At 66.9% G+C, this 46,354-nt stretch carries 43 protein-coding genes, 2 tRNA genes and 2 riboswitches; of the genes, 29 read left to right on the top strand and 16 right to left on the bottom strand.

Annotated elements, in window-relative coordinates:
* Positions 1–51: 51 nt before the first annotated feature.
* Both ACQ3DC_RS20170 and ACQ3DC_RS20165 read right to left on the bottom strand, forming a co-directional pair.
* Entirely contained in the window at positions 52–717 is a 666-nt protein-coding gene (locus ACQ3DC_RS20170) for a response regulator (RefSeq protein WP_430753045.1), read from the bottom strand.
* Positions 710–2,440 (bottom strand): ATP-binding protein, encoded by a 1,731-nt coding sequence (locus tag ACQ3DC_RS20165; protein ID WP_430753044.1) that lies wholly within the window; start codon positions 2,438–2,440, stop codon positions 710–712. The genes ACQ3DC_RS20170 and ACQ3DC_RS20165 overlap by 8 nt, the downstream gene beginning before the upstream one ends.
* A gap of 208 nt (positions 2,441–2,648) precedes the next feature.
* Between ACQ3DC_RS20165 and ACQ3DC_RS20160 the strand changes: the two genes are divergently transcribed.
* From ACQ3DC_RS20160 to ACQ3DC_RS20140, 5 genes are all read left to right on the top strand, one after another.
* Positions 2,649–4,148, top strand: coding sequence for a CitMHS family transporter (locus tag ACQ3DC_RS20160; RefSeq protein ID WP_430753043.1), 1,500 nt, complete (start codon positions 2,649–2,651; stop codon positions 4,146–4,148).
* 145 nt (positions 4,149–4,293) lie between these two features.
* Positions 4,294–4,590 carry an Asp-tRNA(Asn)/Glu-tRNA(Gln) amidotransferase subunit GatC gene (gene gatC, locus ACQ3DC_RS20155; protein ID WP_059319419.1) on the top strand — a complete coding sequence of 99 codons (297 nt, stop codon included), beginning with the start codon at positions 4,294–4,296 and terminating at the stop codon, positions 4,588–4,590.
* Between the two features lie 4 nt (positions 4,591–4,594).
* Entirely contained in the window at positions 4,595–6,175 is a 1,581-nt protein-coding gene (gene gatA, locus ACQ3DC_RS20150; protein ID WP_323057653.1) for an Asp-tRNA(Asn)/Glu-tRNA(Gln) amidotransferase subunit GatA, read from the top strand.
* Positions 6,175–7,683 (top strand): Asp-tRNA(Asn)/Glu-tRNA(Gln) amidotransferase subunit GatB, encoded by a 1,509-nt coding sequence (gene gatB / locus ACQ3DC_RS20145; RefSeq protein ID WP_321215795.1) that lies wholly within the window; start codon positions 6,175–6,177, stop codon positions 7,681–7,683. Before gatA ends, gatB begins: the two co-directional genes overlap by 1 nt.
* A 215-nt stretch (positions 7,684–7,898) precedes the next feature.
* Positions 7,899–8,498: a DUF5666 domain-containing protein gene (locus tag ACQ3DC_RS20140; RefSeq protein ID WP_430753042.1), complete on the top strand. Its 600-nt coding sequence runs from the start codon at positions 7,899–7,901 to the stop codon at positions 8,496–8,498.
* A gap of 57 nt (positions 8,499–8,555) precedes the next feature.
* On the opposite strand, the gene ACQ3DC_RS20135 is transcribed toward ACQ3DC_RS20140, so the two are convergent.
* Positions 8,556–9,467 carry a LysR family transcriptional regulator gene (locus ACQ3DC_RS20135; protein WP_430753041.1) on the bottom strand — a complete coding sequence of 304 codons (912 nt, stop codon included), beginning with the start codon at positions 9,465–9,467 and terminating at the stop codon, positions 8,556–8,558.
* Between the two features lie 127 nt (positions 9,468–9,594).
* On the opposite strand from ACQ3DC_RS20135, the gene tdh reads away from it, so the two are divergent.
* The 6 genes from tdh (at position 9,595) to ACQ3DC_RS20105 (ending at position 16,016) form a co-directional block, all read left to right on the top strand.
* Positions 9,595–10,641, top strand: coding sequence for an L-threonine 3-dehydrogenase (gene tdh / locus ACQ3DC_RS20130; RefSeq protein ID WP_157238656.1), 1,047 nt, complete (start codon positions 9,595–9,597; stop codon positions 10,639–10,641).
* Positions 10,642–10,649: 8 nt separating this feature from the next.
* Positions 10,650–11,858 carry a glycine C-acetyltransferase gene (locus ACQ3DC_RS20125; protein ID WP_430753040.1) on the top strand — a complete coding sequence of 403 codons (1,209 nt, stop codon included), beginning with the start codon at positions 10,650–10,652 and terminating at the stop codon, positions 11,856–11,858.
* Between the two features lie 39 nt (positions 11,859–11,897).
* Complete coding sequence (locus ACQ3DC_RS20120; RefSeq protein WP_430753039.1) at positions 11,898–13,016, top strand: NAD(P)/FAD-dependent oxidoreductase; 1,119 nt, start codon at positions 11,898–11,900, stop codon at positions 13,014–13,016.
* Positions 13,017–13,027: 11 nt separating this feature from the next.
* Positions 13,028–14,239, top strand: a complete 1,212-nt coding sequence (gene hutI, locus ACQ3DC_RS20115; RefSeq protein WP_430753038.1) for an imidazolonepropionase — start codon at positions 13,028–13,030, stop codon at positions 14,237–14,239.
* A gap of 97 nt (positions 14,240–14,336) precedes the next feature.
* Positions 14,337–15,125, top strand: coding sequence for a DeoR/GlpR family DNA-binding transcription regulator (locus ACQ3DC_RS20110; RefSeq protein ID WP_157238652.1), 789 nt, complete (start codon positions 14,337–14,339; stop codon positions 15,123–15,125).
* A gap of 111 nt (positions 15,126–15,236) precedes the next feature.
* A complete protein-coding gene (locus ACQ3DC_RS20105) occupies positions 15,237–16,016 on the top strand; it encodes a CPBP family intramembrane glutamic endopeptidase (RefSeq protein WP_430753037.1) in 780 nt (259 codons plus the stop codon).
* Positions 16,017–16,066: 50 nt separating this feature from the next.
* On the opposite strand, the gene ACQ3DC_RS20100 is transcribed toward ACQ3DC_RS20105, so the two are convergent.
* On the bottom strand, positions 16,067–17,563 hold the full coding sequence (locus ACQ3DC_RS20100; RefSeq protein ID WP_430753036.1) for a DUF222 domain-containing protein: 1,497 nt from the start codon (positions 17,561–17,563) through the stop codon (positions 16,067–16,069).
* Between the two features lie 183 nt (positions 17,564–17,746).
* The gene (locus tag ACQ3DC_RS20095; RefSeq protein ID WP_157238649.1) at positions 17,747–18,385 is read right to left on the bottom strand and encodes a VOC family protein; all 639 of its coding nucleotides are present in this window, start codon (positions 18,383–18,385) and stop codon (positions 17,747–17,749) included.
* Between the two features lie 165 nt (positions 18,386–18,550).
* A riboswitch (SAM riboswitch) is annotated at positions 18,551–18,666 on the top strand.
* A 43-nt stretch (positions 18,667–18,709) separates the two neighbouring features.
* Between ACQ3DC_RS20095 and ACQ3DC_RS20090 the strand changes: the two genes are divergently transcribed.
* From ACQ3DC_RS20090 to ACQ3DC_RS20075, 4 genes are all read left to right on the top strand, one after another.
* Positions 18,710–20,035: a bifunctional o-acetylhomoserine/o-acetylserine sulfhydrylase gene (locus tag ACQ3DC_RS20090; RefSeq protein ID WP_430752785.1), complete on the top strand. Its 1,326-nt coding sequence runs from the start codon at positions 18,710–18,712 to the stop codon at positions 20,033–20,035.
* A gap of 98 nt (positions 20,036–20,133) precedes the next feature.
* Positions 20,134–20,249, top strand: a riboswitch (SAM riboswitch).
* A 12-nt stretch (positions 20,250–20,261) separates the two neighbouring features.
* Positions 20,262–21,377, top strand: a complete 1,116-nt coding sequence (gene metX, locus ACQ3DC_RS20085) for a homoserine O-acetyltransferase MetX (protein ID WP_157238647.1) — start codon at positions 20,262–20,264, stop codon at positions 21,375–21,377.
* A gap of 180 nt (positions 21,378–21,557) precedes the next feature.
* The gene (locus tag ACQ3DC_RS20080) at positions 21,558–22,940 is read left to right on the top strand and encodes an MFS transporter (protein WP_157238646.1); all 1,383 of its coding nucleotides are present in this window, start codon (positions 21,558–21,560) and stop codon (positions 22,938–22,940) included.
* A 98-nt stretch (positions 22,941–23,038) separates the two neighbouring features.
* On the top strand, positions 23,039–24,157 hold the full coding sequence (locus ACQ3DC_RS20075) for a zinc-dependent alcohol dehydrogenase family protein (protein ID WP_323057645.1): 1,119 nt from the start codon (positions 23,039–23,041) through the stop codon (positions 24,155–24,157).
* A gap of 38 nt (positions 24,158–24,195) precedes the next feature.
* Here the strand turns inward: ACQ3DC_RS20075 and ACQ3DC_RS20070 are convergent, their stop codons facing one another.
* Positions 24,196–25,119 carry a LysR family transcriptional regulator gene (locus ACQ3DC_RS20070; protein WP_157238644.1) on the bottom strand — a complete coding sequence of 308 codons (924 nt, stop codon included), beginning with the start codon at positions 25,117–25,119 and terminating at the stop codon, positions 24,196–24,198.
* Between the two features lie 114 nt (positions 25,120–25,233).
* Here ACQ3DC_RS20070 and mmsB point away from each other — a divergent pair, with 114 nt between their 5' ends.
* Both mmsB and ACQ3DC_RS20060 read left to right on the top strand, forming a co-directional pair.
* The gene (mmsB, locus tag ACQ3DC_RS20065) at positions 25,234–26,136 is read left to right on the top strand and encodes a 3-hydroxyisobutyrate dehydrogenase (protein ID WP_157238643.1); all 903 of its coding nucleotides are present in this window, start codon (positions 25,234–25,236) and stop codon (positions 26,134–26,136) included.
* A gap of 12 nt (positions 26,137–26,148) precedes the next feature.
* Positions 26,149–27,633, top strand: coding sequence for a CoA-acylating methylmalonate-semialdehyde dehydrogenase (locus ACQ3DC_RS20060; RefSeq protein ID WP_157238642.1), 1,485 nt, complete (start codon positions 26,149–26,151; stop codon positions 27,631–27,633).
* Positions 27,634–27,730: 97 nt separating this feature from the next.
* Here ACQ3DC_RS20060 and ACQ3DC_RS20055 read toward each other — a convergent pair whose 3' ends face one another.
* The 4 genes from ACQ3DC_RS20055 to ACQ3DC_RS20040 form a co-directional block, all read right to left on the bottom strand.
* Positions 27,731–27,961 (bottom strand): hypothetical protein, encoded by a 231-nt coding sequence (locus tag ACQ3DC_RS20055; RefSeq protein ID WP_430752786.1) that lies wholly within the window; start codon positions 27,959–27,961, stop codon positions 27,731–27,733.
* Between the two features lie 398 nt (positions 27,962–28,359).
* The gene (locus tag ACQ3DC_RS20050) at positions 28,360–28,878 is read right to left on the bottom strand and encodes a hypothetical protein (protein ID WP_321215805.1); all 519 of its coding nucleotides are present in this window, start codon (positions 28,876–28,878) and stop codon (positions 28,360–28,362) included.
* Positions 28,879–28,891: 13 nt separating this feature from the next.
* The gene (locus tag ACQ3DC_RS20045; RefSeq protein WP_323057665.1) at positions 28,892–29,227 is read right to left on the bottom strand and encodes a DNA glycosylase AlkZ-like family protein; all 336 of its coding nucleotides are present in this window, start codon (positions 29,225–29,227) and stop codon (positions 28,892–28,894) included.
* 105 nt (positions 29,228–29,332) lie between these two features.
* Positions 29,333–30,130, bottom strand: a complete 798-nt coding sequence (locus ACQ3DC_RS20040) for an SGNH/GDSL hydrolase family protein (protein ID WP_231754950.1) — start codon at positions 30,128–30,130, stop codon at positions 29,333–29,335.
* Positions 30,131–30,281: 151 nt separating this feature from the next.
* Here ACQ3DC_RS20040 and ACQ3DC_RS20035 point away from each other — a divergent pair, with 151 nt between their 5' ends.
* A complete protein-coding gene (locus tag ACQ3DC_RS20035; protein WP_321215808.1) occupies positions 30,282–30,932 on the top strand; it encodes an alpha/beta hydrolase in 651 nt (216 codons plus the stop codon).
* Positions 30,933–30,974: 42 nt separating this feature from the next.
* On the opposite strand, the gene ACQ3DC_RS20030 is transcribed toward ACQ3DC_RS20035, so the two are convergent.
* Positions 30,975–31,202 carry an RNA-binding S4 domain-containing protein gene (locus ACQ3DC_RS20030; RefSeq protein WP_139028643.1) on the bottom strand — a complete coding sequence of 76 codons (228 nt, stop codon included), beginning with the start codon at positions 31,200–31,202 and terminating at the stop codon, positions 30,975–30,977.
* 33 nt (positions 31,203–31,235) lie between these two features.
* Here ACQ3DC_RS20030 and ACQ3DC_RS20025 point away from each other — a divergent pair, with 33 nt between their 5' ends.
* The 3 genes from ACQ3DC_RS20025 (at position 31,236) to ACQ3DC_RS20015 (ending at position 34,800) form a co-directional block, all read left to right on the top strand.
* A complete protein-coding gene (locus tag ACQ3DC_RS20025) occupies positions 31,236–32,234 on the top strand; it encodes a DMT family transporter (RefSeq protein ID WP_323057642.1) in 999 nt (332 codons plus the stop codon).
* A 143-nt stretch (positions 32,235–32,377) separates the two neighbouring features.
* Positions 32,378–33,763 (top strand): glycine--tRNA ligase, encoded by a 1,386-nt coding sequence (locus ACQ3DC_RS20020; protein ID WP_323057641.1) that lies wholly within the window; start codon positions 32,378–32,380, stop codon positions 33,761–33,763.
* A 2-nt stretch (positions 33,764–33,765) separates the two neighbouring features.
* On the top strand, positions 33,766–34,800 hold the full coding sequence (locus tag ACQ3DC_RS20015) for a GNAT family N-acetyltransferase (RefSeq protein ID WP_430752787.1): 1,035 nt from the start codon (positions 33,766–33,768) through the stop codon (positions 34,798–34,800).
* Positions 34,801–34,876: 76 nt separating this feature from the next.
* On the opposite strand, the gene ACQ3DC_RS20010 is transcribed toward ACQ3DC_RS20015, so the two are convergent.
* Complete coding sequence (locus ACQ3DC_RS20010) at positions 34,877–35,701, bottom strand: lysophospholipid acyltransferase family protein (protein ID WP_430752788.1); 825 nt, start codon at positions 35,699–35,701, stop codon at positions 34,877–34,879.
* 8 nt (positions 35,702–35,709) lie between these two features.
* Positions 35,710–36,465 carry an alpha/beta hydrolase gene (locus ACQ3DC_RS20005; RefSeq protein WP_157238635.1) on the bottom strand — a complete coding sequence of 252 codons (756 nt, stop codon included), beginning with the start codon at positions 36,463–36,465 and terminating at the stop codon, positions 35,710–35,712.
* Between the two features lie 142 nt (positions 36,466–36,607).
* Between ACQ3DC_RS20005 and ACQ3DC_RS20000 the strand changes: the two genes are divergently transcribed.
* From ACQ3DC_RS20000 to ACQ3DC_RS19975, 6 genes are all read left to right on the top strand, one after another.
* Positions 36,608–38,059 carry a YibE/F family protein gene (locus ACQ3DC_RS20000; protein WP_430752813.1) on the top strand — a complete coding sequence of 484 codons (1,452 nt, stop codon included), beginning with the start codon at positions 36,608–36,610 and terminating at the stop codon, positions 38,057–38,059.
* Between the two features lie 55 nt (positions 38,060–38,114).
* Positions 38,115–39,293 carry a tRNA dihydrouridine synthase DusB gene (gene dusB, locus ACQ3DC_RS19995; RefSeq protein ID WP_321215811.1) on the top strand — a complete coding sequence of 393 codons (1,179 nt, stop codon included), beginning with the start codon at positions 38,115–38,117 and terminating at the stop codon, positions 39,291–39,293.
* Positions 39,277–40,575 (top strand): deoxyguanosinetriphosphate triphosphohydrolase, encoded by a 1,299-nt coding sequence (locus tag ACQ3DC_RS19990; protein WP_157238634.1) that lies wholly within the window; start codon positions 39,277–39,279, stop codon positions 40,573–40,575. Before dusB ends, ACQ3DC_RS19990 begins: the two co-directional genes overlap by 17 nt.
* Positions 40,576–40,627: 52 nt before the next feature.
* The gene (dnaG, locus tag ACQ3DC_RS19985; RefSeq protein ID WP_430752789.1) at positions 40,628–42,568 is read left to right on the top strand and encodes a DNA primase; all 1,941 of its coding nucleotides are present in this window, start codon (positions 40,628–40,630) and stop codon (positions 42,566–42,568) included.
* Positions 42,569–42,639: 71 nt separating this feature from the next.
* A tRNA-Asn gene (locus ACQ3DC_RS19980) sits at positions 42,640–42,712 on the top strand.
* Between the two features lie 125 nt (positions 42,713–42,837).
* Positions 42,838–42,913 (top strand) — tRNA-Asn (locus ACQ3DC_RS19975).
* A gap of 50 nt (positions 42,914–42,963) precedes the next feature.
* On the opposite strand, the gene ACQ3DC_RS19970 is transcribed toward ACQ3DC_RS19975, so the two are convergent.
* From ACQ3DC_RS19970 to ACQ3DC_RS19960, 3 genes are all read right to left on the bottom strand, one after another.
* Complete coding sequence (locus ACQ3DC_RS19970) at positions 42,964–43,371, bottom strand: hypothetical protein (protein WP_321215813.1); 408 nt, start codon at positions 43,369–43,371, stop codon at positions 42,964–42,966.
* An 80-nt stretch (positions 43,372–43,451) separates the two neighbouring features.
* Entirely contained in the window at positions 43,452–43,643 is a 192-nt protein-coding gene (locus tag ACQ3DC_RS19965; protein ID WP_421092776.1) for a hypothetical protein, read from the bottom strand.
* Positions 43,644–43,647: 4 nt separating this feature from the next.
* Positions 43,648–44,877, bottom strand: a complete 1,230-nt coding sequence (locus tag ACQ3DC_RS19960) for a multidrug effflux MFS transporter (RefSeq protein WP_370460766.1) — start codon at positions 44,875–44,877, stop codon at positions 43,648–43,650.
* Positions 44,878–45,047: 170 nt separating this feature from the next.
* Between ACQ3DC_RS19960 and ACQ3DC_RS19955 the strand changes: the two genes are divergently transcribed.
* Together ACQ3DC_RS19955 and ACQ3DC_RS19950 are read left to right on the top strand one after the other, a co-directional pair.
* Positions 45,048–45,899, top strand: a complete 852-nt coding sequence (locus tag ACQ3DC_RS19955; RefSeq protein WP_430752814.1) for a phage holin family protein — start codon at positions 45,048–45,050, stop codon at positions 45,897–45,899.
* Positions 45,900–45,994: 95 nt separating this feature from the next.
* Positions 45,995–46,354, top strand: a 360-nt coding sequence (locus tag ACQ3DC_RS19950; RefSeq protein WP_430753035.1) for a CDP-alcohol phosphatidyltransferase family protein, incomplete at its 3' end; no start/stop codon positions are given.

The following is a 46,354-nucleotide window of genomic DNA, read 5'->3' as shown; positions in this document are numbered from 1 at the left end:
AAATCGAGCTCGTTGCCCAGAAGAGCGCAAGCTAGCCCCCCGGCAGCCGGCTCAGGACGTTGCGGGCAGGCCGTAGCGGTGCTCCGGCCTGCCCGTCGTCCCGTACCGCAGCTGGATGTCCACAGCGCCGTCGTCCGCCAGTGCGGACAGGTACCGCTGGGCCGTGGCGCGCGACACGCCCACCCGGCCGGCCACCTCGGCCGCCGAGTACTGTTCCCCGGGCACCAGCGATTCCAGCACCGCGGCCTCCGTGGCTGAACGCGGTTTTGGCGACGCCGCGACGTCGCCCGGGATCAGGGCGCGCTTGGCACGCTCCACCGCGTCCTGGTCCAGCGCCCCGGGCTGGCCCAGCAGGCGCCGGTACCGGACATAGGAGCGCAGCTGCCGGGACAGGGCCTCCGACGTGAACGGTTTCAGCAGGTAGCCCAAGGCTCCGCGGCGGAACGCGGTCCGGACGGAGGCGGCATCGGAGGCCGCGCTCAGCATGATGGTGTCCACGTCCAGCTGCTGGAGCAGGTCCAGGCCGGAGGCATCCGGCAGGTAGACGTCCAGCAGCACCAGGTCCGGCCGCAGGCTGTGGATGGACTGCAGGGCCAGCGACACAGTGCCCACCGGCGCCAGCGCCAGGAACCCCGCCACGGAATCCACGTAGGCAGCGTGCAGCTTTGCCACGTGGAAGTCGTCGTCAACGATCAGCACCCGAAAATCTTCAGGCATTGGTGTCCTTTCCGTTTGCTCCCGTGGTGTTCCTGCCGGCCCGGCCTGCGGTTGTCCGCGGCAGGGTGGCCATGAAGACTGCGCCGGGTCCACCCTTTGTGCCCGGATCCAGTATTTTGACGTCGCCGCCGCGGCGCCTCGCCAGCTGGCGTGCCAAAGCCAGTCCAAAACCGTGGCCGCCGCCGCGGCCGTTGCGGGGGCCGGGTCCGGACGCCGTGCTGAACCCTTCGGCGAAGAAGGCCTCCTGGTCCGTTTCCTCCGCCAGCCCGTCGCCTGAGTCGGCGACGACGATGTGCAGGGTGCCGCCGTCGTCGTCCGGCTCATCCAGCACCTCCAGCTCAACCCAGCGGTCCACCGACGTGCCGGCCACCGCAGCGTTGACCGCGTTGTCGATCAGGTTGCCCAGCACGGTGGTGACGTCCTGGGGCTCCGCCACCTGCCCGCGGACCAGGGTCTCCGGACCGATCCGCAGCGCCACGCCGCGCTCGTCCGCCTCCACGCCCTTGGCCCCCACGAACGCCTGCAGGTAGGGGTCCTGGAGCAGCTCCGCCTGGTCCACCGGGAACTTCAGCGGCCCGGTGGCCGCCAGCCGGGCCAGGTACTCGCGGGCCTGCTGGTGCTGGCCGATGCTCATGAAGCCGGCAATGGTATGCAGCTGGTTGGCGAACTCGTGGCGCTGGGCCCGCAACGCCGTGGACATGGTTCCCACGGCGTCCAGCTGCCTGGTGAGCTGCTGCAGTTCCGTGCGGTCCCGGAGCATCACCACCCAGCCCAGGTCCTCCCGCCGGTGCAGGGCCTTGCGCGCATTGGCCACCAGCACCCGCCCGCCCGCCACGAGCTCAAGTGCCTCCGGGCCGCCGGAACCGGTCCGGGTCAGGGATTTCAGCTGGTCCGGAACCGGCGCCTGCTCCCAGCGGCTTCCGGCCAGGTCCGGCAACCCCAGCAGCCGCTGTGCTGCGGAGTTGAATACGCTGATCCGGCCGTCGGCCGAAACGCCGATGACGCCGTCGTCCACGCCTTCGAGCACAGCCACCTGGTCGTGGACCAGCGTGCTGATCTCTTCAGGTTCCAGCCCCAGCGTGAGCCGCTGCAGCCGGCGGCGCAGCAGGAACGAACCCAGCACGCCGGCGAGCAGCGCGCCGGCCGCCGTGACGGCCACCGGGCCGATGTCGCGTGCCAGGCTCTGTCCCACGGTTTCCATGGAGTAGCCCACGCTGACCTCACCCACCACGGTTGTGCCGTCCGGAGCGTAGACGGGAACCTTCGCCCCCGCGGAGGGCCCCAGCGTTCCAGTGTTCCGGGTGGTGACCTCCCGGCCTGCCAATGCCTCGGACGGATCGGTGCTGACCTTTTCACCGAGCCGCTCCGGGTCCGGGTGGGCCAGCCGGAGGCCGGTCTCATCGGTGATCACCACGAAGAGGGCGCCGGTCCGGGCGCGCGCAGCTTCGGCTGCCTCCATGAGCGGCCCGGCGGCCAGCTGCGACGGCGGGGGAGTGCCGGGCTGTTGGCTGATTGCCAGCACGTCCGCCCGCACCGAGGCGTCCGAGGCCAGTGTCCTCCCCAGGGTCAGCGCCTGGTTTTCAGCTTCGCTGCCCGCGCGGTCATAGGTCAGCCAGGCATGGACGGCTGCGCTGAAGAGGACAACCAGGAGCACCACGGACAGTTGCAGCAGGAGCGTCTGGGTGGAGAACCGCAGCGGCGGCCGGGGCGCGGAACGCTGCATGATCCTCCTTGACTGGGCTGTGGCGGGTTTGAACGGCCGGGGCGGGGGCCACATACAGGCCGAACCGACGTGAGCACAATGAGCAAAATGCTCCCAATAAGCAGTATGCCAATCAATTGAGCCAAAGGCACTGCCGTGACGGCGGCCACCCTACAGTCTGTAGCACGCGTCACACCGCTGTGCCGCTGTTCACAAGAAGGAGCCGGCTGTGCTGGTATTACTTGGATTCGCCATGATCGCGGTATTCATGGTGCTGATCATGACGAAGAAGTTGACGCCAGTGCTGGCGTTGATCATCGTCCCCACTGTTTTCGGTCTTTTCGCCGGCGCCGGCCTGGGCATCGGCGACATGGTGATGGACTCCATGAAGTCCATGACCTCCACCGCGGCCCTGCTCATGTTCGCCATCATCTACTTCGGGCTGATGATCGACGTCGGGCTGTTCGATCCGCTGGTCCGGTTCATCCTCCGCAAGCTGGGCAATGACCCCGCCAAGGTTGTCCTGGGAACCGCCATCCTCGCCGCAGCTGTGTCCCTTGACGGCGACGGCTCCACCACCTTCATCCTCACCACCGCAGCCATGCTGCCGATCTACCTCCGGCTGAAGATGAGCCCCGTGGTCCTCACCTGCGTGGCGGGCCTGGCCAACGGCACCATGAACATCGTGCCGTGGGGCGGCCCCACCGCCCGCGCCGCAAGCGCACTGAAGATCGACGTCAACGACGTCTTCGTCCCCATGATCCCGTCCCTCCTTGCGGGCATCGCCGTGGTCATGGCCTTCGCCTGGGTCCTGGGACTGCAGGAGCGCAACCGCCTCCGCGCCACGGCGCCGGAAATCTGGGCTGTGCCTGAAACCGCTGAAGGGTTCGACGGCGGCACGCATCCTTCCGGCCCTGCCGGTTCGTCCGGAACCGGCCGCGGGCGCAAGGGGACCAGCCCCGGCGGAGCAGCCCCCGCCGTCGACGGTTCCGCCGGCTCCGCCGTGGCCGTCCTGGAACGCACCGAAAGTGCCGTGGACGCACAGGAGGCGCAGGACGCACAGGACGCCGGGCTGGCTGACACGGCCCTGGACCCCAACCGCTCCACGCTCCGGCCCAAACTGTTCTGGTTCAACCTGGCCCTCACGGTGGCCGTGATGGGCATGCTCATCGCCGATCTCGTGCCCCTGCCTTACGTCTTCATGGTGGGATCGGCCATTGCCCTGCTGGTGAACTTCCCCCGCGTCAAGGACCAGGCCACGCAGATCGTGGCCCACGCGCCGTCGATCGTTGCCGTGGTCAGCATGGTCATGGCTGCGGCCGTGCTCACCGGTGTCCTGACCGGGACCGGCATGGTTGAAGCGATGTCCGCGTGGCTGGTGCAGATCATCCCTTCCAGCATGGGCCCGCTGATGGCCGTGATCACCGGCGTCCTGAGCATCCCCATGACGTTCTTCATGAGCAACGATGCCTTCTACTTCGGCGTCCTGCCCGTGCTCAGCGAGACCGCAGGCCACTATGGAATCAGCGCCGCCGAAATGGCCCGGGCCTCCATCACCGGCCAGCCGTTCCACATGCAGAGCCCGCTGGTTCCCGCCATCCTGCTCCTGGTCTCGCTGGCGAAGGTGGACCTTGGCGACCACCACAAGAAAGTCCTCTGGCGCAGTGCCGTAGTGTCCCTGGTCATGCTGGGAATTGGCATGCTGACTGGAGCCATCGGAATCGGTTAGTCTGTAGCTGCCGTGCTGCCGCCATTCGTGGCGGGACCCGGCAAGAAGGTGCCCGTCTGACGCCCGCTGGGGGTCGTCAGACGGGCATCATCGTTTCCCCACTAGAATGGGTCGGAAATCAATTCAAACTTTGCAGGGGAGATCCATGGCTGCGATCAACCGTGACGACGTCGCGCACCTCGCGCGGCTCGCTCACATTGAGATGAGTGACCAAGAGCTGGACAGGATGGCCGGCGAACTCGCCGTCATCGTTGATTCGGTCAAATCCGTCAGTCAGGCCGCCGGCGACGACGTCCCGGCCACCTCACACCCCATTCCGCTGAGCAACGTGTTCCGCGAAGACGTTGTGGGCCACACCTTCACGGCGGAGCAGGCACTCTCCGGGGCGCCGGACTCCGACGACAACCGTTTCAAGGTCCCGGCAATCCTGGATGAGGCATAAACCCATGACTGACACGAACAAACTCATCCGCCTCTCCGCCGCCGAGCTTGCCGAAAAGCTGGCCGCCGGCGAGGTCACCTCCGTGGAGGTCACCCAGGCGTACCTGGACCGGATCGCGGAGGTGGACGGCGGCGAACGCGGCGTCAACGCGTTCCTCCACGTCAATGCAGAGGAAGCGCTCGCCGTCGCCGCCGAGGTGGACGCCATCCGCGCCGCCGGCGGTGCGGAGGCCGAAGCGCTGCATGTCCTCGCGGGCGTGCCCATCGCCGTGAAGGACCTCATCGTCACCATCGGCCAGCCCACCACCGCGGGATCCAGGATCCTCGAAGGCTGGCACAGCCCGTACGACGCCACCGTCGTCGAGCGCCTGCGCGCCGCGAAGATGCCCATCCTGGGCAAGACCAACCTGGACGAGTTCGCCATGGGCTCCTCCACCGAGCACTCCGCCTACGGCCCCACCCGCAACCCCTGGGACCTGGACCGCATCCCCGGCGGGTCCGGCGGCGGGTCCGCTGCCGCCGTCGCCGCCTTTGAGGCGCCCCTCGCCCTCGGCACCGATACCGGCGGGTCCATCCGCCAGCCCGGCGCCGTCACCGGCACCGTGGGCGTGAAGCCCACGTACGGCAGCGTCTCGCGCTACGGGGCCATCGCCATGGCGTCCTCGCTGGACCAGATCGGGCCGGTTTCCCGGACCGTCCTGGACTCCGCGCTCCTGCACCAGGTCATCGGCGGGCACGATCCCCGCGACTCCACCTCGCTGCCGGACCCGCTCGCCGACCTCGTCGCCGCTGCCAGGACCGGCAACGTTGAAGGCCTGCGGATCGGCATCATCAAGGAGCTGCACGGCGAGGGCTACCAGGCCGGCGTCGAAAACCGCTTCAATGACGCCCTGGAACTCCTCAAGGAGGCCGGCGCGCAGATCGTTGAGGTTTCGTGCCCCAACTTCCAGTACGCCCTGGGCGCCTACTACCTGATCATGCCCTCCGAAGCGTCCTCCAACCTCGCCAAGTTCGACGGCGTCCGGTACGGCCTGCGCGTCCTCCCCGAAGAGGGCCCCATGACCATCGAACGCGTCATGGGTGCCACCCGCGCCGCCGGTTTCGGCGATGAGGTGAAGCGCCGCATCATCCTGGGCACCTACGCCCTGTCCGCCGGCTACTACGACGCCTACTACGGCTCGGCGCAGAAGGTCCGGACCCTGGTGCAGCGCGACTTCGAGGCAGCGTTCACGGTGGCGGACGTGCTGATCTCGCCCACCGCCCCCACCACGGCCTTCCGCCTCGGCGAGAAGCTGGACGATCCCCTGGCCATGTACCTCAACGATGTCGCCACCATCCCGGCCAACCTGGCCGGCGTTCCCGGGCTCTCCCTGCCGGGCGGCCTGGCGGACGAGGACGGGCTGCCCGTGGGCATCCAGCTGCTGGCCCCTGCCCGCGAGGACGCTCGCCTGTACCGGGTGGGTGCCGTCCTGGAATCGCTGCTCGAGGCGAAATGGGGCGGCCCGCTGCTGGCCCAGGCCCCGGCGTTGGCCGCCTCGGCGGCCGGGCCTGTCGAAACCCTTGTTGGAAGCCAGGAGGCAAAATAATGAACACTGAAGCAATCCTGAGCTTCGAAGAGGCCATGGAGAAGTACGATCCCGTCCTGGGGTTCGAGGTCCACGTTGAACTCAACACCAAGACCAAGATGTTCTCCTCCGCCCCGAACGTTTTCGGCGACGAGCCCAACACCAACGTCAACGAGGTGGACCTCGGCTTGCCGGGCGTCCTGCCGGTGGTCAACAAAACGGCGGTGGAATCCTCCATCAAGATCGGCCTTGCCCTGAACTGCAAGATCGCCGAGAGCTGCCGGTTTGCCCGGAAGAACTACTTCTACCCGGACACCCCCAAGAACTTCCAGACGTCCCAGTACGACGAGCCCATCGCGTACGACGGCTACCTGGACGTCGAGCTCTCGGACGGCACCGTGTTCCGCGTGGAAATCGAGCGCGCGCACATGGAGGAGGACGCCGGAAAGCTGACCCACATGGGCGGGGCCACCGGCCGCATCCACGGGGCCGATTTCTCCCTGGTGGACTACAACCGCGCCGGCGTTCCGCTGGTGGAGATCGTCACCAAGCCCATCGAGGGCGCCGGCTCCCGCGCACCGGAGCTGGCCAAGGCCTATGTGGCGGCAGTCCGCGAGATCGTCAAGAACCTGGGCGTGTCCGACGCGAAGATGGAACGCGGCAACGTCCGCTGCGACGCCAACGTGTCGCTGCGCCCGCACGGCCGCGAAAGGTTCGGCATCCGGTCCGAAACGAAGAACGTGAACTCGCTGCGCGCCGTCGAACACGCCGTCCGCTACGAGATCCAGCGCCACGCCGCCGTCCTGGACGCCGGCAACCCCGTGGTGCAGGAAACCCGCCACTGGCACGAGGACACCCGCACCACCACCTCGGGCCGGCCCAAGTCCGATGCCGACGACTACCGCTATTTCCCGGAACCGGACCTGGTTCCCGTGGTGGCTTCCCGCGAATGGGTTGAGGAACTCCGGGCCACCCTGCCCGAGCCGCCGGCCGCCCGCCGCAAGCGCCTCCAGGCCGACTGGGGCTACTCGGACCTGGAGTTCCGCGACGTGGTCAACGCCGGCGTCATGGACGAGATCGAGGAAACCATCGCCGCCGGGGCCTCGGCCTCCGTGGCCCGCAAATGGTGGATGGGCGAGATCGTGGGCCGGGCCAAGAACGCTGACGTGGACCCGGGCCAGCTAGGCGTGCAGCCCGCCACCATCGTGGAGCTTGCCCGCATGGTGGAGGAAGGCAAGATCAACAACAAGATGGCCTCGGAGGTGCTGGACGGTGTCCTCGCCGGCGAAGGCTCCCCGGCGGAGATCGTGGAGACGCGCGGCCTGGCCGTTGTTTCCGACGACGGGCCCCTGCTTGAGGCCATCGACGCCGCCCTGGCCGCGCAGCCCGACGTCGCGGACAAGATCCGCGGCGGCAAGGTCCAGGCCATCGGCGCGATCGTGGGCGGCGTCATGAAGGCCACCCGCGGCCAGGCCGACGCAGCCCGGGTCCGCGAGCTGATCCTGGAGAAGCTGGGCGTCACCGCCTAACCTCCTCCCATCCCAACCGGGTAGCGCGAAGTGTCGTTTTGAACGCTCATAACGACACTTGGCGCTACCCGGTTTTTCTTTAAGTACTCAGGTGCGTGCGCCGCGAAAGTACTTATGTTCACTGGCTGGACGCGGTCCTACACTGAAGCGCAGGACACCGGTGCGGGGAACAAACGGGCCGGTGCCGCCGGAGATGCTGTGTGGGAGGAATGGACATGTCCGTCAGGGATCCGCTGAAGATTCGCAAGGGCCTGCTCGCCGGAGCCGTGGCACTGACCTTGACGGGGGCCGGGGTGGCCTTTGCCTGGGCCGCCGACTCGCCGCAGCCCTCCCCGTCGCAGTCGGCGCCGGGGCAGGAGAACCGGCCGGCCAAACCGGACAAATCCCAGCGCCCGCAGCACCTGCACAGCGAGGGCGTGGTTAAGAAAGCGGACGGCACCTTTCAAACCGTCCTGGAGCAGCGCGGCACGGTGGAGTCCGTCAGCGACACCTCGATCACCGTCAAGAGCGAGGACGGCTACTCGCAGACCTACGCGGTCAACGCGGAGACGAAGATCAAGAAGGTACCTGCCCCCGCCGCCGACGGCTCGTCGGCAACGCCCGACGGCGGCAAACGGCTTAAGCCAACGGACGGAACCATCGCGGACATCGCCGCCGGCGACACGGTCCGGATCTCCGGCGTCAGGAATGGGGACCAGGCCATGGCAGAGCGGATTGTTGAAGGTGCCGGTGAGGGTCCGGGACTCGGGCTGGGTCGGGGCCACGACAAGGGCCACGGCCACGAAAAAGGCCACGGTAAACGCCATGCAAAGTAGGTAGCAGCAAGTGTCGTTTTGACCCCTCAAAACGACACTTAGTGCTACCTAGTTGGGTCAGCCCTGCTCCACCAGCCCGGCCATGATCTCCTGCAGCGCCTCGGAGACGATCGTGACCGAACGGCGCTTCAGGTTCTCCGGCCGGGCCAAAAGGTCGATCCGGCGCCGGGTGCTGATACCGGCCAGCGGCCGCAGCACGATGTCCGGATTGAGCACCGGTCCGGCGGTGTACCTCGGGAGCAGGCCCACCACGCCGCCGGCAGCAACCAGGGCCGCCACCGTGGAGTAGTCGTTGATCCGGTGGACGATGTTCGGCTCACGGCTGGAAACGGCGGCGACGGCGGACAGCACGTCGGCAGGAGAGTATCCGCTGTGGCTGGTCACCCAGGCCTCGCCGCCGACGTCGTCTGCCGTCACCGCAGCCTTGGCCGCGAGGGGATGCCCGGCCGGCAACGCCACGTCCAGCGGTTCGTGCGCCAGTGGTACCACGGTGACCCGCTCGGCCGGCCACCGCGGGCTGTGGTCCATCCTGTGGGCGAGCACCAGGTCATAGCGTGCGGTCAGGGCGGGAAAGTCCTGCTGGGCCACGTCCTCGTCCGAGAGTTCTATGCGCGGCTGGCCCGGGGCGTCAAGGATCCGCGCCAGCGGGGCGAACACCGCCTGGCCGGCACTGTGGAACCCGCAGAGGGTCACCCGTCCGGCGGAAGAGCCGTGATAGTTGCCGATGGCGTCCCGTGCGTCGGCCATGGCACTGACGACGGCGGCCCCGGCGTCGGCCAGCACCTGGCCTGCCTCGGTGAGGACCAGGTTGCGGCCCTCCTTGCGGGTGAGGGGAACGTCGATCTTCCGCTGCAGCAGCGCCAGTTGCTGGGACACGGCGGACGGGGTGACCATGAGGGTGTCGGCCACGGCCTTGACGCTTCCCAAGGCGCCGAGTTCCCGGAGGATTTCAAGCTGGTGGATCTCCATCCCGCCAGTCTACGCATTAGGAAAGCTACATCGTCGATTGAGAATTCCGCTGTTGTGCTAAAGCTTTCTCCTCGCTCTAATGGGGAAGGCAGGACATGCCAAGGACAGACAAAGAGTGAGGAAGCCGATGAAGGCTTTGTACAAGGCCGGCCCACAGGCCGGCTTCGAACTGGTGGAGCGCCCCGAACCCGAGGCCGGCCCCGCGGACGTGAAGATCCGGGTCATGACCACCGGGATCTGCGGCACGGACCTGCACATCCAGTCCTGGGACTCCTGGGCGCAGGGGATCATTGAAGCCCCCCTCATCCCGGGCCATGAGTTCTACGGTGAAGTGGTGGAAATCGGCGAGGACGTCCGCGACGTCAAGGTGGGTGACCGGGTCTCCGGCGAAGGCCATGTTGTCTGCGGGATCTGCCGGAACTGCCGGGCAGGCAGGCGCCAAATGTGCATCCACACCGTGAGTGTAGGTGTGCAGCGGGACGGCGCTTTCGCGGAGTATGTGGTGATCCCGGAAACCAATGTCTGGGTCCACACCGACCCCTCGGTCACCCCGGAGCTGGGCGCCATCTTCGACCCCTTCGGCAATGCAACGCACACTGCCCTGAGCTTCCCGCTCGTGGGCGAGGACGTGCTCATCACCGGCGCCGGACCCATCGGCCTGATGGCCATCGCCGTCGCCCGCCACGCCGGCGCCCGCAAGATCGCCATCACCGACGTGTCCCGGCCCCGCCTGGACCTCGCGCGCCGGCTGGGTGCCGACCTGGCCATCGACGTCTCCACCACCCGTGTCCGGGATGCCCAGCGCAGCCTGGGCATGCGGGAGGGCTTTGACATCGGAATGGAAATGTCCGGCCACCCCGGCGCACTGCCCGAGATGATCGACAACATGAACCACGGCGGCCGGATCGCCATGCTGGGGCTGCCCAGCCAGGACATCATCATCGACTGGGGCAAGGTGGTCACCCACATGCTCACGCTCAAAGGCATCTACGGCCGCGAAATGTATGAGACCTGGTACGCCATGAGCGCCATGCTCAGCTCCAACCCCGTGCTGCACGCCGGAATTTCCGCCGTCGTCACTGACACCCTGCCTGCCGGCCAATGGGAAAAAGGCTTCGACCTTGCCCGCAGCGGCACAGGTGGCAAAGTTGTCCTCGACTGGACCCAACTCTAAGGAACGCCATGTACACCTCGATCAAGGATCAGCTGAGCACCGAGCTGGAGGACATCCGCAGCGCGGGCCTCTTCAAGACCGAACGCAGCATCAGGTCCCCGCAGTCCAGCCACATCACGGCCGGACAGATTGGGCAGCAGGGCGCGGATGTGCTCAACTTCTGCGCCAACAACTACCTCGGCCTGGCGGACCATCCGGAGATCATCCGCGCGGCCAAGGACGCCATGGATGAGCGCGGCTTCGGCATGGCCAGCGTGCGGTTCATCTGCGGCACCCAGGACCTGCACCTGGCACTTGAATCCCGCGTCTCCCGGTTCCTCGGCACTGAGGACACCATCCTGTTCTCCAGCTGCTTCGACGCCAACGGCGGGGTGTTCGAGTCCCTGTTCGGGCCGGAGGATGCCATCATCTCCGATGCCCTGAACCACGCGTCCATCATCGACGGCATCCGCCTCTGCAAGGCGCAGCGCTACCGCTACGCGAACCAGGACATGGCGGACCTGGAGGCCAAGCTTGTGGAGGCGTCCACACAGGACCAGCCCGCCCGCCGCAAGATCATCGTCACGGACGGGGTCTTTTCCATGGACGGGTTCCTGGCCCCGCTTGAGGCCATCTGCGACCTCGCCGAGAAGTACGACGCCATGGTGATGGTTGACGACTCGCACGCCGTCGGCTTCATGGGGCCAACCGGTGCCGGCACGCCGGAACATGCAGGCGTTTCGCACCGCGTCGACATCTACACCGGCACGTTCGGCAAGGCGCTGGGCGGAGCATCCGGGGGCTATGTTTCCGGCCGCGCGGAAGTGGTGGCGATGCTCCGGCAGAAGGCCCGCCCGTACCTCTTCTCCAACTCGGTGGCCCCCGCAATCGTCGCCGCCACCATCAAGGCCCTGGACCTGGTGGAGAACTCGGCGGACCTGCGGCGCACGCTCTTCGAAAACGCCGCCCTGTTCCGCCGCCGCATGACGGAGGAGGGCTTCGACCTCCTGCCCGGCGAACATGCCATTGTTCCGGTCATGTTCGGCGACGCCGTGATGGCTGCCAGGGTTGCCGACCGGATGCTACAGCATGGCGTCTTTGTCACCGCATTCAGCTTTCCGGTGGTTCCGCGGGGTGCCGCGCGGATCCGGGTGCAGCTTTCAGCTGCGCACTCAGCGGACGACGTCGAAGCCTGCGTGCGTGCCTTCGTCGCCAGCCGGGCGGAAGTGGCAGGCTAAGACAGGAAGCGCCGGCACCAACTCTGCGAGGATGGAGAAATGGCAGCACATTACGATGTCCTGATCGTGGGCGGCGGCATTGCCGGACTGTCCCTGGCGTCCGCGCTGGCGGGCAGTTGCAGCGTGGCGCTGGTGGAGGCCGAGCAGGAGCTGGCGTACCACACGTCCTCCCGCTCGGCCCGCCAGTTCATCCCCAGCTACGGCCCGCCGGTTGTCCAGGAACTGACCGTCCGGACTCTTGAGCTGCTTGCCGCCCGCGATGCGCAGTTGCCTGAACCCATCCTGACGCCGCGCAGCTTCATGCTGATCGGCTCCGAGGAAGCAGTGGCTTCTGAAGCGAGCGGACTCATGCGGTCCATCACCCCCGCTGAGGCTCTGGAGCTTTGCCCGGCACTGGTCCCCGGCACATTCCAGGCCGCCGGACTGGATGAAGGGTCCTTCGGCTGTGATGCGCCACGGCTCCTGGAGGACCACCGGCAGCGCGCTGCGGCGGCCGGAGCGGACATCATCACGGGCGCCAGGGTGCACACCGCCCAGCGCCTCGGCTCCGGCTGGCAGGTGGGGGCCGGGACGGAGGGCTTCCAGGCGGGCGTCCTGGTCAACGCCGCCGGCGCCTGGGCGGACGAACTCGCCGTCATCAGCGGCGTGGAGAAGCTGGGGCTGCAGCCGTACCGGCGCACCGCGGCGATTGCCGCGGTCGAACATCCCCTGCCTGAACGCTGCCCCATGGTGGCGGCAGCGGACAGCACGTTCTATTTCCGCCGGGACGGCGAAGACGTCCTCATCTCGCCGTCTGAATCGGAGCCGAGCGGACCGGAGGACGCCCGTCCCCGGGCGGGGGACATTGAGCGGCTGGTGGGCAGGCTGAACCAGGTGACAACCCTCGGAATCAAGGACATCCGCCGGGCGTGGACAGGATTGCGGACGGAAGCGGCCGACGGCGTCCCCGTGGCGGGGTTCGACGCCGAAGCGCCCGGCTTCTACTGGCTGGCCGGCCAGGGCGGCTACGGTTTCCAGACCTCTTCGGCCATGGCTGAGCTCGCGGCCGCCCAGATCCTGGCCGGCCAGGGCGGTGCGGCTGCCGCAGCCGGCACGGATGGTCCGGCATCCCGGACAGCGCAGGCACTGGCGGCCACCCGCTGGTCCGTCCGGCGCTGAAGAATGGCTGTATGAGTACGCTGATCACCAATATTGCCGAGCTGATGACGCAGGACCTGGAGCACCGGGTCCTGAAGGATGCAGCAGTGGTGGTCGAAGGCGAGCGGATCTCCTGGATCGGTGCCGCAGCCGATGCTCCGGCCGCGGACGACGCCGTTGATGCCGGCGGCCGGGCCCTGCTTCCCGGCTGGGTGGATTCCCATACCCATCTGCTGTTTGCCGGTGACCGGACGGCAGAGTTCGAGGCGCGGATGGCGGGGGAGTCCTACTCGGCCGGCGGGATTGCGGTGACCATGAAGGCCACCCGTGCCACCTCCGACTTCGACCTCACCCGCCTGGCGCTGGGCCGCGTGGCCGAGGCTGTCTCGCAGGGGACCACTTACCTTGAGACGAAGACCGGTTACGGCCTCGACGTCGAACACGAGGCCCGGAGTGCCCGCATCGCCTCCACTGTGGCGGACCAAGCCACGTACCTTGGGGCGCACCTGGTGCCTTCCGGGCAGGACCCGGAAGCCTACACGGACCTGGTCTGCGGCCCCATGCTCACCGCCGTCCGGCCCTACGTGCAGTGGGCCGATGTCTTCTGCGAGGAAGGGGCGTTCACGGCCGGGCAGTCCCGCCGGGTCCTGGAGGCCTGCCGTGACGCCGGGCTGGGGCTGCGGGTCCACGGAAACCAGCTCGGTGAAGGCCCGGGCGTGCAGCTCGCGGTTGAATTCGAAGCCGCCAGCGTGGACCACGTGAACTACCTCGCGGACAAGGATGTGGACGCACTGGCCGGAACCTGGGCCGGCTGGGATGCCGGCAGCGGAACGGGGCCGCGCGGAACCGTGGCAACATGCCTGCCTGCCTGCGACCTCTCCACGCGCCAGCCGCTTGCGCCCGCGCGGGTGCTGCTGGACAGGGGCATCCAGGTGGCGCTCGCCTCCAACTGCAATCCGGGCACGTCCTACACAAGCTCCATGGCATTCTGCGTCACCACCGCGGTGCTGCAGATGCGGCTGAGCGTCCATGAAGCCGTCCGTGCTGCGACGTACGGCGGCGCCCTGGCCCTCCATAGGGACAAAGGCAACGACGCCGACGGCGAGCGCGCGGTGGGCTCGATCGCCGTCGGACACCGTGCGGACCTGCACCTGCTGAATGCGCCCTCGGCCACCCACCTTGCCTACCGGCCGGGCATGCCCCTGACGTACGCTGTATGGCGGGCCGGCCGGCGGGAACGGTAGCTCACGGCCGCTTAAATGACGTTATTTGATCATTAGGGTTCTGTTATGATCAAGAAACGTCATCATAGCCGGTGGCGGGAGCTTTTGGAGGCCTTGCATGACCCGCACCGACCGTTTGACGGCAATCCTTGACCTCCTGGCCAAGTCCGGCCAGGTGGAGGTCGACGAGATCGTGAGTACCCTGAATGTCTCGCCTGCCACAGCGCGGCGGGACCTCGATAGTCTCGCTAAGCGCCGGCTGCTCACCAGGACCCGCGGCGGTGCCACCACGGGAGCCCTCGCCTATGACCTGCCGGGCCGGTACAACCGTGACGACCATGCCGAGGCCAAGGAACAGATTGCCCAGGCCGCGTCCGCGCTGATTGCACCCGGGGCCGTGATCGGCCTCTGCGGCGGCACCACCAGCACCGCCCTGGCGCAGATCCTGGCCACCCGCGAGGACCTCAACGCGCCGTCCAACCAGCCCACCCTGACGGTGGTGACCAACGCCATTAACATCGCCGGGCAGTTGGCGGTCCGGCCCAACATCAAGGTGATGGTCACCGGGGGAATCCTCAACCCGCGCTCCTACGAACTGGTGGGGCCGTACACGGACATCATCATGCAGAAGGTGGTGCTGGACATTGCCTTCATCGGCGTCAACGGCATCGATCCCGAAGTGGGGCCCACCAACACAGGGGAGGGCGAAGCCTCGGTCAACGCCCTGCTCGCCAGCAGGGCACGCGTCTCCTACGTGCTGGCTGACTCGTCCAAAGTGGGCGTGCGCGCCTTCGCAACCATGGACGGGTACAACTTCACCCGGCTGATCACCGATGCCGGAATTTCCGCCCGGGACAAGGCGGCATTCGAGGCCAACGGCACGGAAGTGATCGTCGCCGGCAGCTGAGGCACCGGGCCTGTGCGGCTTCCGGCCATGTGGCGCGGGCAGGACAGCGAGGGGTACAGGACACTGAGGCGTAATCAGCCCGGATCCAGAAACTGAAGGCAAGATGGGAACATGCTGGTTCCCTCCCGCCGCCGACTGCGGCTCGAAGTCTGGATTGTCCTGGGCCTGTCCTTGGGGCAGTCTGCCGTGTACTCGGTGGTGCAGCTGCTGGACAAGATGACCCGCGCGCCGCTGGCGGAAGGCACCTCCACACTCAACCGCTCCCAGAGCACGCGCGAATACTTTGACCTCACGTACCAGCTGTTGGACATACTCTTCGCCCTGGTACCCGTGATGCTGGTGATCTTCTTCCTCAGCGACCAGCGGCAGGCCGCATCCGGCGACGGCACCAGCCCTGGTTCGGCCTTCCAGAAGCTGGGTTTCAACTTCGCACGCCCGGGCGCGGACCTGCTCCAGGGCCTGGGGCTGGCGGCACTGATCGGCATCCCGTCCCTTGGCCTGTACGCCGCCGGCAGGGCGCTGGGAATCACTACGGCCATTATTCCCAGCGCGCTGGATGCGTACTGGTGGACGGTGCCGGTGCTGATACTGTCCGCGATGCGCCACGCCGTGGTGGAGGAAGTCATCGTGGTGGGGTACCTGTTGAACCGCTTTGGAAAGTTCGGCTGGAGCATCCCGCTGTCCATCCTGGCGAGCTCGCTGCTGCGCGGCAGTTACCACCTGTACCAGGGGTTCGGGCCCTTTATCGGGAACTTTGTCATGGGCGTCCTTTTCGCGTGGCTGTACACCCGGACGCGGCGGGTGATGCCCCTGGTGATCGCCCATGCCCTGCTGGATATCGTCGCTTTTGTAGGCTTCAGCCTCTTCGGCAAGGCCGTGGGGTTGGGCTAGGTGCCTGGGCACGCTAGATCCAGGACAAGCACGACGACGGCGGCACGCGGTCAGGCGGGCGGGGCGTGCAGGAACTGCTCGAGGGCTTCTTCGCCGGGGGAGAGCCCGGTGTAGGCGAAGTCCGTACAGCCTGCGATTGATCCTTCCAGGCGTTTCACTTCCGCAGCCCGATCTGGCCACTTGGGTGGTTCCCAGTCCTGGTGTTCGCTTGTGTAGTGGCGGCCGGTGGGTGAGGTCCAGCCGGGTGGTGCGGTTGTGGTGGCGGGGGTGGGTTTCCAGCTGCTGGTGTGGCGGAGTTTGTGGTGTTTCGGGCAGGGCTGGCCGAGGTTCGAGACTCCTGTGGTGCCGCCGTTGTGCCAGGCGAGGAGGTGGTCTGCTTCGTTGTCGAGGGAGTGGTTGCTGCAGCCGGGGAAGGGGCATTTGCCGTCCCTTAGCCTGAGCCAGTTCCGCATGGCTTTGGTGACCCGGTAGCTGGTGCGGCCGATTTCCAGGGGCGCCCCGTCCCGCGGATCGACCAGGACGCGGTGGAACGAATCCGCCCCGGTCGCGACGAGGTCCCGGGCCATGGAGGGCGGGATGGGGCCGTACCCGTCCAGCATGGCCGGTTCCCCGGTGAGGCCCAGCAGGGCGAACACGGGCACGGTGACCAGCACCTCGGCCCGGACTGGCGCTTGGCTTGGACCGGTTCCCTCGCCGCCGTCGCCAGCACCGGCTGCACCGGTAACGCCGGTAGTGTTGCCACTGTTGAGGAGCCCTTCGGCGAAACTATCCGCCCGGAGCTGGGTGAGGGTGCGGTGCTCGTTCGGCCCCTGCATGGTCCGGGAGAGGGCGGTGAGCTTGTTCCAGAGGGCCGTGGCCTGGTGGGCGGGCAGGTAGGCGGAGAGCCAGGCCATCCCGTCCTGGTCGGGCCGGTATTCGACCCGCCGGTCCGAAACCCCTTGGGCGTGGCGTTGTTCGATGGAGTCGGCGTGGTGGCGTTCGCGCCAGGTGCGCGCCTTGGCCCGGAACCTGTACGCGGGGATCTCCCCGATCGGGGCGGCGGTGGCGGGTTTTGGTGTGTCCGGGTCCAGGAAGTGGGCTTCCAGGGCGGCGGCGCCGGCGGGGTCAAGGGTGGCGGCCTCGTCCACCATGACGGTGGCGTGCTGCCAGGAGATGGTTCCGTTGTGCAGGGCTGCGAGGGTCCGGGGCAGGGAGGTGGTCAGGGCGTGGGAGCGGGCCAGCAGGGCTCCGGCTGCCCGGTCACCGATGGCCATGACACAGCTGATCTCGGCGGCGATAGCCCTTTCGAGCGCCTGCACGGGCGGGTCCGGCGGGGCGGCGGCCCGGGCGGTTTCGGCGTATGTCCCTGCTGTTTTGGCCACCAGCCCCGCCACCCTGGCCTGGACCCCGGCGGCCCCGGCAAGGATGTCCAGGCACCCGTCGGCCAGCCCGGCCAGCGGGTCAGCAGCGGAAAAAGGTTCAGAACCGCACCCGTCCGCCTCGGCAATGAGCACGGCAAGAGCGGCATTCATGTCCGCAAACGCCTTCGCCACCGCCGCTTTTCCCATACCAACATCATCGCGGGAGGGTACGACATTATTGGGGGCCGGGTTTGGAGAGTCTGCTTCGGAAATGGATTCGGCCGCCATCGGCAGGTGACGCCGTTGTCACCTGCTGATGGCGGCCGAAGACGAGGAGGGCACGGGGCCCACACCGTGCCGGGCTTGCCGGCACGGTAACCAAGGTAAGGGTCAGATGGTGACGGCCCCGTTGCCGGTCTCGAAAGTTACCGAGAGGATTCCGGGGGTTCCGTGCGGAGCCACCCACTCCACAGCGACGTCCTCCAGCGGCTTCTCGACGGGTTCGCCCAGCCACTCCGTAACCCGGGCTGCGGAACCGGCAATGGTGAGGCAGCTCATCTTGACGTTGCTCTCGTAGGCGTTGGACGGGTGCAGGGACGGATCCCCCTCCCACTTGAGCATGTAGGGAACCTGGGGGTCGGCAATCAGGCCCAGGATGCCAATCTGCTTCCAGACCAATTCGCGGCCATCAGGGAACTTGCGGTTTCCGTTGACGGCGGAGCGGCCCAGCCGCTCCTCAAAGGGAGCCAGGTCGTCCACCTCGACGCACCAGCCCATCCAGCCGCCGCCCGCGGCAGACCGTGCACGCACAGCCTGCCCGAAAGGGGCCTTGTCGGAAGCGGGGTGGTCCAGGACCTCCACCACCTCGACGTATTTGTGCCCCGCGAGCGGGATGATCATATTCCGGGTTCCGAACCGCGGGTGCACCCCGCCCTTCACTGCCTCAACGCCGAGGGCAGAGGAAATACGTTCGGTGGTGGCAGCCAGGCCATCGTGTTCACAGGCGTAAGAGACGTGATCCATGCGCATGCCAACATCTTGGCACTTTGTGATCGGCCTCTCAGCTAAGGGTACCCTTACCAGGATTTTCCATCCGGGACCCCTGATTTCAACCTATTCCCGGGCGGAGATCAGGGGGACTATGTTCGTCACAATCCTGTCCCGCGCCGGTTTCATGTTCCTACACTGGGCTCAGGTCATGAGTGCCAGCGCCAAGCCCCGGCTCGCTGGCCGGCAACCCTCCATCCGCGGTGGGGTGCCCCGGATGAGGACCTGGCTGTCCGGCAACGGCCGGATGGCAAGCGCGGCCCGCGGTGCCTACAGCATGCCGGGCCCATGTCAGAGGAGCCTTAGTTGTCCAACGGATGGTCTTTTGAAACCCGCCAGATCCACGCAGGACAGGAGCCGGACAGTGCCACCGGCGCCCGTGCACTCCCTATCTACCAGACCACGTCCTTCGTATTCCCCAGCGCGGAAAGCGCCGCCAACCGTTTTGCCCTCGCTGAACTGGCGCCGATCTACACCCGCATCGGCAATCCCACCCAGGATGCCGTGGAACAGCGGATCGCCAGCCTTGAGGGCGGATTGGGAGCACTCCTGCTGAGTTCAGGACAGGCAGCAGAGACTTTCGCTGTCCTCAATATCGCCGAGGCGGGGGACCATATCGTTGCCAGCCCCAGCCTGTACGGCGGGACTTACAACCTGTTCGCACACACCTTGAAGAAGTTCGGCATTTCCGTGACCTTCGTGGCGGACCCGGACAACCTGGACCAGTGGCGTGACGCGGTCCAGCCAAACACCAAGCTCTTCTTCGCCGAAGTGGTGTCCAACCCCCGCCAGGACGTCCTGGACATCGAGGGCGTGTCAGGCATCGCCCATGATGCCGGCGTGCCCCTGATCGTGGACAACACCCTGTCCACCCCGTACCTGATCCGGCCGCTGGAATGGGGAGCGGACATCGTTGTCCATTCCGCAACCAAGTACCTGGGCGGCCACGGATCCGCGATTGCCGGGGTGATCGTGGACTCCGGAAAGTTCGACTTCGGCAAGGACCCAGCGAGGTTCCCGGGCTTCAACACCCCGGATCCCACCTACAACGGGCTGGTGTACGCCCGGGACCTCGGCAAGGACGGTGCCCTGGGCGCCAACCTGTCCTACATCCTCAAGGCCCGCGTCCAGCTGCTCCGGGACCTGGGCTCCGCCGTCTCCCCGTTCAACGCGTTCCTGATCGCCCAGGGCCTGGAAACGTTGAGCCTGCGGGTGGAACGCCATGTTGCCAACGCCACGGAAGTGGCGCGCTGGCTGCAAGGAAGGGACGACGTCGAATCCGTCGCCTACGCGGGGCTGCCCTCAAGTCCGTGGTACGAGCGGGGCCGCAAGTACGGGCCCAAGGGCACGGGCGCGATTGTCTCCTTCAACCTGGCTGGCGGGGCCGAGGCCGGCAAGCGCTTCGTTGACGCGCTGGAGCTGCACTCCCACGTGGCAAACATCGGCGACGTCCGATCCCTTGTCATCCACCCGGCGTCGACCACCCACAGCCAGCTTTCCCCGGAGCAGCAGGCCGTCGCCGGCGTGACCCCCGGCCTGGTCCGGTTGTCGGTGGGAATCGAACACATCGATGACATCCTGGCGGACCTCGAAGCGGGCTTTCGGGCAGCAAAGGACGCGACCGGGGCCTAGCCGGACACACATAGAACCCGAGACGGCGGCACGCCGGGGAAGTCACAACCAGTCACACTCTTGGCAGCAGGGCGGGGCTGTTTCGTACACTCGTACCAGGTCATGAGTGCCAGTGACAGCCCCGGCTTGCTGGCCGGCAACCCTCCTTCCGCGGTGGGGTGCCCCGGGTGAAGACCTGGCCTGCCGGTCATTCGACGGCGGGCAAGCGCGTAGAAGAGGTCTTGCCATGACGGTTACCGTCACCCGAACCACCGTCCCCGAGCACGGAATTGTCCGCTATGCCTCCATTGGGGGGCTGGAACTTGAAGCCGGGGGATACCTCCCGGACGTCACTCTGGCCTACGAAACCTGGGGCACGCTCAACGCCGATGCCAGCAATGCCATCCTGATCGAGCACGCCCTGACCGGCAGCACCCACGTGACCCGCGGCGACACGGACGAAGAAGGCTGGTGGGAACAGCTGGCCGGTCCCGGCGCTCCCGTGGACACGGACAAGTTCTTCGTGGTGTCCGTCAACATCGTGGGCGGCTGCTACGGCTCCACGGGGCCGTCGTCGGCCGCCCCGGATGGAACCCCTTGGGGCTCCCGCTTCCCCCTGGTTACCCTGCGTGACAGTACGGTGGCGGAGGCCCGGCTGGCTGACCAGCTGGGCATCAACAGCTGGTTCGCGGTCCTGGGCGGATCCATGGGCGGCGCCCGCGCCCTTGAGTGGGCCGTGACCTACCCCGAGAGGGTGCAGCGCTGCGCCGTCATCTCGGTGGGCGCCGCGAGCACGGCAGAACAGATCGCCTTCGCGCAGGCCCAGACCCTGGCCATCCGGCAGGACCCCCACTTCAACGGCGGCGACTACTACGGCGGGCCCTGCCCCGAAGCCGGGCTGGCACTTGCCCGGCGCATCGCCCACATCACCTACCGGTCCGCCGCTGAACTGGAGGGCCGCTTCGGCCGGGAACCCCAGGCGCCGGAGTCGCCCCTGAAGGGCGAGGCGCTGGCCGCCCGCGGCCGTTACCAGGTGGAAAGCTACCTGGATCACCAGGGCAGCAAGCTCGTGAAGCGCTTCGACGCAAACAGCTATATCGCCCTCACCGAGGCGCTGATGAGCCATGACATCTGCCGGGACCGGGGGACCCTGACCGAGACCCTGGCGAGATCCACCGCCAGGTTCTTCGTGGCCGCCGTGGATTCGGACCGGCTGTATTTCCCGTCCCAGTCCCGCGAACTTGCCGCGGCCCTGCCGGGAGAAGTGGACGTGCATGTCATTGAGGCGCCGATCGGCCATGACGGCTTCCTGACGGAAATAGGCCAGCTGGGCCATCAGCTTCGGGTGCACCTCTCGGCCTAAGGCCGCCCTCGCAGGCACACTTTTGTGCATTTATGCAGATAGCCTCTGCATGATTCGCCGTTGAGCTTGGCGTTCAGGCGGACCATACTCGTTGGGACCCGGCGGTTCGTGGCCAAAATCACACGTCTCCGCCACAGACTGTCCCAGTGGTGTCGAAGAAGACGCCGAAGGAGTTCATCAATGAGTACGGAAAAGTCCGCCGCGCGGCGGCCAGAGGAAACCGACGTCAAGGCCACAGGCCTGAAGAAAGTCGTCACGGCCTCCATGGCCGGCACCGTGGTTGAGTGGTACGAGTTCTTTCTCTACGCCTCCGCCGCCACGCTGGTGTTCGGCAAGATGTTCTTCCCCAACTCCGGAACCGAGCTTGACGGCATCATCGCAGCCTTCGTCACCTACGCCGTCGGCTTCGTTGCCCGACCCATCGGCGGCATCGTCTTCGGCCACTTCGGCGACAAATTCGGCCGCAAGCAGTTGCTGCAGCTGAGCATCATCCTGGTGGGTGTTGCCACCTTCCTCATGGGCTGCCTGCCGACGTTTGCGCAGATCGGCTACTGGGCACCGGCGCTGCTGGTGTTCCTGCGCTTCGTCCAGGGCTTCGCGGTGGGCGGCGAATGGGGCGGCGCCGTGCTCCTCGTCGCCGAGCACAGCCCGAACAAGTCCCGCGGTTTCTGGTCAAGCTGGCCGCAGTCCGCTGTCCCCATGGGCAACCTGCTCGCCACCGCCGTGCTGTTCACCCTGTCCTCCACCCTCTCCCAGGAAGCCTTCCTCGGCTGGGGCTGGCGCGTAGCCTTCTGGCTCTCCGCAGTGATCGTGATCATCGGCTACTACATCCGCACCAAGGTCCAGGACGCTCCGATCTTCCTCGAGGCCCGCAAGGAAGTCACGGTCGAGAACAAGGGCTACGGTGTTGCCGAAGTCTTCCGTCGGTACCCGCGCGGCGTCTTCACCGCCATGGGCCTGCGCTTCGCGGAGAACATCCTCTACTACCTTGTGGTCACGTTCTCCATCACCTACCTGAAGGTGGTTGTGCAGACGGACACCTCCCGTATCCTGCTCCTCCTCCTGGTGGCGCACTTCATCCACTTCTGCTCAGTCCCGCTGGTGGGCAAGATGTCCGATGCCCTGGGACGCCGCCCGGTGTACATGGCCGGTGCAATCCTCGCCGGAACCTGGGGCTTCTTCGCGTTCCCCATGATGGACACCGGCAATGACATGGTTATCCTGGCGGCCATCACCATCGGCCTGCTGTTCCACGCCCTCATGTACGCCGGGCAGCCGTCCATCATGGCGGAAATGTTCCCCACCCGGATGCGGTATTCGGGCGTTTCCCTCGGCTACCAGGTGACCTCCATCGTGGCCGGCTCGCTGGCGCCCATCATCGCCAGCTCGCTGCTGGGCAGCTTCGGCTCGTCCGTTCCGGTGGCTTTCTACCTCCTGGGCGCCTGTGTGGTGACCGCTATTTCGGTGTACTTCCTCAAGGAAACCCGCGGCATCTCGCTTCATGATGTCGACGCCGCCGACGCCCAGGGCACCGCCGACCTTCTGGCCGCCGCCAAGAAGTAGGCACGGCCAAACGACAAACAGAGCAACCCGACTGCCCGGACCTGCGGCCACGCAGGCCCGGGCAGCTGCCTGTCCACCAACATAAAGTCAGGAACACCATGCGAGCAGCAGTCCTCTATTCCACAGTTCCTCCTGGCACCAGCTATGCCGAAGCGCAGCCCCTGGTGGTGCAGGACCTCGACCGGCCCGAGCCCCGGGCCGGTGAATTGGGCGTCACCATCACCTACTCAAGCCTGTGCCACTCGGACCTGTCCGTGGTGGACGGATCCCGCGTCAGGCCGCTTCCCATGGCGTTGGGGCATGAGGCGGTGGGACGGGTTGCCACGGTTGGTGAGGGCGTCACGGACGTTTCCCCCGGCGACCATGTGGTCCTCGTCTTCGTCCCCAGCTGCGGTGCCTGCCGTGCCTGCCGGGCGGGGCGGCCCGCGCTCTGCCACCGGGCCGCCGAGGTCAACGGCTCCGGTGACCTTTTGCACGGCGAGGCGCTGCTGCGCACGCCCGCGGGGGAGCGGATCAACCACCACCTGGGGGTTTCGGCTTTCGCCGATTACGCCGTGGTGGCGCGGGAGTCAGTGGTGGTCATCGCCGACGACGTCCCGGACACCGTGGCGGCGATGTTCGGTTGCGCCGTGCTCACCGGGATGGGAGCTGTCCTGAACACCGCGGCCGTCCAGCCGGGCCAGGCCGTGGCTGTTTTTGGCCTCGGAGCCGTGGGACTTTCGGCCGTCATGGCCGCGTCGCTCGCCGGAGCGTCCGCCGTGATCGCCATCGATCCCAACGTGGGCAAGCACGGGCTCGCCCTGAAATGCGGCGCAACCGCCGTGGGGACCCCCGATGACGCCCCTCGGCTGATTGCCGAAGCCACCGGTGACGGCGTGGACACCGCCGTCGAAGCCGTGGGATCAGCGCGGGTCATCGCCTCGTGCCTGGAGCACGTGACGCGCGGCGGCGCCGTGGTCTCCGTAGGGCTGCCGCACCCCACCGCAGAATTGACGGTCCCCGCGCTCCAGTTTGCGGGGGCGGGCAAGCGGCTGCTCGGTTCCTACATGGGCGACGCCGTGCCCGGCCGGGACATTCCCCTGTACCTCGAGTATTGGCGCGAGGGCAGGCTCCCCGTTGAGCTGCTGCACACCGACACCAGGCCACTGGCGGAGATCAACGAAGGCCTCGATGCGCTCGCCGCCGGGCAGGTGGTCAGGCGGCTTTTCCAAGCGTGAGGCCGGCCTGGCTGCCTTCAGGCCAGGCTGCCAACAGCCTAGGCTGCCAGCAGGTCCTGGCGTTCCGCCACCTCATGCTGAAGTGCACCGATCACGGCCTGCACCCGGGCGGACCGCAGCGATTCCGGCCGGGCCACCGCCCAGATGGGGACCTGGCGCTGGAACGCTTCGGGGAGCACCGGAACGAACTCCGGGTTGTGCGCCACCATGAAGTTCGGAAGCAGCCCGATGCCTGCGCCGCGGCGCACCGCCTCAACCTGGGCAAAGATACTCGTTGCCTGGAAGCTGGACTTCGGCATCGGCAGCTGCGAGGACCGGTGGCCCAGTTCGGCAACCTGGAGGGCCGACTCGACGTAGGAGACGAAGCCGTGCTGCCCCACGCCGTCGGGCGTCTCCGGCAGGCCGCGCGCGGCCGCGTAGGCGGGGCTGGCGTAGAGCCTGAGGAAGTAGTTGGTCAGGAAGATGGCCTGGGCGTTGCTTACGTCGGTGCGGCCCACCACCACCTCCAGGTCCACGCCGGAGCGGTTCTGGCTGACCTTGCGCGTGGCGCTCAGCATCTCCACATCCAGCATCGGGTGCCGCTGCTGGAGCCGGACCAGCGCTGGCGTGACGAATTCGGCGCCGAAACCGTCGGAGGTGCTGATGCGCACCATGCCGGACAGGGCATCCCGGTCCTGGCCCGTGACGGCGGCCAGCGACCCCAGTGTTTCCTCAATGGCTTCCGCCGCGGCGACGGCCGAAGCCCCGAGTTCCGTCAGCTCCCAGCCGTGCGGGCTGCGCTCCAGGGTCCGGCCGCCCAACTGCTTGTCCAGGGCGAGGATCCGGCGCGAGATGGTGGTGTGCGTGGTGCCCAGCGTTTCAGCGACGGCGTTGAAACGCCCCAGCCGGGCCACGGTCAAGAGAATCAGCAGGTCGTCCGGACTTGGAAGCCGCGCCACCGCGTGCCTTTCGTTCGTGTGCATCAGTGCACATACCATCTGTGATTTTTCCCCTTGATTGCACTGTAGCAGGGTGTGATGGTGGACACGGACCTCCCGGCCGCCTTCGGCCGGATGCACAGCAAAGGAGCTTATGCCATGGCAGTTGTCGGTTGGATCGGGTTGGGAAACATGGGCGGTTCCATGTCCGGAAACCTCGCAAAGGCGGGGCACGACGTTCGGGGGTTTGACCTCAACCCTGCGGCGCTTGCCGCAGCCGAGGCCGGCGGGGTGAAGCCGGTAGGGAGCATCGCCGAGGCCGTGGCCGGAGCGGACGTGGTGTTCACCATGCTTCCGAAGGGCGAGCACGCCAAGGCTGTCTACCTGGGCGGGGACGGGGTGCTGGCGCATGCCGACACCCGCACACTGCTGGTGGATTCCTCCACCATCGACATCGCCGCAGCGAAGGAACTGCACGACGCCGCTGCTGCCGCCGGCTTCCGCTTCGTGGACGCCCCTGTTTCGGGCGGGATGAGCGGCGCCAAGGCAGGGACGCTGACCTTCATGGTGGGCGGTGAACCGGGCGCCGTGGCCGACGCGACCACCTACATCGGACCGATGGCCGCCAACATCATCCCTACCGGGGGAGCCACCACCGGCCAGGCGGCCAAGATCTGCAACAACCTGATGCTCCTGATCAACCTGGCCTCCACGGCCGAGGGAGCCGTCCTGGCGGACCGGCTCGGCCTGGACAAGAAGGTGTTCTGGGACATCGCCTCCGTTTCCTCAGGGGACAGCTGGGCCCTGAGGACCTGGTACCCCGTTCCCGGCGTGGTCCCCACCGCGGCCTCCAACAACGATTTCGAACCGACGTTTACGGCCGAACTGGCGAACAAGGACATCGGCCTGGCCATCAGCGCTGCCGAGGACACCGGCACACCGCTCGAAATCGGCAAGCACGTCCAGCAGCTGTACCAGCGCCTCATTGATGCGGGCGAGTCCGGCAAGGACTGCTCCATGATCATCAAGCTCGTTGACGGCTCACTGGATTCAACAAAGTAGAAGAGAGACACCATGCAGACCATCCCGCATTACATCAACGGCAGCCTCGTCACCGATGCCGAGCGCTTCGGCCCCGTCTTCAACCCCGCCACCGGAGAGCAGGACAAGCAGGTGGCCCTGGCCTCCGCGGCCCGGGTGGAGGAAGCCATTGCCGCCGCCAAAGCCGCGCTGCCCGCATGGAGGGCAACGAGCCTCGCCAAGCGGACCAACATCTTCTTCCGCGTCCGCGAAATCCTGACCCAGCGGAAGCCTGAGCTGGCTGCCATCCTGACCAGCGAGCACGGCAAGGTACTCTCCGACGCCGAAGGGGAGATCTCCCGCGGCCTCGAGAACATCGAGTTCGCCACCGGGCTGTCCCACATGCTCAAGGGCGAACGCTCAGAGCAGGTGTCCAGCGGCGTGGACGTCCACTCGGTCCGGCAGCCCGTGGGCGTCGTTGCCTGCATCACCCCGTTCAATTTTCCAGCCATGGTCCCGCTCTGGATGATCGGCAGCGCCTTGGCCTGCGGCAACACAGTGCTCCTAAAGCCCAGCGAAAAGGATCCGTCGTCAGCCGTGTTCATTGCGGAGGCCTTCGCGGAGGCGGGCCTGCCTGCCGGCGTGCTGAACGTGGTCCAGGGCGACAAGGAGGCGGTGGACGTCCTGCTCGAGCACCCGGACGTCAAAGCCGTCAGCTTCGTGGGATCAACGCCCATCGCGCAGTCGATCTACAAGCGTGCAGCGGACCATGGCAAGCGGGTCCAGGCCCTGGGCGGCGCCAAGAACCACATGGTGGTCCTGCCTGACGCTGACCTGGACATGGCGGCGGACGCGGCCATTTCGGCTGCCTACGGCTCCGCGGGTGAGCGCTGCATGGCGGTCAGCGTGCTCGTCGCCGTCGGCAATATCGCCGACGACCTCGTCGGGGCCATCAAAACCCGGATGGCCACCCTGAAGATCGGTCCGGGCACCGATCCTGCTTCGCAGATGGGCCCGCTGATCACTGCAGAACACCGCGACAAAGTGGCGTCCTATGTGGCGGGCGCGGAAAACGAGGGCGCCACGGTGGTTGTTGACGGGCGCTCGCAGCAGTTCGATTCAAACGGGTTCTTCATCGGCGTCAGCCTGGTGGACCACGTGAAGCCGGGAATGAAGGTGTACGACGACGAAATCTTCGGCCCCGTCCTGTCCGTGGTCCGCGTGGACACCTACAGTGACGCAGTCCGCCTGGTCAACGACAACGAGTTCGGCAACGGGGTTGCCATCTTCACCCGCGACGGCGGCGCCGCGCGGCAATTCGAGTTCGACGTCGAGGCGGGCATGGTGGGCGTCAACGTGCCCATCCCGGTGCCGGTGGGCACTTTTTCCTTCGGCGGCTGGAAGAACTCGCTGTTCGGGGACACGCACATGTACGGGCCGGAGAGCATCCGGTTCTACACCAGGGGCAAAGTGGTCACCACACGGTGGCCGGACCCCGCAACGTCGGTGATTGACCTGGGCTTCCCGCAGGTGGACTGAAACCAGCGGCACCCCGTAACAGCAACGCGGGGTCACTTCGCGCCCATCCGCTGCCGGATCTTGGGCCGGACGTGACCTCGCGTTGCTTTCCGTTCAGTTATCGGACCAGAACACCCGAGATCCGGCCTACACCAGTTCCACCCGCTGCTTCACCCTCGTCGACTCCATGCCCCGCCAGCCCGGCGTAGTCGCCCGTACCGCCCTGCAGGCTAATGTGTCCGGAGTTCGTGGAGGTGCCATCGTCTGCAAAGGTGATGAAAACATGCTTCAAGGCATTGAACATGCAGGTCCCGTCGTCGCAGGTGTAGACGGTTTTGATCAGGATCACCAGTTTCCCGGATGTGCCATTATCGGCGGCAAACGTTTTTGGCGAATTCCGGAACGTCCGCCCGCGCGGATCCGGTGCCGAGGGCGATAGCCCCGATGGTTAGCACTGCGACGGCCAATCTCCTGACGGCGGCCATGCTCCACGACCTTTCGAACCTTGTGCTTTTGGAAGGAATCCAGTTAGGGCATCCGTGCCGAATTCCGGGACGGATGCGGGCCCCAAAAACGGGGAACGGTCGCGTCAAGCTTCAGGGCCGAGACTTTAGGGCCCAGTATCCGCCTGGGGGAGGGCTGTTCATAGAATTTGGCCTCCTAAAAGAGCAACGCGGGGTCACTTCATGCCCGACCGTAACGGGATATCGGGCATTAAGTGACCCCGCGCTGCTTTTGCGGGAAGGACTAGCCGTTCATGATTTCGCTGCGGCGGGTCATGTACTCCTCCATGGAAAGTTCCCCGTTGCTGTACTTTTCATCCAGTTCGGCAAGCTTGCGGGCGCGGTAGCCCTGCGGGGCAGACGGCGGCGGGGGAGTTGCGGGTGCTGCGGGCTGCTGCGGGGCTTCAGCGTGGGGGGCCTGCCGGTCGTGGCCCGGGTGCGGCTGCCCGTACGGCGGAAACTGCTGGTCCATGGGCGGGACCGGCTGTACGGGCGGCAGGGGCTGGCCGGGCGGGAGCGGCGCGGGCCGGCCAAGCTGGCGGAATCCGCCGCTGAAGTAGTCCTGCTGGGTGAAGCCGTCCCGGGGCTGCTTGCTCTGCGGGCCGTTGGAGCCGGGGAAGATTCCGCCGCCCGGGAACTGCTCGGGGTACCGTCCGGAGAAGCTTTGATCCTGGTTGCGGCGGGCCACGGACTTCCGGTACATCCGCATGGCCATCGGGATCAGGAATGACAAAATGATGATCCAGAAAAACAAGTTGCTCACGGTGCCGTGCCTCTCATGTGTGTCCTTCCAGCTTAGCCCCGTGGTGGATACGGACGGCCGGGAGCGCGAGGAAGGCGGCGTACCGGTCCACGGCTTCCCGGACTGCCGCTGACAACACTGCCGCTGACAATGGCGGGCGCGGGGAATCACCGGAACCAGGAAGCCGGATATCCAGGTCGCACCCGTCCGGATGCAGCGTATGCCGCCAGGACCCCACCATCCGCCCATCCAGCAAAACCACGTGCATGGGTTGGCCCTGGAAAAGGAAGGCCGGAGCGCCGCCGCCGATGTAATGCCGCGTGGCGGAGGAGCCCATGATGTATTCGTCGTTGCACTGGATCAGGTCGATCCGTGGCCCGGCTTCGGAGGCAAGCGACGGGTTCCCGCAGCATTTGGGCGTGAAGCCGCAGCCGCACTGCCGCGTCGGGTTCCATATCCCGGACGCCTGCCCGCGCTAGCGCCGGGCAGCCTCGGTGCTGCCCAGCGGGCCCTCGCCCGAACCCAACGGAACGCCCGGCCCGAAGACGGGGCCCGGCGTCGGCCGTTTCGCGGTAATGCCGTCACCGGAGGACTGGTTGCGCAGCCGCCGAAGCACCCACGGCACGAAGTACTGCCGGGCCCACACCAGGTCCCCCGAGCGCGCCTCGCGCCATGTGCGGGGCGGAAACGGCTTGGGCTGCAGTGGCTCCAGCGTGTGCTCCACGTTCAACGAGTCCAGCACCATGGCGGCGATGGTGTGGTGGCCCAGGGGGGAGAAGTGCAGCCGGTCCTGGTCCCACATCTGGGGATCGCTGAGCTGGCGGAGGGACCACATGTCCGCGATCACGGCGTCGTGCCTCGCGGCGACGGTCCGCAGGTTTTCGTTGTAGATGGCCACCTTGCTGCGGATCCTGCCGAGCACGGAAGTGCCGGTGTCCGGGCCATTGAAGAGCACCACTGTGGCGCCGCCCATGGCCAGGATCTGGACCACCGAGTCGAGCTTCTCGGCGAGGGTGTCGGGGTCTCCGCCCGGACGCAGCAGGTCATTGCCGCCCGCGGAGAGGGTGACAAGATCGGGCTTCAGCGCAAGGCACGGTGCGAGCTGCTGGTCCACGATCTGCTGCAGCAGCCGGCCGCGGACGGCCAGGTTTGCGTAGGCGAAGTCCGGCTTGGTGCGGCTGAGCTCCTCCGCCACCCTGTCTGCCCAGCCGCGGAACGCGCCCGGGCTCGACGGCTCGGGGTCTCCGATGCCCTCGGTGAAGGAATCGCCCATCGCCACGTAGCGGGTCCAGGGGTGGGATCCGGAATGCGCGGGCGGGGTCTGGATGGCACTTTCTTCAGTCACGGTCCCTATCCTGCCTTTCGCTTCACTGGCTACGCGAACGTAGGTTGTTACCACAAAGTAACTGGTAAGAATGGAAACCATGACTGAAGCTGAAGTATTTCCTGCCCCTGTCGTTTTGTGGTCCCATCCGGAGGACCAGCGCGACGGCAAGCCGCTGCTGGTGCTGCTGCACGGCTACGGAGCCAACGAGCAGGACCTGCTCAGCCTGGCCGACCTGCTGCCCGGCGACTTCGCGGTCGCCTCGGTCCGGGCGCCCATCGCCATGGGCCCCGGGTTCACCTGGTTCCCGCTTACCGCGTCCATCGACTACTCGCTCGAGCGCGTCAAAGCCGCGTCCTCCTACGTGCTCGAGTGGATCGACGCCATCAGGGTGGGGCACCCGTCCGTGTCCCTGCTCGGCTTCTCCATGGGCATGGCCATGGCCACCACGCTCCTGCGGCAGCGCCCCACGGACTTCGCGGCCGTCGTCGGACTCTCAGGCTTCGTGGTGGACGCCGGCGACGATCCCAGCTTCCGGGATGACGAACTGGACGGGAGCATCCCGATGTTCTGGGGCCGTGACCAGCAGGATCCCGTGATTACTCCGGACAAAATCGACTTCACCATGGGATGGGTGCGCAAGCACGTCAAGCTCACCAAGGTGCTCTACACGGGCATGTGGCACGGGATCAACCAGCAGGAAATCGGGCACGTGGGCGAGTTCCTCACCCACGAGGTGCTGAAGAAGTAGGAAGTACGACGGCGGCCGGCGGGCCAGTGCCGCCCTGCGGCGTCAGGCCGCGGGCGCTACCACGCGCACGGTCTGCCCGTTGACCGTCACGGTGTCCCCGTTGTGCAGCTGCCGGCCGCGGCGGTCGTCGATCTCTCCATTGACCTTGACGAGCCCGTTCTTGATGAGCTCTGCCGCTTCCACCCCGTCCTCCACCAGGTTGGCGAGCTTCAGGAGCTGGCCGAGGCGGATCATGCTGTCGCGGATGGTGATCTCTTCAACATTGCTCATAGAAGCAATGATGCCTGACGTAAGGTGGATTCAATGACCCCCAGCCCCCGCCTGCCGCTGATCGCAGGCCTTCCCCTGGCGGTGGGCGCTGGCCTCGCCATTCCCGTCCAGGGCCGAATCAACGGGGCCCTCGGAGCCCGCCTCAACGACGGCATCGCCGCTGCAGTGGTGAGTTTCAGCACAGGCCTGGTGCTGATGGTCCTGATCTCGCTGATCCTGCCGCGCGGACGTGCCGGACTTGCCCGGATCCTGCCCGCGGTCCGCACCAGGGCCTTTCCGCGCGTGTATGTCCTGGCCGGCGGCATCGGCGCGCTCTTCGTCTTCGCCCAGTCCTTCACCGTGGGCATCCTTGGCGTTGCCCTGTTCACCGTCGCCACGGTCACCGGCCAGACAGTCAGCGGTCTGCTGGTGGACCGGCTGGGCATTGGGCCGGCGGGCAAGAAATCCGTCACGGGGATCCGGATCATTGGCTGCCTGCTGACCATCGCCGCAGTGGCCTGGGCCGTGTCGCCCCGCTTCACTGGATCGTCGGGGATGGCCTCCGCCGGCGCAGGACCGGACGGCGGCGCGGAGGCCCTCCTGGTTCCGCTCCTGCTGCCCGTGGCGGCAGGGTTCCTGATGAGCTTCCAGCAGGCCATGAACGGAACAGCCACCGTCCACTACGGGACGCCGATCGCTGCAACCCTGGTCAACTTCGTGGCCGGCTCCGCCGTGCTGTGGGCCGCGTACGCCATCAAAGTCTCGGTGGCCGGATGGGGCAACCCGCTGCCGCCGGAGTGGTGGTACTACGCAGGCGGTCCCATGGGCTGCGTGTTCATCGGCCTGGGCGCGCTGCTGGTCCGCAGCCTGGGGGTCCTGGTTACCGGGCTGGGCATGATTGCCGGGCAGCTGCTCGGCTCGCTCGCCCTGGATGTTGTGCTGCCAACTCCGGGAACGGTCGTGGCGCCGGCCACGGTACTGGGCACCATCCTCACCCTCGCCGCCATCATCCTGGCCACCCTGCCGTGGCCGCGGGGCGCGCTGCGCAGGTAGCGGCCGGTAGGCTAGGGCACGCAGCTTTTTCGCTTTCCCTTCATCCGCCCCGCCCGGCAGCCAGAGGTATCCCACCGCTGGTTCCACCGGGCCAGCAAACCGCGGACCGCACCCAGCGGCCCTGTAGAAATTGGAGTTACCCCATGGCAGCAAAATCCGTTCTCGACCAGGTCATTTCCCTCTCCAAGCGCAGGGGATTCGTGTTCCAGGCCGGTGAGATCTACGGAGGTTCGCGCTCTGCCTGGGACTACGGGCCCCTCGGCGCCGAACTGAAGGAAAACATCAAGCGCCAGTGGTGGCAGTCCATGGTCCGCGGCCGCGAGGACGTGGTGGGCCTGGACTCCTCCGTCATCCTGCCCCGCCAGGTGTGGGAAGCCTCCGGCCACGTGGAGGTCTTCTCCGACCCCCTGGTGGAGTGCCTCTCCTGCCACAAGCGCTACCGGGCCGACCACCTCGAGGAAGAGTACGAGGAAAAGAAGGGCCGCCCCGCCGAAAACGGCCTCAAGGACATCGCCTGCGCCAACTGCGGCACCCGCGGCCAGTGGACCGAACCGCAGGAATTCTCCGGCCTGCTCAAGACCTACCTCGGTCCCGTAGCCAGCGAAGAGGGCCTGCACTACCTGCGTCCGGAGACTGCGCAGGGGATTTTCGTGAACTTCAACAACGTCCTCACCACCTCGCGGAAGAAGCCGCCGTTCGGCATCGGCCAGATCGGCAAGTCCTTCCGCAACGAGATCACCCCGGGCAACTTCATCTTCCGCACCCGCGAGTTCGAGCAGATGGAGATGGAGTTCTTCGTTGAGCCCGGCACCGATGAGGAATGGCACAAGTACTGGATGAACGAGCGCATGGCCTGGTACACCGGCCTGGGCATCCGCGAGGAAAACCTGCGCTTCTTCGAGCACCCGCAGGAGAAGCTGAGCCACTACTCCAAGGGCACCACGGACATCGAATACCGCTTCGGTTTCCAGGGCTCCGAGTGGGGCGAGCTCGAAGGCATCGCCAACCGCACCGACTTCGACCTCTCCACGCACGCCAAGGCCTCCGGCACGGACCTGAGCTACTTCAACCAGGCCACCAATGAGCGCTACATCCCGTACGTGATCGAGCCCGCGGCGGGCCTGACCCGTTCCTTCATGGCCTTCCTGGTGGATGCCTACACCGAGGACGAGGCCCCCAACGCCAAGGGCGGCGTGGACGTCCGCACCGTCCTGAGGCTGGATCCGCGGCTGGCCCCGGTCAAGGCTGCCGTGCTGCCGCTGAGCCGCAACGAGGACCTGTCCCCGAAGGCCAAGGCCCTGGGCGCGCAGCTGCGCAAGAACTGGAACATCGACTTCGACGACGCCGGCGCCATTGGCCGCCGCTACCGCCGCCAGGATGAAATCGGCACCCCGTTCTGCATCACAGTGGACTTCGACACCCTTGAGGACCAGGCCGTGACCATCCGCGAGCGGGACACCATGAGCCAGGAACGCGTCTCCCTGGACAAGGTGGAGGGCTACCTGGCCGCACGCCTGATCGGCGCCTAGCCATGGCCATCGAATACCGCGAATGGCGGGAAGGTGACGACCTGGCCCTGCTGGAGATCTGGGGCGACCCGGAGACCCAGCAGGCCCGCCAGTTCCGGGGCGCGTTGACCCTGTCCTCCGACGGGGGCGGCGGCACGCCGTGGCGCCGCTGCATCGTTGCCGAGGACGTGATCGACGGCGTCGGCATCCCCGTGGCGGCGGGCGTGGTCTACGAGGCGTCGCTGCACCCTGAACGGCTCTGGGCCTACATCGAAGTGGCGCGCGACCACCGGCGCTCCGGCATCGGTGCCACCCTCCTGACGATGCTGCGCCGCGAAGCCGGCCAGTCGCCGTCGGGCGTGTCCAAACTCCGTGCCAAAGTGGAGCCGGGCACTCCGGGGGCCGCTTTTGCGGAGGCCTTCGAGCTGGCCCCCATCCAGCGTTCCCGGCTGGTGGTCATAGAGCCTGGCGCCCTGCGGCTTCCCGTGTTTCCTGCCAAGGACGACGGCGGCGGGCCATCGAACGATGAAAATGCGGGCTCCGACATCGTGATGGACCTGGCCACGGGTTCCGTGGAACTGACCGACGTCGTGGGCAGGTACTACACCGCCATCCACGGCTGGGATTCACCGGGCGTACTGTCAATGGGCCAGGTGCAGAAGCTCTTCCTGGACGACCTCACCGGCGCCCACGGCGCAATCGTGCTGCGGGCCGAGCCTGAATCGGCTTTCGGGGCAGGCGTTGCACCCAGCAGGAAGGGCAGGATCCGGGCCTTCGCCGTGAGCTACGCAGCGCCCGCCAACTCGGACGCGGCACCCGGCCAGGAAGCCGCCGGACCGGAAACGCCCACGGACGTTTTCGTCGGCCATGAACCCGCCCTCGCTGCGGATGATGCTGCAGAAGCGGTCCGCGACATGCTCGCGCTGATCGCGTACCAGCACCCGGTGATGCTGGAACTGGACGACTCCATGACTGCCCTCCGCGCCGCCGTCGAACCCCTGCTCGAAAGCGGCAAGGCGCGGCTGGCCGGGCCGGAAACCCTCATCGTGTCGGACTAAGCAGCCCGGCCGCAACTGAGTAGCGCCAAGTGTCGTTTTGACCGCCCAAAACGACACTTGGCGCTACTTACTTGGGCTACGTTCTGCGGAAAGTACGACGGCGGCGCGTCAGCACGTCTTCGGCGTCCAGCAGCTGCCGCTCGGGTTCAGTCGGGGCGCTGCCGCCCAGGTGCGCGGGCATCCACCAGGCGGCGGGTTCCGGCCGCAGTGGAAAATCGGCGATGCACTTCCCGATCCCGTCCTGGAGCCTGGCCCGGAGTTCCGCAGTGCCGGCGCCAGCATCGTCACCCGGCGCGAATACCAGCGGCTCACCCACGTGGATCCGGACCGGTGCGCGCCATGTCCTTCCGGCCGAGAAGCCGCGGCCGCGGGTGAGGATCCGGTGGGCGCCCCAGACCGCAACGGGGATGACCGGAACGCCGGCTTCGGCCGCCATCCGGACTGCCCCGGTCCTGCACTCGCGCACGGTGAAGCTGCGGCTCACGCCCGCCTCCGGGAACACGCCAAGGTATTCGCCGGCGCGCAGCTTGGCCACCGCTGCGTCATAGGCGTCCGCCCGGCCGGTGTACCCGACCACCACGTGCCCGGCGGCGCTGATGGCGGGCCCGGCAAGCCAATGATCGGCTGCACCCTGGTGGACCAGGAACCGCAGCTCCCCGCGGGACTGTTCCCACAGCAGCAGTTCGGCGGCGGCAAAATCGACATAGCCGAAGTGCGTCACGGCGAAAACGACGCCGCTGCCCGGAACCACAGACCTGGACGCCCCCGTCCGAGGGCCTGCAGGCGGCAGGTGCTCTGTTCCGCTGCTGATGATCCGGATCCGGAAGATCCGCCGAAGCAGCAGTCCGCAGCGGACGATGACGCGGTAGAAGAGGTCATTGGGTGGCGGGCTCCATGCCATCGAACGTCCTACAGGGTCACCTGGACGGCCGATTCCGGCAGCAGCCTGCTGTAATCCGCAGGCAGGGGAAGCTCAGTCCCGATGCTTTCGGAGAAGGCATTCATCACAAAGCCGGTAGTCAGCGTCTGCCACACCCTGATTTTGCGGAGCATGAAGTGGCCGGCCCCCTTGAGGGCAACATACTGCATGCTGGCTGCCTCGGCAGAGGCACGCCGGGCGAACAGCAGGGACGCCGAGGCGCTGGTCCACCTGTCCGTGGTTCCGTGCACAATAAGAACCTTGCGGTTGGCCACCCCGGATGTGGGAGTTGCGGGGTTGAGCCAGGGGGCAAGGGCGACGACGGCCTCCACACTTGGGTGGTCCGCGGCGATCACAGCGGTGAGCCCGCCCATGGAATGGCCTACCAGGAACACAGGCACGTCCGGGTGCTGTTCCCGGATCTTGGCTAGTGCCCAGCGGGCGTCCTGCAGCGGAGACATGTCATGGCCATTCCAGCCGCGAACGCTGTTGCGGAGCGACCACACGGCCAGCCCGTGCTTCCGCCCGGCGCGGTGCAGGTGCCAGGCGAAGGGCACCATCCTTGCCGGACTCAGGTGCCTGGCCTCCACCGGCTCATGGCTCCGGGATTTGCCCCCGTGCAGGACCAGGGCAACTCCGCGGGTGGGCCCTGACGAATTCCGGACGCTGAGCACTGCCTGCCGCGCAGCGCCGGGTGCTTCGGCAGGACGGGATTCGCCGTTTTCCTCAGTACTGCTGCTGGCCATGCCTGGTACCTCCGAGTCCCCGATGATCCATTTATCAACCCTACGGCGCCGGAAGTAGAGTTCAATGTATGAGGTGCTACTGCTGATGGGGTCCGGTCACTCCCACGCTTCCACAGGCCATTCGGAGCCGACGCCGGAAGCGATGGCCGCCCGACGGAAAGCCAACCGCATCCTGGCGGCGGTGCTGATCCCGCTGACGCTGCTCACGCTGGCGGGAATGGCGATGCTCTGGCCCTCGGGCAGCAAAGAGGGCATTTCCCTGGCCAACCCCTACGCTGCCGCCCCCGGGGTCACCTTCGACACCGGAACCATCCAAAGCGTGGTGACGGAAAACTGCATGCAGGGCGCGTCGCAGCAGGGCCAAAGCCAGCAGGGCCAAAACCAGCAGGGTTCGGGCGACCAGGCCCAGGGCCGGCAATCCCAACAGGGATCGGACTGCACTTTCGCGTTCACGGAGCCGGACAAGGGCGGCAGCCCGGTCAAAGTGGTCATCAACCCGGACGTCGCGAAGTCCCATGGGGTGAAGCCCGGGGACCAGATCCGGTACCTGAACCTGTCCAACGCCCCGGGCGCCTCAGCGGCCCAGGGCTCGCCGGCCTTCATTTTTGTGGACTTCGTCCGGACCCTGCCCATCGTCCTGCTCGCACTGCTGTATGCGGCGGTGGTGATCGCCGTGGCCCGCTGGCGGGGCCTGCGTGCCCTGGTCGGGCTCGTCGGCGCCTACTTCGTGCTGGCCAGCTTTATGCTCCCGGGACTGGTGGAGGGGAAACCGCCGCTGCTGCTGGCCCTGGTTGGGTCCACGGTGATCATGATCGGCGTCCTGTACTTCGCCCACGGATTCTCGGCACGGACCTCCACTGCACTCCTGGGCACCATGTTCGGGCTGGGGATTACGGCGCTCCTGGCCGCCTGGGCCACGGGCGCCGCCAATCTCGCCGGGGTGGGCAGCCACGACGCCACTACCCTGGTGAACACCTCTGCCAATATCTCCATCTCCGGCGTCATCCTGTGCGGGCTCATCATCTCCGGGCTGGGTGTCCTCAACGACGTGACCATCACCCAGTCCTCCGCCGTCTGGGAACTCTATGAACTGGCGCCGGGGAGCAGTGCCCGGAAGCTGTTCACCTCAGCCATGCGGATCGGCCGCGACCACATCGCCTCCACGGTGTACACCATCGCCTTCGCGTACGCCGGCGCGGCCCTGCCCATCCTCATCATCGTGATGCTGTACGACCGCCCGCTCGCGGACACGCTCACCAGCGCGGAACTTTCAGAGGAAGTCATCCGGACCCTCGTCGGCTCCATCGGACTGGTGCTGGCCATCCCCGTCACCACGCTGATCGCGGTTCTGGTGGTCAAGGCCACCGGCGTCCGGGCCGGCGCAGAGGCCGCTGCCCCTGCCGTGGAATCGAAGAGGCCGGGCCGGACACCGGCGGACTCAGCCAACGGCAACGGCAGCCACACCATCGTGGACGACGTCGAGGACACAGGCGCCCTCGCAGCCGCCGCACTGGAGGGGCGCTCCAGGCGGTCGGCTGCAGGGGAGGACGGCGGGTTTCCCACCCGGCGGGGACGCCGGGCGGAACGGGGCTGACCGGTCCCACACGGGCACGGCCTCCCGATTTGCCCGGCTTTGCAACAATAGACAGGTGACTGTTGCAGCAACTACTCCTGCCCCCAAGCTGGAACTCCCGCCCCTGAAGCTGGGTCCCATTACCGTGGACACGCCGGTGATCCTGGCACCCATGGCCGGCATCACCAACTCAGCGTTCCGCCGTTTGTGCCGGGAGTACGGCGGCGGCATGTACGTGGCGGAAATGGTCACCTCCCGCGCGCTGGTGGAGCGGACGCCGGAGTCACTGCGGATCATTTCCCACGACGACGACGAAAAGGTCCGGTCCGTCCAGCTGTACGGCGTGGACCCGGTAACAGTAGGGGCCGCCGTACGCATGCTCGTCGAGGAGGACCGCGCCGACCATATCGACCTCAACTTCGGCTGCCCCGTTCCCAAAGTCACCCGCCGGGGCGGCGGCTCGGCCTTGCCCTGGAAGATCGACCTCTTTACTTCGATCGTGCAGACGGCCGTCAAGGAAGCCTCCAAGGGCAACGTCCCGCTGACCATTAAGATGCGCAAGGGCATCGATGACGACCATCTCACGTACCTCGACGCAGGCCGCATTGCGCGCGATGCCGGCGTTGCCGCCGTCGCCCTTCACGGCAGGACAGCCGCGCAGTTCTACTCCGGACAGGCCGACTGGTCCGCCATCGCCCGCCTCCGCGAGGCGCTTCCGGACATCCCGGTGCTGGGCAACGGCGATATCTGGTCCGCCGAGGACGCGGTCCGGATGGTCCGCGAAACCGGCGTGGACGGCGTGGTGGTGGGCCGCGGCTGCCAGGGCAGGCCCTGGCTTTTCGGGGACCTGCAGGCGGCGTTCGAGGGAAGCGACACCCGGCACAGGCCCAACCTGGGCCAGGTTGCGCAGGGCGTCTACCGGCACGCGGAACTGATGGTGGAGACTTTCGGCGACGAAGGCAAGGCGCTGCGGGAGATCCGGAAACATATTGCCTGGTACTTCAAGGGCTATGTGGTGGGTGGTGAACTCAGGACGCGGATGGCGCTGGTGAACAGCCTCGAAGAGCTGCGCGCCGCGCTGGACGAGCTGGACGTCGACTCGCCCTACCCGGGAGGCGACGCCGAAGGCCCGCGCGGCCGCGCCGGCTCACCCAAGAGGCCTGCGCTGCCGAAGGACTGGCTGGAGTCCCGTGCCCTCAACGCCGACCAGTCGCGGGATATCTCGGCGGCGGAACTGGATGTTTCCGGTGGCTGAAACGCGCACTGCCGCCCCCGTCCTGCCGGGCTACGACACCCATGACTCCGCCCGGTGGGTGGAGGAACCGCCCAAGAACGTCTATCGCTCGGATTTTGAGCGGGACCGCGCCCGCGTGCTGCATTCCTCGGCGCTCCGCCGGCTGGGTGCCAAGACCCAGGTGGTGGCCCCGGACACGGACGACTTCGTGCGGACGCGCCTCACGCACAGCCTGGAAGTGGCCCAGGTGGGACGCGAACTGGGCCGTGCGCTCGGCTGCGATCCGGATGTCGTGGACACTGCCTGCCTGAGCCACGACCTCGGCCATCCGCCGTTCGGCCACAACGGTGAGTCCGCGCTGAACGAAGTGGCCCACGCCATCGGCGGGTTCGAAGGCAACGCCCAGACCCTGCGGCTGCTGACCAGGCTGGAACCCAAGGTGCTGACCCCGGACGGCCAGCCCGCGGGGCTGAACCTCACCAGGGCCAGCCTCGACGCGGCCGCAAAGTACCCGTGGTCCGCGCTGGAAGCCCCGGTGATCCACGGCCAGCGGACCAGCAAGTTCGGCGCCTACGAGGACGACCTCCCCATCTTCAACTGGATCCGGGAGGGTGCCCCGGAGCGCCGGTCCTGCCTCGAAGCCCAGGTCATGGACCTCGCCGACGACATCTCCTATTCGGTGCACGACGTTGAGGACGCCATCGTCGCGGGCCACTTCCAGCTGCGCTGGATGGACAACCCGGACCACCGCGCCCGCGTGGTCGGATACGCCAAGCAGTGGTACCTGCCGCACAACGATCCAGCCGCCATCGACGCCGCCCTGGCCCGGCTCGAGGCCACGGACGTGTGGGTCCGCGAGGCCGACGGCAGCCGCAAATCCATGGCTGCATTGAAGAACATGACCAGCCAGCTCATTGGCCGGTTCTGCCAAAGTGCCCTGGAAACCACCCGTGCCGTCTACGGCCCGGAGAACCTGACCCGGTACAGCGCCCAGCTGATGGTGCCGGACGAAACAGTGATGGAAATCGCCGTCATGAAGGGCCTGGCCACCACCTTCGTGATGACCACCGAGCACCGCCAGCCCATCTACGAGCGCCAGCGCGAGGTGCTCCACGCCCTGGTCACGGCGCTGAGCGCCACGGGCGACCGGCACCTGGAACCAATGTTTGCCGCCGATTGGCGGGATGCGGCCGACGACGGCGCCCGCCTTCGCGTGGTGATCGACCAGGTGGCGTCGCTGACCGACGGCTCCGCGCTCGCCATGTACGAACGCCTGGTGGGCAGCCTGCCGTCATTGTGGTGACCGGAATCAGGTGCAGAACTGGAAGGTCAGTGCCCGGGGCTAGGATGGCTCTGTGCCTGGGCTGATCAAACGCGAAGATATCGACGAAGTACGCCAGCGCACGGACATCAAGGAAGTGGTTGACGGCTACGTCACACTCAAGGGCGCCGGCCTGGGCACCTTCAAGGGCCTGTGTCCCTTCCACGACGAACGTTCCCCCTCCTTCACTGTCCGGCCGCAGGTGGGCCGCTACCACTGCTTCGGCTGCGGTGAAGACGGCGACGTCATCGCGTTTGTGCAGAAACAGGACCATAGCTCGTTCCAGGAGGCTGTTGAGAAGCTGGCCGCCCGGATCGGCTACGAGCTCCGGTACGAGGACGGCGGCACCGGCCCCAACCGGGAGGAAGTGGGCCGCCGGCAACGGCTGCTGGATGCCCACAAGATCGCGGACGAGTTCTTTCGCGCCCAGCTGCTGACACCCGGGGCTGCGGAGGCGCGGACCTTCCTGCACGGCCGGGGCTTTGACCGGGCGGCAGCGGAACACTTCGGCGTGGGCTACGCCCCGCAGGGTTGGGACGCCCTGCTCAAGCACCTGCGCGGGCGTGGCTTCACGGACGCCGAGCTGAAGCTCACAGGCATGTTCTCCGCCGGGGGACCCGGAAACCAGCAGAGAATCTATGACCGTTTCCGCGGCCGCCTCATCTGGCCCATCAAGGACATCGCGGGGGACACCATCGGCTTCGGCGCGCGCAGGCTCTACGAGGACGACCAGGGCCCCAAGTACCTCAATACCCCGGAGACGACGCTCTACAAGAAATCGCAGGTGCTGTACGGGATCGACCTCGCCAAGCGCAGCATCGCCAAGGACCGCCAGCTGGTGGTGGTGGAGGGCTACACGGACGTCATGGCGTGCCACCTCGCGGGAATTACGACGGCGGTGGCCACCTGCGGCACAGCGTTCGGCACCGAGCACATCAAGATCGCCCGCCGGCTGCTGTCCGACGACGGCACCGGGGGAGAGGTCGTCTTCACCTTTGACGGCGACGCCGCCGGGCAGAAGGCCGCGCTGCGCGCCTTCGAAGAGGACCAGCGCTTTACCGCCCAGACGTATGTGGCCGTGGAGCCCTCCGGCGCCGATCCCTGCGACCTGCGCCAAAGCAGGGGCGACGAAGCCGTGCACGCCCTGGTCCAGTCCCGCAGGCCGCTGTTCGAGTTTGCCATCCGCACCACCCTGAAGCAGTTCAACCTGGACACGGTGGAGGGCCGGGTGCAGGGACTGAAGGCCTCCGTGCCCGTGGTGGCCGCCATCCGCGACGCCTCCACCCGTACGGGTTACTGCCAGGCACTGACCGGCTGGCTGGGCATGCCGGACCCCAACGAGGTGCTGCGGCTGGTCAATGCCGAAGTCAAAAACGCCGGCAAGCGCGGCGACCAGGGCGGGGCTCCCGGGCCGGGGCCGCGGACCTCCGCCCCCACCGCCCAACCAGGCGGACCCGGCGTGGCTGCAGGGCCGCCGTCGGGCGCTGTTCCTTCCTACCACCGTCCGGACCCCCGGGACCCCGTGGCGTCCATGGAGCGGCAGGCCCTTGAGGTTGCCCTGCAGGAACCATCGCTGCTGGCCGGCGGGATCTGGGAGCGGTTTTCGGCCGCGCGTTTCGCCACCCCTGCCTTCCAGGCTGTCCATGATGCCATGCGTGCCACGGACCCTGCGCTGACCGGCGACCCCGTCCGATGGGTGGAGCAGGTGATGCACGAGGTCCCCGAACCGTTGCGGCCCCTAGTGTCCGAACTGGCCGTGGTGCCGCTGCCCGCGAGCACTGAGGAAGCCGTCCGGAAGTACTGCCGCGACATCCTGTCACGGCTGTTCGAGCTTCAGATCACACGCGTCAAAGCGGATAAGATGGGCCAGCTCCAGCGGCTGGACCCTGCAGCGGATCCGGAAGCGTACCAGCGCCTTAACCGGGAACTGATGATGCTGGAGATGGAACGCCGGTCCCTGCGGGCGGAAACCTAGCTCCGGACCCCCGGCCGCTCCCTCGATTTCGTTTCCAGCCGGGGTCTTTGCTAGGCTGATACCCGCTTCATTCCTCCTTAGCTCAATTGGCAGAGCATTCGACTGTTAATCGAAGGGTTGCTGGTTCAAGTCCAGCAGGAGGAGCGCACAATCCCCGTTCCGGTCCTCCGGAGCGGGGATTTTTTATGCCCCCGAAAGGCGTCCCGGGCGGCCGGGAACGCCGATTTCACTTTGGCTGGAAACCTTTGCTAATGTCATACCTGCTTCATTCCTCCTTAGCTCAATTGGCAGAGCATTCGACTGTTAATCGAAGGGTTGCTGGTTCAAGTCCAGCAGGAGGAGCCACCAAGAAATCCCCGTTCCTCCGGTGTGGAGGGACGGGGATTTTTGCCTTCCTAGACGAAGTCCATTTCCACCTGCAGGAAGCGCTCCGCTTCGGCGATGGCAGCGATGAACGCCTCCTGCTCGGTGGGGGACTTCCGTGGCTGGCGGGGGTTCCACTCATGCGGCGCCGAATGGATCCGGACGAAGCCGGTTTCCGGCGGGGCGTAAAAGATTCCAAAGCGCTGCACGGGCCATTCGGGGGATGTTTCCGGAGCCACCAGCAACGCGGCCTTGAAGGCGGGGTTGTACCACTGGGCGATGGGACGGCGGCGGTCCTCGGTGAACAGGCCTGCCGCGTAGAGGGCGGCGGACTGGCTGCCGCCCTGGGCACACAACCGCTCCCACCACAGTGGCAGTATCCGGTTATCGCACCGTTGCCACGTGGCCGGAAGCGGCGGTTGATCCTGCCAGTTGGGCACGGACAACATTTTATCGCGCAGGCGGGGTTCGGCGGCAGGGGCCGGCGCCGGCACAGGTCGCAAGCCCGGGCGCGGCAGGGTCAGGGACGGTTCCAGGGGCCGGGGTTGACCCGGTACAGCAGGGCCGATCCGGCCACCATTCCCAGCACAATTCCCATGGCAGGATTCCCCAGGGCGCGGCCGGCGAAATAGCCCGCGACGGCGCCGATCACCGCCCCGAGGAAGAGTCCCCTGCGGTTGCGGTGCGGCTTTCGTCCGGCGGTGTTCTTCATGGCGTCAGTGGATCGATGGGACGGTGCGCGGCCGGACTACCAGCCAGAGCGCCGCGATGGCCAGCAGGATGCACACTGCCTGCACCGCTCCCATGGGAGCAGCGCTGGTGATGCCCAGCCAGCCAACCACGGGGGAGATGAGGCCGGCCATCATAAAGGTCGAGAAGCCCAGCAGGGAGGCTGCAGTACCCGCCTGGGCAGCATGGCCGGCCAGGGCGAGCACCTGGACGCAGGGGAACATGAAGCCCGTACCCATGATGTAGAACCACAGCGGAACCATGACTCCCCACAGGCCAAACCCCAGCTGGTCGAACACCACGATCAGCATGGCCATCAGGAACATCCAGGCTGTGGCGCCGGCAAGGATCCACTGCGGCGGCACCCGACGAATGAGGCGGGAACTCGTTTGGATGCCGGCAACAATGCCCAGCGAGTTGATGCCAAAGAGCAGGCCGTACTCCTGGGGCGAGAAGCCGAAGATGTCCTGGAACAGGAACGGCGAGGCTGAAAGGTACGTGAACAGGCCGCCGAAATTCAGGCCGGCCACCAGCAGCAGGCCGACAAACACGCGGTCGCCGAAAAGGATCCGGTAACGCTGGCGGACCGTCATGCCGCCATGCCGGCGATTTTCCGGGGGAAGGGTCTCCCGCACCAGGAACAGCGAGGCGATGATCACCAGCGTGCCGTAGGCGGCAAGGAACACGAAGATCCCGGGCCATGCCATTACCAGGAGCAGCTGTGAGCCGATCACGGGGGCCAGGATCGGCGCCAGGCCGTTGACCAGGGACATGCGGGAAAACATCTTCACCATCGCGTAGCCGGAGAAAAGGTCCCGGACCATCGCCATGGCCACGACACCGCCGCCGGCAGCACCCACGCCCATCAGGACGCGGAATATGCCCAGGGCAGTGATGTCCGTGGAGAGGGCAGCCCCCAGGGACGCCGCGATGTGCAGCGCCGTGGCCAGGATGAGGGGCGTCCGGCGGCCGAACTTGTCGCTGAACGGGCCCACCACGAGCTGTCCGATCGCAAAGCCCACGGTGGTTCCCGCCAGGGTCAGCTGGACCTGTGCCTCGCTCACTCCCAGGCTCGCCTCCAGGGCGGGGAACGCAGGAAGGTAAAGGTCGATCGTGAACGGACCCAGGGCGGTCAGGGCACCGAGGAGGAGGATGTACAGGAGTTTCCGGCGGCGGCTCAACAGATCGCCCGGATTGCTGGGGATGGTCACGGAGATCAATCCTAGGCCCGCAGCGGCCAACTTTGCAGCGTTGTAGGAGGTGCCGCCCGGCAAGCCCCGAAGTTCGTCCTTAACCTGAATGATAGTTTTGGTGCGGGGACTGTGCGGCTGCACTTTCCCGCAGCACACGGAAGCCGATTCGACCCATGACCAGTAAGGCGGAACCGATGAGCGGACGTCACAGCGGGCGTACCAGCCAGGGATTGCGCATCACAGCGCTCCCAGGGACGCTAAAACTCCTTTTCCGGTTGGCGCCGCGCCAGCTCAATGACGAAATCGCCTTCGCGAAGATCGAGCTCAAGCGCAAGGGAATCCAGGTCGGAGTAGCCGCTGCGTTCTTCGCCGTAGCCCTCGTCTTCCTTTTGTTCCTGGTGGTGGGCCTTATCGTTGCGGCCATCATGGGCCTGGCAACCATCATGCCCGCCTGGCTGGCCGCGCTCCTGGTGTCGGCGGCCTTCCTGCTGATAGCACTTATCGGCGGCCTGATCGGTGCAAGGAAATTCAAGAAGGCCATGCCGCTCCTCCCGGAGGAGACCATCCGCGGCGTCAAGCACGATATCGGTGTGGCCAAGGAAGGTTCCGCCTTCAACGCCGCAGTCCTGGATCCGCAGAGTCCGGAAGGCAAGGCCGCCAAAGCCGCGAAGGATGAAGCCGCGGCAAAGGCCAAGGCCGAGAAAGCGGCCAAAGCGGCTGAGCACGACAAGGAATTCCCGCACGCATCCGAGCCGGAGCTGGCCCGCCGCCTTAACCAGCGCCGCCACCACCTCACCGAAGTGCGCGACGAACTCGGCACTGAACTGGATGTCAAGACCCAAGCCCGGTACCTGCTGGCCTCCGCCCAGGACAAGCTGCGCGAAGGGCAGGCCTTGGCCGGCCACGGCCGGGATGTTGCAGGGCGGAAGTTCGCCGCCCTGTCCGGGTCCGCCGACCTTGACAAGCGCTGGAAGCCGCTGGCGGCCTTCATCGCCGCGGGGACTGTCTTCCTGGTGCTGGTCCGGAAGCTCCTGCGAACGTACTAGGGCAGGTGGCGGGCCCGTCCCGGTAACCCGCAGAAGGTCCATCGCTGGAACGGCAAGGCGCTCGCAGGGGGCGGCAGGAAGGAAAGGGGCACGGGGTGAAGTTCATTGGTGCCGGCTCCCGTCCCGGACGCCCCCAGGTGGACCATGACCGGGTGTTCACCATTCCCAACCTGCTCACCGTGGTGCGCTTCATGGGCGTCCCGCTCTTCATCTGGCTTGTCCTGGCGCAGAAGGAATACGGTGCCGGCGTAGTGGTCCTGGCGGTGATGGCCGGCACGGACTGGATTGACGGCTACATCGCCCGCCGCTTCGACCAGACCTCCAAGCTCGGCCGGGTCCTGGACCCCATCGCCGACCGCCTCGCCCTGATCGCCGTGGCTGTCACGCTGGTGATCGCCGGCGTCGTCCACTGGCTGTACCTGGCCGCGCTGGTAGTCCCGGACGCCGTCCTGCTC

The sequence above is a fragment of the Paenarthrobacter sp. NEAU-H11 genome (assembly GCF_050573415.1).
In the GTDB taxonomy this organism is placed as follows: domain Bacteria; phylum Actinomycetota; class Actinomycetes; order Actinomycetales; family Micrococcaceae; genus Arthrobacter.
This window is presented reverse-complemented; position numbering and strand designations above follow the sequence as displayed.

Bases quoted from the DNA above. Each gene is read 5' to 3' on its own strand.
- ACQ3DC_RS20170 (WP_430753045.1), bottom strand. From the start codon at position 717: ATGCCTGAAGATTTTCGGGTGCTGATCGTTGACGACGACTTCCACGTG.
- ACQ3DC_RS20165 (WP_430753044.1), bottom strand. From the start codon at position 2,440: ATGCAGCGTTCCGCGCCCCGGCCGCCGCTGCGGTTCTCCACCCAGACG.
- gatC (WP_059319419.1), top strand. From the start codon at position 4,294: ATGGCTGCGATCAACCGTGACGACGTCGCGCACCTCGCGCGGCTCGCT.
- gatA (WP_323057653.1), top strand. From the start codon at position 4,595: ATGACTGACACGAACAAACTCATCCGCCTCTCCGCCGCCGAGCTTGCC.
- gatB (WP_321215795.1), top strand. From the start codon at position 6,175: ATGAACACTGAAGCAATCCTGAGCTTCGAAGAGGCCATGGAGAAGTAC.
- ACQ3DC_RS20140 (WP_430753042.1), top strand. From the start codon at position 7,899: ATGTCCGTCAGGGATCCGCTGAAGATTCGCAAGGGCCTGCTCGCCGGA.
- ACQ3DC_RS20135 (WP_430753041.1), bottom strand. From the start codon at position 9,467: ATGGAGATCCACCAGCTTGAAATCCTCCGGGAACTCGGCGCCTTGGGA.
- tdh (WP_157238656.1), top strand. From the start codon at position 9,595: ATGAAGGCTTTGTACAAGGCCGGCCCACAGGCCGGCTTCGAACTGGTG.
- ACQ3DC_RS20125 (WP_430753040.1), top strand. From the start codon at position 10,650: ATGTACACCTCGATCAAGGATCAGCTGAGCACCGAGCTGGAGGACATC.
- ACQ3DC_RS20120 (WP_430753039.1), top strand. From the start codon at position 11,898: ATGGCAGCACATTACGATGTCCTGATCGTGGGCGGCGGCATTGCCGGA.
- hutI (WP_430753038.1), top strand. From the start codon at position 13,028: ATGAGTACGCTGATCACCAATATTGCCGAGCTGATGACGCAGGACCTG.
- ACQ3DC_RS20110 (WP_157238652.1), top strand. From the start codon at position 14,337: ATGACCCGCACCGACCGTTTGACGGCAATCCTTGACCTCCTGGCCAAG.
- ACQ3DC_RS20105 (WP_430753037.1), top strand. From the start codon at position 15,237: ATGCTGGTTCCCTCCCGCCGCCGACTGCGGCTCGAAGTCTGGATTGTC.
- ACQ3DC_RS20100 (WP_430753036.1), bottom strand. From the start codon at position 17,563: ATGGGAAAAGCGGCGGTGGCGAAGGCGTTTGCGGACATGAATGCCGCT.
- ACQ3DC_RS20095 (WP_157238649.1), bottom strand. From the start codon at position 18,385: ATGCGCATGGATCACGTCTCTTACGCCTGTGAACACGATGGCCTGGCT.
- metX (WP_157238647.1), top strand. From the start codon at position 20,262: ATGACGGTTACCGTCACCCGAACCACCGTCCCCGAGCACGGAATTGTC.
- ACQ3DC_RS20080 (WP_157238646.1), top strand. From the start codon at position 21,558: ATGAGTACGGAAAAGTCCGCCGCGCGGCGGCCAGAGGAAACCGACGTC.
- ACQ3DC_RS20075 (WP_323057645.1), top strand. From the start codon at position 23,039: ATGCGAGCAGCAGTCCTCTATTCCACAGTTCCTCCTGGCACCAGCTAT.
- ACQ3DC_RS20070 (WP_157238644.1), bottom strand. From the start codon at position 25,119: ATGCACACGAACGAAAGGCACGCGGTGGCGCGGCTTCCAAGTCCGGAC.
- mmsB (WP_157238643.1), top strand. From the start codon at position 25,234: ATGGCAGTTGTCGGTTGGATCGGGTTGGGAAACATGGGCGGTTCCATG.
- ACQ3DC_RS20060 (WP_157238642.1), top strand. From the start codon at position 26,149: ATGCAGACCATCCCGCATTACATCAACGGCAGCCTCGTCACCGATGCC.
- ACQ3DC_RS20040 (WP_231754950.1), bottom strand. From the start codon at position 30,130: ATGGGCGATTCCTTCACCGAGGGCATCGGAGACCCCGAGCCGTCGAGC.
- ACQ3DC_RS20035 (WP_321215808.1), top strand. From the start codon at position 30,282: ATGACTGAAGCTGAAGTATTTCCTGCCCCTGTCGTTTTGTGGTCCCAT.
- ACQ3DC_RS20030 (WP_139028643.1), bottom strand. From the start codon at position 31,202: ATGAGCAATGTTGAAGAGATCACCATCCGCGACAGCATGATCCGCCTC.
- ACQ3DC_RS20025 (WP_323057642.1), top strand. From the start codon at position 31,236: ATGACCCCCAGCCCCCGCCTGCCGCTGATCGCAGGCCTTCCCCTGGCG.
- ACQ3DC_RS20020 (WP_323057641.1), top strand. From the start codon at position 32,378: ATGGCAGCAAAATCCGTTCTCGACCAGGTCATTTCCCTCTCCAAGCGC.
- ACQ3DC_RS20015 (WP_430752787.1), top strand. From the start codon at position 33,766: ATGGCCATCGAATACCGCGAATGGCGGGAAGGTGACGACCTGGCCCTG.
- ACQ3DC_RS20010 (WP_430752788.1), bottom strand. From the start codon at position 35,701: ATGGCATGGAGCCCGCCACCCAATGACCTCTTCTACCGCGTCATCGTC.
- ACQ3DC_RS20005 (WP_157238635.1), bottom strand. From the start codon at position 36,465: ATGGCCAGCAGCAGTACTGAGGAAAACGGCGAATCCCGTCCTGCCGAA.
- ACQ3DC_RS20000 (WP_430752813.1), top strand. From the start codon at position 36,608: ATGGCCGCCCGACGGAAAGCCAACCGCATCCTGGCGGCGGTGCTGATC.
- ACQ3DC_RS19990 (WP_157238634.1), top strand. From the start codon at position 39,277: ATGTTTCCGGTGGCTGAAACGCGCACTGCCGCCCCCGTCCTGCCGGGC.
- ACQ3DC_RS19965 (WP_421092776.1), bottom strand. From the start codon at position 43,643: ATGAAGAACACCGCCGGACGAAAGCCGCACCGCAACCGCAGGGGACTC.
- ACQ3DC_RS19955 (WP_430752814.1), top strand. From the start codon at position 45,048: ATGAGCGGACGTCACAGCGGGCGTACCAGCCAGGGATTGCGCATCACA.